Source organism: Acinetobacter sp. V116_7 (assembly GCF_056735735.1).
Genome location: NZ_JBWZIF010000028.1, coordinates 749,731 through 807,401 on the forward strand (window position 1 = coordinate 749,731; position 57,671 = coordinate 807,401).

Below are 57,671 nucleotides of genomic sequence, written 5' to 3' on the forward strand. Positions count from 1 at the left end.
GGAGTTAGCTTGCATATTTTTATAGCAAGATCATGTGATTTCTGAACACGCTCTTGGAGTGCATCCAGTTCGCCATCCGAAATATAACTAAAGAGATAATCTTGAATACGCTGGCTATTCTTTAATTCCCTGCTATAAGCCAAGAAGTTAGAAGAATGATCACTACCAGCAATCCAGTCATGAATAATTTGACGTTCTACAGGGTTAAATACCCCAAACATTTTTCCATTTTCTTCATTAATCATTCGCCAGAACACACTCTGTTCAGGGTCGGTATTAAATTTAATCCACTTGTGATCAATAAGATGTGTAACTAGCCCTTTAACGTCTTCTGGATTTGATAACCATTGGTTAATCGTTTTACATCCAAACTGTCTAGTTTCGTTATGAATGAGCTGACCCACGAGCGCTTTTCTTTTTAAAATTTTAAGCACTAAATCTTCAAGATTTAAATTTTTAATAATTTTTGAAGACGAAACACCATGACCATTAAGCGCAAAACCGCGCTTCAATTTATTAAAGAAAAGTTCTTTATCTCTATATTTATCGTAAATATTTTCTATAACTTTAATTGCTTTATCTGCATGCCCGTTATCAATGTTATCGATAGTGATGTGCAAATTAAAATATTTAGAATCGATGCCTAGTTCGGCAAGCTCATAATTACTGATGAGTAGATGCAGTGGCAGTTGCTCATAACCTAAATTAAAGCCGACAATTTCAGGAATGAACTCAGGTGGAGCATAACCAAGTGCCAGCTGAATCACGGCATTATGATAATATTCATCTTCTAATAGCAGATCAAAACTATCGAGTCCGAGACTACGTAGCAAGTCATCATAGATACAGACATGGTTTGCTTTCGGCTCACCTAACCCCAGCTCTTCCAAATAAGTAATAATGAGGTCATGAAAAACCGGATCATTCCAGTAGTGAACTGAACTATATAGCCATGCACCATCTACTTTTTTAGTTGGGGAAACCTTAATTAAAAATTCGAATGCCTGACCAACATTCTTAAAATACTCTCTCTCACCCCCGTTTTGTCTACGGTTTAGGTAAGTCTGAAATAATTCACAATTTTCTTTATTATCGTTTTCACACCATTGTTTAACCGTATTTATAGTTGCAGGAAAATCAATTTCCTTTTGATCTATTTTATCAATTTCTTTATTAAGAAAATCTCTTGCTTTCTTTTCTTTTTCAAAACTAGAAATATCAGGATCAAGGAAAAAAACAAATAATTCGTAATAGTTTTGTTGATTATCTTGTAATAAGTCTAATAATCTTTCTTTCACTACAACAGGCATTTCTATTCTCCTTTAGTGAGATATAAACTACCATACTTCAGCCAAACTATAATCCCAGCCTATCTTTGTTATATTACGTTATTAAGAAATAACCCATAATTTTAAAATCATTAAATTTCAATTAGATAAAAAATAACACAAAATTACATTCTCACCTTTAGAATTATTTAAGCATCTGTTTTTATAAAAAATATATAAATAATAAATTTTAATTACACTTGAGTTACTTTGAAAATCATAAAGTTTAAAAACTTAACAAAAATAAATTAAAAATAATCTTATAACTAAATTAAAAACAGTTTTAAGGAGAAAACTAATGTTTAATTCATGTTGCAAATTACTCGCACAAGAAAAAATTAAAATTGCACTTTTTGAAAGCGCTTCGGCGGGCTATTTAGCTTATCGCTTCTCTTTAAGTCCCTATTCAGGTGATATTCTTATTGGAAGCTTAGTCAGCTATGACTTACGTGTCAAAGAAAATACACTTCATATCTCACCTGAACTTATTGAAAAATATACACCTGAATCGATGGAAGTCACTGTGGAAATGATCAAAAAAGGCAAAGAACTCCTACATGCCGATCTTTATATTGCCTGCACAGGCCTCTTAAAAAAGGGAGGGTCTGAGACTAAAGAAAAACCAGTAGGCACCTTTTTTTATTCTATTTATTATAAAAATAATTTTTACAACTTTAGACGACTATTTAAAGGGCTACCATGTCTTAAAATTAGACAACTTATTTATTGCATTTCTAAAGATATAGAATACATAATATTAGATAATAAAAAATAAATTCATTTTAATAAAAGATAACATATACACATTTAGAAATGACCATAGCATTTATTTAACACCACTTTACTCAAATGTAATTTTATCTATCTTCATATTAATTATGTTTATCGATAAAAGTTACATTTTATAGAAATCAAGGTTTTATTTATTTTTCAAAGTTACAGTTAAATATAGGGTAACACCCGAAGGCTACACATTAAAATTTTTCATGTTTTAATAAACCTATCTGAAGCTCTCAGATAAAACACACATCATAAATGATATGAGGTAATTAAAGATGAGCACTACTAATAATCAAAGCAATCAACGCGATAATCAACAGCAACAACAACAGCAAAATGACAACCGCAACAATCAGCAACAGCCAAACGGCAATCAACAGCAACAAAACAATCAGCAACAACAGCAAAATGACAATCGCCGCCAACAACAAGGCTCGAATCAAAAAGATTCAGGCCAACAAAACTCAAATAACAATAATCAGCAACGCTAATCCGATGCTGACTTAAATGTCATTTGATGCGGTCATTCATTTTATTTAGGAAGGTGCCCTCACCTTCCTAAATTTACCATAAGCATAAAATTAAATAATAGATGAGGAAAAACTGATGACAGATCAAAATAGCGATCACGCACGACTGCCAGCCGGCGACCATAATTATTCTGACACTTATTGGCGCGAAAGTTACCTTACTCGTCCTTATTATCAAGAAGCTCAGCTTACTACTCCCGATCTCGATTATGACCGAGACTTTTCGACAGCCTATGAATTAGGTCATCGTGCACGTGCTGAATCGGAACAAGGCACTCAATTTGAAGATGTCGAAGGCGGTTTGGAACAAAAATGGGAAGAACTTAAAGCTGAATCTCGTTTAAAATGGGAACATGCTAAACAAGCAATTAAAGATGCATGGAATGGAAGATAAGTTGTTTTTATAACATTCTCTTTTGGTCCAAAAACTAAGAGCCTATTTCCGATTGGCCCTCGGAAATAGGCTTTTTTTATATGCCACTATTTAACTTTCTTTTTTCTTAAAATATTCAATAATTTCTTCTCCATTATTGACTGGTTTTACTGGAGAAGAAAGTGTTTCTTCATAGGCGTAGTCAGGTAAAGCAACTTTAGTCTGAATTGGCGGTAATTTTTCTTGTCCGCCTGTAGTAATTCTTTCAATAAAACCTGCAAGCCACAGCACAAATTCTTGTGTATTTTTACTCTTTGGAATAAGGCTTAAATCCAATTTAATTTTAGATTCCTGTAAGGGTTTAATCAGTAAGTCAGCAAAATCAATGTAATTGTATAAAAGCTTAAGCTTTGTCCCCTTAAGCTCATGTCTGAGTTCAATCATCAAATTGTTAAGGTCCTCCATAGGCTCATCTGTAAAGCCTTTTTTCTCTTTAACATTTTGATAGATTTTCTCAGCTATTCTTAAGTACTGGGGCATATCCTTACCTTTATAAAACTCTCATCATTAAAATGAATTTTGGATGAATATAAGTAATTTATTGTGTTTATTTTATTAATTTTTTGAAACTATAATTTAATAGCGAAACAATTCAGTAACAACAAGTTATTCAAAAGATAACATCAATCTAATTCATTGATTAATTTTATCTTTTTATATAATTATCTTTTTTATTGTGTCACATGTTTTATAGAAATTAACGATAAGAAAACTCACGTAAAAGTGAGTTTTCTTAGATGAAATAATTATGAGTTTTTATCCATTTGTTGTGGAACAGTTGGATCATTAGAGCCATGTGTTCCATCATCATCTGTTGAATGTCGATCTTGGCAAGCGCTCATACCCATCGCGATTGCAAATACCATGCTTACTGCACAAAAAATTCTTAACATTGAGATCACCCTGATTAATCTTAAGATGTAAGCTTATGAATAACATTATCTTCTGTTGACCTACCGCAGTGGTTCTCTTAACTTTTGTAGATTATGCAAGCTTTTGTAAAAATCAAAATTAAATAAATGATCAAAAAATATCATTCTTGCAATTGATATTTTAATTAAATTTTGGCATTAGCTAATTATTTCAGATTGTCATATTCATGAAAGTAAAATTATTCATCCTTTCCGAGTTTGTGTCTTATTAAGTCAATGATTACAAACAATATATAAATTAACAATTAATAAATATTTGATATATAAACATTAAAACTCAATTATAAAGATTAGGTATAATAATTAATCAAACCTTTAAATACCAAATAATCAGTTATTTTATTAATCAAAATTTAAAAATATTAATATTTGTTTATATAAACCAATCTTTTATTTTTGCAATTGACCCGCTTTAATGCTCAGCTTATGATGCTCCGGCTGACCTATTTTGTCAGTCGGTTTTAGCAGACCGTCTACCTAAGTGCACTAAAAACACGTTTTTTGGTGTGGAGCCCCTCGTGCCTTTGACGGAGGAACGGGAGTGGGACACCTTCGGGTGTGCTGGTTTCTTAGGTATCAGTCTGCTAACCCTCTTTCGTTTCACCACCATAATTAATAGCAGTGATTGGGCGTAACTTCTTTTATCAAGGAGTCTCTAATGACTATTATTTTATATCATTTTATTTTTCTTCATCTTTATTATCTTATCGTTCAGCTTAAAACACTTTTAAAGAATTCCTACCATCTTTTTACCTATCCAAACTTTTATCTTTATACGGAAAAAATCTCAAGATTTAACGCCAATTAAAGATTAGAACATCTCTATACCAAATCGAACGATAACAACAACCAACTAAGAGCAATTATGATGTTTTTTTTATATCGTATTGTTTTAATGAGCATCCTATTAATAAGTTCTATAAGTTTATTAGGTTGCAGATCTATCAGTAAAAATGAATTTAACAGGCATTGTGTTTGGGCAGGACGCGCACTTTCACAATGTAATTGTATTTATAACTCTTTAGAAGAACATTATTCGCCACAATTTGTAGAAAACTTACCTAAAGTAAGCTTACAAAATATTGATGCGGATAAGCACTTTGTGGAAACAATGAATGAAACCATGCACCAATGTCAGTTAAGTGCCAGAAAAAACTTAATTAACTAATCTTTGCCTGCTCTACCAAGAAATCTAAAAATGCCCTTACACGTTTAGGGACATATTTGTCATGTCCTATCCAAACAGCATGAAATTCTTCAGAAGCATTGATATTCCAGTCTTCAAGAATTTTAACCAATAGTTTTTGCTCTAGCGCTTTTCGAACTTGGAATTCATTAAGCTGTGCAACGCCAACACCTGCAAGCGCTAATTGTAAGATTGCTTCTCCATGATTTACTCTCAGGACTTGAGTAGGTGCAAGTGTGATTTCTTGCTCGTCTCTTTTAAAAAACCATGTTTTATTCTGACGCTGATAACTTACATCTAAAAGCTGATGTTCATAAAGCTCTTCTGGGTGCTGCGGACAACCATACTTTTCAATATATGCAGGTGAACAGACATAATGTTTCTGCGTGCTTCCGAGTGAGCGAGCAACCAAATTTGAGCTTTTTAAAGGCCCTGTCCGAATTGCAACATCAATCCGTTGCTCAACTAAATTAATGACTTCATCACTCAAATGAGCCTCTAATTCAATTTGTGGATAGCACTCGTTAAATCGAGAAATACAAGGCAATAAAAAATGCGTCCAATATGAAAGACTGGTATGAATTCTAATTCGCCCTTGCGGCATGTGATTTGCAGTAACTGATTGCTCTAGTTCATCTAAGTTATTGAGTATATGAATGCCTTGCTCATAAAACTGACATCCTTCACTGGTAAGCTGAAACTGGCGTGTTGAACGGTTAAGCAATCTAACGCCAAGTCTTTTTTCCAACCGAGAAATTAACTTACTGACCGCAGACGGCGTCATGTCACAAGCTCTTGCAACGGCAGAGAAACTCCCAAGCTCGACCACTCGAATAAAAATTGCCAACTCGCCAGACCGATTAATATCAAAATATGACATAACAAAAGCCATTTATGAATTTCATTCACAAATCTTATTCCGCTTATGTCGCTATAACAAGCCAGCAATTTGTTTCAAGATAACTTTAATTCGTTTTAAAGAGTTCACGAGATGAAACTTTATCAACCCGCCCTATTCTCTCTCGTTTTATTTACGAGCTTTGCACAAGCAGAAGTACAAAAGAGCCAATGGATTACCACTTGGGCAGCCAGCCCCCAAAAAGTCTGGAATAAAGATTTCGTTTTCCCGACCAATATTCCAGAGCAAATATCTAATCAGACCATCAAACAAATCAGCCAAATTAGTTTAGGTGGTGAAGCTGTTAGGCTTGTCTTTACAAATCAATATGGGAATCAACCGTTATCTATTGATAAAACAACTGTGGGAATATTCAAAGGACAAAGTCTAAAAGCTAAGAGTGCTTATCCTGTTTATTTTTCTGGGAAACTTAAAGCACAAATTTTACCTGGCAAACAACTGATTAGTGATCCAATCCAATTACCAGTTCCCGATCATGCACAGTTAATGGTAAATAGCTTTATTCAAAAGCCGACTACATTTAAAACTTTTCATTGGGATGCGAAACAAACCAGTTGGATTATTGCTGGCAACCAGACCGCGAACTTAAATACGCCCAGCAGTGCCAAAACAACAACTGCTCGATTATTATTATCGGCTATTGAAGTAAAACCGAAGCGTAAAGCACACGTTGTTGCAGTCATTGGAGACTCAATTACCGACGGCGCAACTGCAACTCTAGATGCAAATACGAGATGGACTGACTTTTTAGCAAAGCGCTTATCTGCACATCACGTGGCAGTCATTAATAGTGGAATTTCAGGGAATCGGTTACTTACAGACGGTATGGGCGAGAGTGCTTTAAAACGTTTAAACAGTGAAGTGTTTCAATACTCAGGTGTTAAAACTTTAATTATTTTAGTTGGTATTAATGATATTTCATGGCCCGGTACAGCTTTTGCACCTAAACAACGAATGCCGTCGTTTGAAACCTTAACTGAAGGTTATAAACGTGTTGTAGATAAAGCTCATGGGCAAGGTATTCAAGTGATTGGGGCGACGTTACTTCCCTTTTCAGGCGCTTTACCCAATACACCTTTAGATAACTATTATCAGCCTAACAAAGATGAATTACGCCAGCGCATTAATCACTGGATCAGAACCAGTAAAACATTTGACGGGGTTCTTGATCTTGAGCAAGGCTTAAAAGATTCAAAACATTCTGACCGATTAAATCCAATTTATGATTCTGGAGATCATTTACATCCTAATGATCGCGGTAATCAACAAATGGCAAATCTGGTTGATTTAAACCAGCTAGTTAACAAATAAAACGTCCAGATACGGGTAGGAATTTGTTTCCTACCTGTATCCATATGGATTAATTACCCTCTAGTTCAGCAGAGAGTTTTGGAGCAATAATTTTTTCTTCAACAGCATGTCGTCGCAGAACCATAACAGCGAAAAGCGCCAAAATTGCAGGGATTGCGATCATCACGAAATTCATCTTATGTGGCAATTCTAATACTAATAACATGCCCGTTAAGATTGGACCAACAATTGCCCCAATACGACCAACACCAGAAGCACAGCCAATCCCAGTAGAGCGCACACTCAATGGATAATATTGTGCAACGTAGCTATAAAGCAGAATTGAGGTCCCAATCGTTGCAGCACCTGCAACAGTAACCAAACCATATAAAACATAGGCTGGAGACTTAAAGCCTAAACCGATTAATGCTAAAACACCCGCCAGTAGCATTCCCATAATTACCGGTTTTAAATGGAATTTATCAGACAAAATACCGCCACCAATTGAACCGATCATTGCGCCAACATTTAGAGCAAGCAAGAATAAAATACTCTTTCCAAGTGAATACCCTGCTGCCAGCATGAGTTTTGGTAACCAGCTACTTAAGGCATACACCATGAGTAAGCACATGAAAAATACGAGCCAGAACATGAGTGTATTGAAGGCACGACCTTGTTGAAATAATCTCTTTACAGAACTGCCTGTGGGAACATTATCTTCATTAAGCACTAATTGCGTATTGATCGTTAGTGTTTGTTCAGGTGAAATTTTTTGAATAATTTTATGTGCCTGTTCAGTTTTACCTGTTTTAACTAAAAAAGTTAAAGACTCGGGTAAAAACTTCCAAATGACAGGTAATAAAAATAGTGGAATACCGGCAATTAAAAACATAATTTGCCACCCCTTACTTTCAACCAAATAACTACCAATTAAGGCTGAAAGAATTCCCCCAATCGCATAACCACTAAACATGGTCCCTACCAGAGTACTGCGTATACGTTTCGGTGCGTATTCAGAGGTTAAAGCAACTAGATTTGGCATGACCCCACCAATACCTAGCCCCGCCAAGAACCGAAGCACCCCAAATTCAAGTGGGCTTGATGCAAAAGCACCTAAAAAGGTAAAACCACTAAAAAGAGTGACACAAATTAAAATCACATTTTTACGGCCTATTTTGTCTGCCAAAGTTCCAAAGAACATTGCCCCAAACATCATTCCGCATAGTGCTGTACTTGCTAACATCCCCGCTTGTACAGCTGTTAACGACCACTCTTGCATGAGCAAAGGCAGTACAACGCCATAAATCACCAGATCATAACCATCAAAAACAATAATTAATAAACACCAAAGCAAAATGCTCCAGTGAAAAGGGGTAAATCGGGCCTGATCAATAACTTCATTTACATTTAATTTAGATGTTGTCATTTACTCACCTCCTCTGTGAGATAAATTCATATTTAATTTTTTAAAACGACATATTGCACCCTAAAGAAAAAACAGATTATTCAAGGTCTTGTTGAATAAATTAAAAGTCATAACTTGCCATCATATTGAAGCGGTTATCAATCCCGTTACGGCCATCAAAAGTTTCTCGCTCGCCATACACATATTCGACCCCCAAGGTAATTGGCTTGTAAGGGTTATACAGTGCATTTACCCAACCCTGCCAAAGCTCTTTGTTTTGAGTGGTGCTATTACGTTGTAATTCGGCAAAACGGTTGTCATCTTTGGCTTTCATATAGCCATAAGCTAAGGTTGAACGAATTTGTGGCGTAAATTGATGAGTAATACCCAAAGAAACGGTGTCAAATTCATTGCTATGCATATTATTTTGATCATCTATTGCATAGCCGCTATTACTCCATAGCAAGAAACGCCCATCTCCTTTGACATGGTAGTAATCGGCTTTGAGTAAGGTATCAGGGGTAATTTGATATTTACCTCCGAAGCCCACACCCCAAGCGACTTGCTCATCATTATTCGTTCTTTTTTCGGCAACTAAACTACGGGCAGATAACATCGAACCATTGGCAAATTTATGATTTAAGCGTCCTACCAAAGCTGGTAAGCGCATTTTATTATCTGGGTCAGTTGTTGCAGTATATTTCGGGTCTTCAACCGATATTGCAAAACTCGTATTGGCAGTTAAGTTATCGCTATAGCGTACAAGCGGTGATCTTAATAATGCACTGCCTACAAATGTGCCTGCATCAATCGTTTCCGGATAATATTCAGGTGCGATAAATGTTGACCACGTTTGACCGATGAGCCATTTATCAAACGTTAAATAAGCATGGCGTATCCGAAACTGATCACGAGTTGCAGCTCCAAAGAAGTCCATTTCCAATTTCCCGCCTACATCACCCACAGCAGTAGGGGTTTTAAAATTCAACCCGAAACGTGTCACATTAACGGTACTGTGTAATTGGTCTTTTTGAGCAGATTCTTCTGGCGTATTTTCGAGTGGAACCCCACTAATATTGTTATACATGGTAGAAGCCCCCTTCATTTGATAAGAAGCATCTGCCCGTATATAACCGTATAAATTAAATTCCGCGCCAGACTTAGTTAACACTTGTTTTGTAGGCTGAGCAGCTTGGGGCGTTATAGAAGTTGCTAGCTCCACTTTTTGTTGCGATAAAGATTTTTGAGCTTGCATGTTGGCTTGTAGCATAGCCCGTAGTTCTTTCACTTCTTGGCGAAGTTGTTCTATTTCAGGATCTGTTTGACCTGCAAAAGCAGAAGACACAAACAGGGTCACAGAAACTGCCAATAGGCTTTTTTGAACCGTTGTATTTAAAGCATTTATCATAAAACTTTCCTTTTTTGATCTTTAATTAGACTTAAAGATCTCGACATCCTTTTTGTTATATACCTATCTAAAACAGGCTCTTAAACATCAGACTTTCTTCCTCTAGAAAGTCTTCCTCATATTTTTTAGATAAAACCTCCCTTAAGCAGCATTGAGGCCACTTTTTAATGTGTTATAGGTAAAGCTAGTTCTTCTAATTTTTTTCGTTTTTTATATTCTCATCCTCATTGAGAATATTTAGGTGTTAAGACAACATTCCTTTGTCTCTACTGACATTATTTTTTTGCAATAAAACCCTGATAAGTCAAAATCTGCGTATATGGCTGTACGCTCTCGAAACCAGTCTTTTGCAAAAGTTTGATATATCCTTCAGTGGTTAAGCTAAAAAAGTCTTGTGCCATACGCTCTAACATTTTCTGACATTGGTCTTCCGTTAAACCTTGATCCAAGCATAAATAACGTAGTGCTTGAAGCTGCTGTGGGTTTACACACGTCATTAAATCGTAAGTAAGTAAAACCGCTTTTTCCTTTAAGCGATCATAAATATCTTTAAAAAAAACGGGTTTTATGTCATCTGCAATAAAATGAGCCACGAGAATAGAAAGTGCAGCATCAAAGCAATTTTCCAGAGGCAAAGCCGAAGTTTCACCGTGAACAAAGGTTACTTGTGAAGATTTATCTAAAAGTTCAACCTGTTCCTGAGCTTTTTGCAGCATGGTCAAAGATGGATCAACTGCTGTAAATTTCCAGTTCGGATGTCGTTTAAGTAAATATTCAAGTTCATACCCCGTACCACAGCCCACAATTAAGATATGAGTATGAGGTTTCAACAGCGATTGCAAAATGGCGTCCACCTGTTGATGGATGACTTCATAACCTGGAATTAATTTACGAATATGTTCGTCATATCCTTCGACTACCTTTGGGCTATTAAAGTCTTTTGCCATTTTGCTTATCCTCTATTTAAACTGCCTTTTAATTTATAGTTTGCTGCACTTTGAACGGGCCTTCGACTTCTTTAGTCAAAGACATTTCCAGTTAAATTAAGCTCAGCTCGCATAATTTCCTGCAATTTAAACTTTTGTGCTTTGCCTGAAGCAGTCATTGGAAACTCATTAAAGAATCGGACATAACGCGGTACTTTATTATGAGAGATGTGCTCTTTGCAGAATTGGCGAATACTGTTTTCATCAATTTGATGATGTTCATGCAAAATAATACAAGCACAGAGTTCTTCACCATATCTGGCATCTGGCAAGCCAATGACTTGCACATCGCTTACATCGGGATGGGTATATAAAAAGTCTTCAATTTCTTTTGGAAAGAGGTTTTCTCCGCCACGAATCACCACATCTTTAATACGACCTTTAATTTTAATAAAACCATCTTGGTCCATTTCGGCAATATCACCCGTATGCATCCAGCCAGCTGAATCAATGACCTCTTTGGTCTTTTCTTCTTCGCCCCAATAGCCCGCCATCACTGAATAACCACGAACGCATAACTCACCTAAAGTCCCTTGCTGAACAATCTGCCCTTCTAAATCGACAATTTTAATTTCAACATGCGGATGAACATGCCCAACTGTGCTTACTCGTTTATCAATCGAATCATTTACCGAGCTTTGTACACTTACTGGCGAAGTTTCAGTCATGCCATAACAAATCGTGATTTCAGACATATGCATACGATCTATAACCCGCTGCATAATTTCACGTGGACAAGGACTACCTGCCATAATTCCTGTTCTTAAACTCGTCAGGTCAAACTCATTAAATTGCTCATGTTCTAAGGTTGCAATAAACATGGTCGGCACGCCATAAGCTGCCGTACAGCGTTCTTGATGAATCGCTTTTAAAGTTTCTAAAGGATTAAATACCGCCGATGGATAGACCATAGTTGCGCCATGCGTAACACATGCCAAATTCCCCATGACCATGCCGAAACAATGAAACAACGGCACAGAAATACAGACTTTATCTTGAGGGGTTAAACGAATGCCTTCCCCCACAAAATAACCATTATTTAAAATATTATGATGGGTCAACATGGTCCCTTTAGGGTTACCTGTTGTACCTGAAGTAAATTGGATATTAATGGTTTCATCAAACTGATGTTGCTTCGCTAATTGTTTTAATTGTTCTAGCTGTTCAGAAGTTGGTGTAGTAACTAAATCACTGAAGCGATAAATACCCGTATGTTGTTGGTCATCAATTTTAATGACAAATTTTAAATGTGGCAGTCGCGCTGAACTGAGCACTTTATCTGGACTGTTGGTTAACTCAGGGGCAATTTTTGTCAGTAATTCTTGATAATCAGTCGTTTTGAATTGAGAAGCAATAATCAATCCTTTGCATGAGACTTTATTCAACACATATTCAAGTTCATGGCTTTTATAAGCTGTATTCAGGTTAACTAAAATAATCCCTGCTTTAAAAGCTGCAAATTGAGTTACCGTCCATTCCACACAGTTAGGTGACCAGATCGCTAAGCGATCTCCTTTTTTTAATCCCAATTTTAAAAGGCTACAAGCAAAAGCGTTTACTTCATCCTGTAAAGCTTTATAGGTTAATCGTCTGTTTTGGTGGAAACTGACGATTGCTTCCTTTTCAGCATATTGCCGACAGGCCTGATCGAATTTTTCACCAATGGTCATACCCAATAAGGGCTGTGTGCTTGGTCCCGAGGCGTAGCTTAACCGTTCTTGTTGCATTGAATCATTCTCCTTGATTCTTCTAATTCTCTTCTTACCTGATCTAATTGTTGTTACTGCAACTACTTTTCCAAACCGCCTACTTTGTAATGTTTATCCTTTATATGCCCTATTTCTTCTGCACAGCATCTACACAAAAGTCAGCAATCTGTTTTGAAAAATAGTCTTTGTGCGCATGATCAAACTTTGTATTTTGAGCTGGGTCTAGGGGTTCAACCACCACATAGGTCATGGCACCGACAACACAAAGTGCGGCTGTGTTTAAATCATCCAAGACAAACTCACCACTTGCATTTCCATCCGCAAGTATTTTTTTAATACTTTGTTTAATCAATTGCTTCACACGAAAACGCTCATGTTCAACCGTTGAATCAACGGGTTCAAACATGAGTGAATATGCAAGCTGAGGACTATTCAGTGCCCGTTTTACAAAGGTTGCCACCGCCTTGTGTAATTTCTGCTTTGCCGATAACTCACTTTCGGTAATCGAATCAATCACCAATAGTTCTGTATTAATAGCCTCGGACAAAACTTCAATTAGCACTTGGCTTTTATTATCAAAGTAGCGATAAACCAGTCCACTAGATACACCCGCTTGCTCTGCAATTGTTTGTATTTGCGCGTCTTTAAATCCTCCCTCTGAAATTATTTTTCTGGCTGAATTCAAAATCGATTTACGATTTTGCTCCATCCGCTCTTGCATTAAAGATGATCGTTTATAGCTCATAATTTATTCTCTAACAAATAAAATGAATTGTAAATCATTTTATGAATCTGTATTCACTTTTTCAAAAAATCATTGTATGTTACTTATCAAATACCCACAAAATATTTTATGGACAACAAATATAACCAATAGGATGAAAATATCATGAACCTACGCAGCTTGAATTTCGGTCTAGATGAAACTTTAATTGCGCTTCAAGATTCGGTAGCCGCTTTTTGTGCAAAGGAAATTGCACCAATTGCCCAACAAGTTGATCAAGACAATAAATTCCCTGCACATCTCTGGAAAAAATTCGGAGATATGGGCCTTTTAGGCATGACGGTTTCTGAAGAATATGGCGGTGCCAATATGGGTTATTTAGCTCATATTATTGCTATGCAAGAAATTTCTCGTGCTTCGGCAGCCATTGGTTTGTCTTACGGTGCTCATTCTAATTTATGTGTAAACCAAATTAACCGTAACGGTAACGAGCAGCAAAAACAAAAGTATTTACCAAAATTGATTTCTGGTGAATATGTAGGTGCCCTTGCGATGTCTGAACCGAATGCGGGTTCTGATGTCGTTAGCATGAAATTACGTGCTGAACAAAAAGATGATCACTTCATTTTAAACGGTTCAAAAATGTGGATCACCAACGGCGGTGATGCAGATGTACTCGTGGTTTACGCTAAAACTGATCCACAAGCTGGCGCGAAAGGCATGACCGCTTTTTTAGTTGAAAAAGGCATGAAAGGCTTTAGTCACGGTAACCATTTAGACAAACTCGGTATGCGTGGCTCTAACACTTACCCGCTGTTCTTTGACAATGTGGAAGTACCTGCTGAAAACGTACTCGGTGGTGTTGGTAACGGCACAAAAGTACTGATGAGTGGTTTGGACTATGAACGTGCAGTTTTAAGTGCCGGACCTTTAGGTATTATGGATGCTTGTTTAGATGTGGTAATTCCATACTTACACCAACGTGAACAGTTTGGCCAAGCTTTAGGTGAATTCCAGCTTATGCAAGGCAAACTTGCCGATATGTATTCAACTTGGTTGGCATGTAAAGCTCTTGTCTATGCTGTTGGTGCTGCATGTGACAAAGCTGATCATGACCGCAGCCTACGTAAAGATGCTGCAAGTGCCATTTTATATTCTGCCGAAAAAGCGACATGGATGGCTGGTGAAGCAATTCAAACTTTAGGCGGTAATGGTTATATCAATGAATTCCCTGCTGGCCGTTTATGGCGCGACGCAAAACTTTATGAAATTGGTGCAGGAACTTCTGAAATTCGCCGCATGCTGATTGGCCGCGAACTCTTTAATGAAACCAAATAATAATTATAAATAAGGATGCATCTTATGAACCAATTACAAAGCAAGATTAATGTTCGAAGCGAAGACTTCAAAACAAACCAGCAAGCCATGCAAACATTGGTCACAGATCTCAAACAAGTTGCCCAGCGTATTGCTTTAGGTGGCGGTGAAAATGCCCGTCAAAAACATTTGGCTCGAGGTAAACTTTTACCCCGTGAACGTATTGATCAACTGATTGATGTCGGCACGGCATTTTTAGAAATTGGTCAGTTGGCAGCGTACAACGTTTATGAAGATGATGTTCCTGCTGCGGGTGTAATTGCGGGTATTGGTCAAGTCAACGGCATCACTTGCATGATCGTTGCCAACGATGCAACGGTTAAAGGCGGAACGTATTATCCCCTTACGGTTAAAAAGCATTTACGCGCACAAGAAATTGCTGAACAAAACCACTTGCCTTGTATTTATTTGGTAGATTCAGGCGGTGCCTATTTACCAATGCAAGATGAGGTTTTCCCAGACCGCGATCACTTCGGGCGTATTTTCTACAATCAAGCACGCATGTCGAGCCTAGGTATTGCCCAAATCGCTGTGGTAATGGGAAGCTGTACCGCAGGTGGTGCATATGTTCCAGCCATGTCTGATGAAACGATTATTGTACGTAATCAAGGTACGATTTTCTTAGGTGGACCTCCTCTTGTAAAAGCTGCGACTGGTGAAGTGGTAAGCAGTGAAGATTTAGGCGGTGGCGATGTACACACACGTCTTTCAGGTGTGGCTGACCATTTAGCTGAAAATGATGAGCATGCAATTGCGATTGCACGTAACATTGTCGCTAACCTCAATAAAAAGCCAAACGATTTAAATAAACAAGTTGATGAGCCACTGTTTGATGCATCGGAACTCTATGGTGTGGTACCAAGTGATGCGCGTAAACCTTTCGATGTACGTGAAGTGATTGCCCGCATTGTAGATGGTTCTCGTTTTGATGAGTTTAAAGCACGTTTTGGTTCAACACTCATTACCGGTTTCGCTTCGCTCTATGGCATGCCAGTCGGGATTATTGCCAATAACGGTATTTTATTCTCTGAGTCTGCACAAAAAGGTGCGCACTTTATTGAGCTATGTACTCAGCGCAATATTCCATTGTTATTCTTACAAAACATTACGGGCTTTATGGTTGGTCGCCAGTATGAAAATGAAGGAATTGCAAAAAACGGCGCCAAATTAGTGATGGCAGTTGCAACCGCAAATGTACCAAAACTCACTTTGATTATTGGTGGTTCGTTTGGTGCGGGTAACTACGGCATGTGTGGCCGCGCTTATTCACCACGCTTTTTATGGACTTGGCCGAACTCTCGTATTTCAGTGATGGGCGGCGAACAAGCAGCAAGCGTGCTGTCAACTTTAAAACGTGATCAGATTGAGCAAAAAGGTGCCGAGTGGTCACCTCAGCAAGAAGATGAATTTAAACAACCAATTCGTGAACAATACGAGCGTCAAGGTCATCCATATTATGCTTCTGCCCGTCTTTGGGATGACGGTGTAATTGACCCAGCGCAAACTCGCCAAGTACTTGGCTTAAGCCTTGCAGCTGCTATGAACGCTCCAATCCAGCCAACCAAATTTGGCGTGTTCCGCATGTAAGAGGTGTATATGAGCTATCAATTTTTACAACTCGAACAACAAGGTCAGGTTGCCTATGTTTGGCTGAACCGCCCTGAATTGCACAATGCTTTTAATACGACAGTCATTGAAGAACTACATGCCTGCTTTAAGCAAATCAATACACGTGATGATATTCGTGTTGTGGTTTTAGCTGGTCGCGGCAAAAGCTTTTCAGCAGGTGCCGACCTCAACTGGATGAAACAGGCAGGTCAAGCATCTTCAGCTGAAAATGAAGCAGATGCATTAAAACTTGCGCAAATGTTAGATGCACTCGCAACGCTTAAACAACCAACCATTGCTCGTGTGCATGGAATTGCTTTTGGTGGTGGCATGGGTTTGGCATCGGCATGTGATATTTGCATTGCCAGTACTGATGCTAAGTTTGCAACTTCTGAGGTTCGTTTAGGACTTGCTCCGTCTACCATTAGTCCTTATGTGATTCGTGCGATTGGTGCAAGACAAGCCTCTCGTTACTTCTTAACTGCCGAGCGAATTTCAGCACGTGAAGCTAAACACATTGGTTTGGCACACGAAGTAGCAGATGCCGAAGATTTAGATAAAAAAGTTCAAGAAATTATTGATGCTCTATTACTTGGTGGCCCGCACGCTCAAGCGGCTTCAAAACAACTCATTCAAATGGTGAGCAACCAGACTATGAGTAATGACTTGCTGCAACAGACAGCACATCATATTGCTCAAGTTCGTCAAGGTAGCGAGGCAAAAGAGGGTCTAAGTGCCTTTTTAAATAAGCAACAGCCTGCTTGGGTTTCTAACTCGAATAACAACAATTAAGGACGATCATCATGTTTGAAAAGATTTTAATTGCGAACCGTGGCGAAATTGCCTGCCGTGTAATTCGTACAGCTAAAAAATTAGGTATTGCAACGGTTGCTGTTTACTCAGATGCAGATGCAAATGCACAACATGTCAAACTTGCAGATGAAGCGGTTTATATTGGTCAGTCCCCTGCAACACAAAGTTATTTACAGGTTGATCGTATTATTCAAGCAGCGATCGATACGGGCAGCCAAGCGGTTCACCCAGGCTACGGCTTCCTTTCTGAAAATGACCAGTTTGCACTCGCTTGCCAACAACACAACATTTGCTTTATTGGGCCGCCAGTGGATGCCATTTTAGCGATGGGCTTAAAAGCGACCTCGAAAGCTTTAATGGAAAAAGCTGGTGTCCCTTTAACACCGGGTTATCACGGAACCAACCAAGATGCCGACTTTTTAAAACAACAGGCAGATCAAATTGGTTATCCAGTTTTAATTAAAGCCAGTGCCGGCGGTGGTGGTAAAGGCATGAGTCTGGTTGAACGCAGTGAAGATTTTCTACATGCCTTAGCCTCTTGTAAACGTGAAGCTAAATCGAGTTTTGGCAATGATGACGTCTTGATTGAGCGTTATGTGATTCAACCTCGCCATATTGAAGTTCAAGTGTTTGGTGACACACATGGCAACTATGTACATTTGTTTGAACGCGACTGTTCTGTACAACGCCGTCACCAAAAAGTACTAGAAGAAGCCCCTGCTCCACAAATGCCAAGCGAAAAGCTCGATGCAATGCGCCAAGCGGCAATTGATGCTGCGCGTGCGGTAAATTATGTTGGCGCAGGTACGGTTGAGTTTATTGTGGAACAAGACGGTACAGCGTATTTCATGGAAATGAATACGCGCTTACAAGTCGAACACCCTGTCACCGAAATGATTACAGGTGAAGACTTGGTTGAATGGCAACTTCGTGTGGCTTATGGTGAACCTTTACCTAAACTACAAAACGAATTGCAGATTCACGGGCATGCGCTCGAAGCACGTATTTACGCCGAAGAACCAGAAAAAGGCTTTTTACCTGCAATCGGTAAAATTGACTATTTGCACTATCCAACTCAAAACCAATATGTGCGTGTAGACAGTGGTATTGTTGAAGGTGATGAAATCACGACGTATTATGACCCAATGATTGCTAAACTCATTGTATGGGGTAAAAACCGTGAAGCTGCGCTCATTCAAATGCAGCATGCCTTAAGCCAATTCCATGTCGATGGTTTAGGCAACAATATTGCTTTTCTTGAAAAAATTGTTCGTAGCGAATCATTTAAACAAGCCAAGCTTGATACCAACCTGATTCAGCGTGAACAAAATTTCTTGTTTAGCCCTGAAGAGATCAAACCTGAACTTGTGGTAGCAGCGGCGTTTATTGAGTTTTTAAGCAAACTTAATAACAACAGCTCAAGCCAAAAACAGCTTTGGCAGGCTCAACCACTTTGGCGTTTAAATATTACTTATCAGCACAGTATTAAACTGAATTATTTAAACCAAAATATCCAAATCAAATTTGCCTCAAATGAAGATGGTTTCACCGCAGAATATAACGGTCAAAGCTACCCGATTTCTGGACAATTGATTGATGCGCATACGGCCTCTGTTCAAATTGCTGGGACTAAGCAAAAACTGTCTTTTAACCAAAGTCAGCAAGGCATTACCTTATTCCAAAATGGACAAAGCTATAAGTTTGCTTACATCCGTCAAGACTTTAACCAGGCAGATAGCCAAGCTGACGAAGGCCACCTGAAAGCACCAATGCCGGGTGTGGTCACGCAAGTACTGGTGAGTGCAAATCATAGCGTGAAGAAAGACGATATTTTAATGACGCTTGAAGCAATGAAAATGGAATATACCATTCGTGCGCCTAAAGACGGCTTGATTGTCGACTCCTACTTCCAAGTCGGTGATCAAGTCAAAGCTGGCGACGAGCTTGTGGAATTTCAGCCTGCGCAGGAGGAAGTTGCATGAGTGAGTTTGTCAAAATCGTGGAGGTCGGTCCCAGAGATGGCCTCCAAAACGAAAAACAGGCTTTAACCGTCGAACAACGCTTAAACTTTATTAATGACCTGATTAATGCAGGTCTAAAATCGATAGAAGTCGGTTCATGCGTTTCGGCAAAATGGGTACCGCAAATGGCTCAAAGTGACGAGCTATTTAAGCAATTACCACAAACAAGCGATGTGCAATTTAGTCTACTCACCCCCAATCTCAAAGGTTTTGAGACAGCTCAAGCGGTAGGATGCAAAGAGGTTGCGGTATTTACCGCAGCTTCTGAGAGTTTTACCCGTAAAAATATTAACTGCTCTATTGACGAAAGCTTTGAGAAATTTAGCGATGTCATGAGTGCAGCAAAAACACATAACATCCGTGTACGTGGTTATGTCTCTTGTATTGTGGATTGTCCCTATGAAGGCGCAATTGCCCCTGAGCAAGTCGTAAAAGTTGTTAAACGACTCTATGACATGGGCTGCTACGAAGTATCTTTAGGTGAAACCATTGGCACAGCAACACCAGATCGCGTTCAAAAAGTTTGGCAAGCCTGCCTTGCTGAACTCGATAGTAAGGTTTTAGCTGGACATTTCCACAACACCTACGGCATGGCAATTGCCAATATTTATCAGTCTTTACAGCAAGGCATTCGTGTTTTTGACTCGTCTCTTGCAGGACTCGGTGGTTGCCCTTATGCCAAAGGTGCTTCGGGTAATGTATCGACCGAAGATCTGTTTTATTTGCTGTCGCACATGGGGTTTGAAACTGGCATTGATTTAGAGAAACTCATGCAAGCCAGCCAAAATATTAGCAATGTATTAAATCGAAAAAGCTTGTCGAATTATGCAAATGCTTATTGGCAAACCAAGTGTGCCTAATCATAAATTAAAATAGCTCAGCATCTGGTATAAAGCTGAATATTAGGCCGAGTACCAGATCATCCTATCTCATCTTTATCTCATTTCATCTAGAAATTGGGCCTAAATCTCTCATGCAATTTATTTAAAATCTATTATTTATCTCTGTATTAAATGCCTCTCTCAACAGAAGCATTCTCTACCCTATTTTTATTCTAATCCGTATTATTCTTTATCCTTTTTCAATTATAGTCCTTAAAAAATTTATCTTATTATTTATAAAAATAAGATGCATCCATTTCAATTCTTGGCGAAATATATTCTTCGACCCAATCTAACCATGCACGCGTTTTAGCATCAATAAAATGGCGTGAAGGCAATAAGGTATAAACCCCTATATCGGGCGAACGCCACTCTGGCAAGATATGACATAATCTTCCATTCTGAACTGCATCTAAAGCCGAAAACATCGGCAATAACGCCACGCCCATATCTTGTTGCACCACATCCAACAATAATTCAGGGTTATCTGCAATGAGTTGCCCGCCAGTATCAATTTGGTAAGACTCACCTTTTGCATTTAATAAGTGCCAATCTGGTGTAATAGATGGGTTTACTAAGCGTAAACAGGCATGGTTTTTTAAATCTTCTGGGGACTTCGGCACACCATGTTTTTCGAGATAAGCAGGTGAAGCACATAAAACAGAAAAAATAGTGCCAATTCTGCGTGCGACAAAACGAGAATCTGTTAATGATTCAGTGAGATAAAGACTGACATCGACCCCTTTTGCCAATAGATCTGGAACGTACTGTGAAGTCGTATATTCCACTGTTAATTCGGGATAATGCTTACAAAACTCGGCCATCACTGGAAAAACATAATGATGCCCAAAGCTTCCCATGCTTAATACGCGTAAACGCCCTTTGGGTTTAGATGCCGTTCCTGTGACTTCTGATTCTGCTTCATCCACCATTGAAATGACTTGGCGACAGCGCTCTGCATAAGTCGCACCAATATCGGTCAGTGCCTGCTGGCGCGTTGAGCGTTGTATTAATTTTGTACCTAAGCGTGTTTCTAGCTCGCTGATAAGACGTGAAACCTGTGCTGTGGTCAGATCCATCTGCTCAGCTGCTGCTGTGAAACTCCCGCTATCAATCACTTTCAGGAATGCATGCATTGCATGCAATAGTCCACCATCGAGATTTTTGCGCATAACGTAAATATGTTTTCCTAAATTACGGATTGTTGCACCAGTTTAGTTCAACCACAATGACTAAATGTACATACATTGGCACTAATTCTTTTTAAGAAGAGGAACCGATCTTTTTTTATTTCGTATGTCACTTGCTCCAAATATTCAACTGGATGTTGAAAAAAGAAAGTAGTCCGAGCTACTAAAAATTCTAAGGAGATATAAATGAATATAGCTACAAAAGTCACTCCAAATATTATTGCAACAAAGGATGTGTCACTTGAAGATAAATATGTAAGTGATAACGGTACAGCATATATGACTGGCATTCAGGCACTTGTTCGGTTGCCTCTTGCCCAAACTCGCCGTGACGCGATCAATGGTTATCATACTGCTGGTTTTATTTCTGGTTATCGCGGTTCTCCTGTTGGTAACTATGATAGTTTCCTTTGGCAAGTTCAAGGATTACTTAAATCCCATAATGTTGTATTTCAACCTGGTGTAAACGAAGACTTAGCTGCTACCGCAATTTGGGGTACGCAACAAGTTAACCTTTCAGGCCAAGGCAAATATGATGGAGTGTCTTCATGGTGGTATGGTAAAGGCCCGGGTGTTGACCGTTCAGGCGATGTACTCCGCCATGCTAACTTAGCTGGTACCTCTGAACGTGGTGGTGTCGTTGCTTTATTTGGTGATGACCACTCATGTAAATCTTCTACAATCCCTCACCAGTCTGAACATGTCATGATTGGTTGCGGTATTCCAATTTTCTACCCAACATCCGTTCAACAAATTTTAGACTTTGGTGTTCACGCCATTGCAGTTTCACGTTTTTCTGGCCTTTGGTCTTCAATGAAGCTGGTTAGTGAAATTGTAGAAACTTCTGCTTCTGTACATGTTGACCTAGACCGTGTTACTCCGGTTATACCAGAAGATGTCAATTTCCCAGAGGGTGGCGTCAATATTCGTTGGCCAGATCATGGCATTCAGCAAGAAGAACGCCTTTATAAATATCGCTTACCTGCTGTTTTGGCTTATGCCCGCGCGAATAAAATCAACACCGTTACATGGCCTTGTGAAAATGCCCGTATTGGTATTGCCGCAAGTGGTAAAGGTTATTTAGATACGATTGAAGCCTTACGCATTTTAGGTATTGAAGATGAAACTGCCCAACAACTTGGGCTACGTGTTTATCAAGTTGGTCTGATTTGGCCTTTAGAACCACAAGGTGTTCGTGAGTTTGCCGAAGGTTTACAAGAACTGATCGTTATTGAAGAAAAACGTCCAATTATTGAAACACAAATTAAAGATGAGCTGTACTCACTGCCTGATGGCAAACGCCCACATGTGATTGGTAAAGCAACTGATGGCAAAGGTGAATGGAGTACCTCTATTGAAGAAGCACCGCTCATCGGTCACTATGAGTACCAGCCTGAACCTATTGCAAAAATGCTGGCTGCTCGCTTCTTAAAACTCGATATTCCAGAAAGCTTAAAAACACAAATCCAAAGCAGAATCGACTTACTGCTAAAAGCAGAGCAAGAATCAAAACGTGTTATTGATCTTGCTGAACGTAAACCGTATTTCTGTAGTGGTTGCCCACATAACTCTTCAACAGTCGTTCCTGAAGGTAGCCGTGCATTAGGCGGTATCGGTTGTCACTATATTGCAGTTTCACTTGACCGTGGTACCGAAACATTCTCGCAAATGGGCGGTGAAGGTGTAAGTTGGGTGGGTGCATCACCATTTACCAATGAAAAACATATTTTTGCGAACCTTGGTGACGGAACTTACTTCCACTCTGGTTACTTAGCAATCCGTCAGTCCATCGCTGCAAAAACTAATATTACCTATAAAATCCTCTACAACGATGCCGTCGCTATGACAGGCGGTCAGCATGTAGATGGTCATTTGAGCGTTGCACAGTTAACTCGTCAGCTCGCTGCTGAAGGTATTAAAAAACAAGTCATCGTGACTGATGAAGTTAAATTATTAAATGAAGAAGACGGCATTGCACCAGGTGTAGAAATTCGCCACCGTAATGAGCTCGACGCAGTTCAACGCGAGCTTCGCGAGGTTTCTGGCGTAACCGCTTTAATTTATGTACAAACCTGTGCCAGTGAAAAACGCCGTCGCCGTAAACGTGATGCCTACCCTGATCCAGCTGAGCGTTTATACATTAATAGTGATATCTGTGAAGGCTGTGGCGACTGCTCGAAAAAATCAAACTGCTTATCTATTGAGCCAGTAGAGACAGCTTTAGGTACTAAACGTCAAATTAACCAAAGTAGCTGCAATAAAGACTTCACTTGTGCCGAAGGGTTCTGCCCTAGTTTTGTGACTGTTCATACACGTGATATGAAACGTCCGGCTAAATTTGAAGGTATTGGTGCAGGCTGGCCGACATCACCAGTTATTCCTCAGTTATATGATGTTCCAAGTCGTATTATGGTCGGTGGTATTGGTGGTACAGGCGTTGTGACTATTGGTGCACTGCTTGGTATGGCGGCTCACCTCGAAGGTAAAGCTACCCGTGTGATGGACATGGCTGGACTTGCGCAAAAAGGCGGTACAGTTTATTCATACGTACAACTTGCAGCAACTGATGAACAAATTTCTTCTACCAAAATTCCAGCGGGCCAATGTGAATTACTGATTGGTGCCGATGCGGTAGTTGCTGGTGGTAGTGCTGCTCTATCTCGCTTAAAAGATGATGCTTTGGTTATTGTGAATGAAGACAGTACCCCTACTTCTGAGTTTATTAAATCTCGTGACTGGTATGCACCTATTAGCGATTTAGTTGATCGTCTTCGTGGTCGTGTTCGTCAAGGTCAACTGGTTTCTCTGCCAGCAGCTCGCATTGCAACACAACTCTTAGGTGATTCAATTTATACCAACCAGTTATTACTCGGTATGGCTTGGCAATCTGGTCGTATTCCGCTATTACGTGAAAGTATTGAAAAAGCAATTCGCTTAAATGGTACTGCTGTTGAAAAGAACCTAGAAGCTTTCCGTGTGGGTTGCCATCTTGCAAGTGACCCAACTTTAGCTGCACGCTTAGTTGCGGCAATGCCAAAAACCAAAACTCCACAAACTTTGACTGAACTTATTGAAGACCGTTCTGCCCGTCTAACAGACTATTGGAATGAAGCTTACGCAACTAAATACCGTACGCTTGTAGAATTAGCTGCTAAAAAGTTACCAGAAGAGTTAACAGGTACGATTGCAACTCAGCTTTATAGAGTCATGGCGTATAAAGATGAATATGAAGTTGCACGTCTTTTAACAGGTAAGAGCTTCAAAGAATCGATTGAAACCCAGTTCGGTAAAGGCTTACGTTTAACCTATCATCTTGCTCCTCCAGTGTTACTTGGTGGCCTGAAAAATGTTCGTAAGCGTGCGTTTGGTTACTGGATGCGCTTCCCAATGATGATGCTTGCGCGCTTACAATGGCTTCGTGAAACTTTCCTTGACCCATTTGCACGTCAAGAAGAACGTCAACACGAACAAGCATGGCGTGACCGTTACATCACATTTGTTGAAGCACTTGTTGAAGCACCAGACAATCATAACTTGGCAGTTGCTGAGCAAATTGCAAAATTACCAGCAGAAGTTCGTGGTTATGGGCACATCAAAATGAAAGCAATGGACGCTGCAAAACAGCGTTGGGATGAACTTACACCAACACTCATTAAAGTTCGTAGCTAAGAAATTGCTTAAAATTTAAATCTCGAAATAAAAAAGTCATCCTTAGGGATGACTTTTTTATTGGCTCAAAAATTTACTTAGCCATTTTACGTAAAGTTAAAATCTGTTCGCTTCGCCCAAATGGACCATACACATCATGTAAAACCGCACTGGTTAAACCAATACCATCTGAGCCATATTGCTGAACAGTTTCCAGACCTAACCATTTACCTTTCGGATAACGGTGCATGTGAATCTGTAAATCAAGATTTGGGAAGCCCCAAGTAAATTCGCCTTCTTGTCTAGGCACAATCCCGTTTGCTGTATCTATCATGCCAATCAAATGGCCAAAATCTGTCGTCGGCTGCCCTTCAACCATTTCTTTATCATTATTGAGCCAAACAATGCCTTTACCTGCGCGATGCTGATCACCAGTTTTAGTGACTAGCGTTTGAATAAAACCACCCGGCCATCTTTTCATACCTGTCCATTCTGTAAAGGTATCTGGATGATGAACTGGTTGATCTTCAAGTCCAGCAATATCGGAACTGTCTTGAGTGCACATTCGCCAAGCTCTAGCCACAATGCAGGTTTTACCTTGTGCTTGCATTTCAGCTTCAATCAATTCAATGGTTTTACCGGCACGAATCACATGTGTCTTAATCGTAAATTCACCAAATGCAATCAATCCAAAAATATCAAAACTAATTCGACCAATTCGCATATCTTGTCGTGGTGAAAATTGCTCTAACTCTGCTGCGATTACGCCACTTGCAGGTGCCATGTGCTGTTCATGAGGGTTCCAAGCCCCTTGTGCATGAACAGTTGAGCAATAATGGGCAATAACTTCGCCTTGAGGACCAATTGTTCTATTCAGTAATTGATAATAAGCATTCATGATTTTCTTTCCGTAGTCCTTATCCAACATCTATATTTGATGAAAATTCACGTTTTAATGCTTATGTTAACCCTCTATTTATTTGGCTCAACTGGTTTTTCCTACCAAAAACTCATGAGTCTAAAATTACAAATTTAATCACTAGGTAAAATTCCGCATTTCAATTTCACCTAGTGATCTTAAAAATGCCTATTCACTAAAATGCGAAAGCATCTTGGTCAAGTTCCATCACAGATTCAGCGCCAGACTCAATAGAAGCAGCATGGCTCTGTGTACGATGTAAAAGTTTTTGATAGAAAAACTTAGCTGTCGTTAACTTTGCTTTATAAAAAGCTTCTTCTTGTGTACCCAATTCTAATTTTTCATGGGCAACTTGTGCCATTCGAGCCCACAAATAAGCGAACACAACGTAACTAGAAAAATAGAGATAATCTACTGAAGCGGCCCCTATTTCTTCTGGGTTGTGCTTGGCTTTCTCTGCAATCGTTTTGGTCAGTGACAACCATTGTTGCTTAAGCTCAGCTAATTTTTCTAAATAAGGTTTTAAGACTTCATTTGTTTGCTGTTGATTAATAAATTGATCAATTAGATCGATCATATTTTTTAGAAGTTTGCCTTCCGATTTGAGGACTTTACGTGCAAGTAGATCTAAAGACTGGATTTCGGTCGTTCCCTCATACAATGTCGAGATACGTGCATCACGTACAATTTGCTCCATGCCATGCTCAACAATAAAGCCGTGGCCGCCAAATACTTGAACGCCATGCTTTGCAGATTCATTGCCTGATTCTGTTAAAAAAGCCTTAGCGATTGGTGTTAGAAAAGCCAGTAATTCATCGGAGTGTTTTTGCTGTTCCTGATCGTTTGAGCTTTCGACAATATCGACATGCTGAGCCAGAAAGTAAGCCAGTGCACGACCACCTTCGGAAAAAGCTTTTTGTGTCATTAACATTGAACGTACAGCAGGATGCACAATAATTGGATCGGCATTTTTCTCAGGATATTGAGGACCTGATAACGATCGCATAGCAAGACGCTCTTTGGCATAACTTAATGCGCCTTGAAATGAAATTTCAGAAGCAGCGAGCCCTTGTACTGCCGTTCCAATACGTGCGGTATTCATGAAGGTAAACATACAATTGAGCCCGCGATTTTCCGGACCAATCAAATAGCCTTGAGCACCATCAAAATTAAGTACACAAGTGGCATTTCCATGGATCCCCGTTTTATATTCAATCGCGCTACAAACGACGTTATTACGGTCCAGTACCTGACCGTCGTCACTCACATTAAATTTTGGAACAATAAATAAAGAAATACCTTTAGTCCCTGCGGGTGCCTGAGGTAAACGGGCTAAAACAATATGAATAATATTTTCAGAAAGATCATGCTCACCTGCCGAGATAAAAATCTTTTCACCCGTAATTGAGTAACTACCGTCCGGATTTGGCTCTGCTTTTGTTCTAATTAACCCAAGGTCTGAGCCTGCATGTGATTCGGTTAAACACATGGTTCCCGTCCAGACACCACTAATAAGTTTAGTCAAAAACTTCTGTTTTTGTTGCTCAGTGCCATGATGCTCAATTGTTCTCATTGCCCCATGAGACAAGCCTGGATACATTGCCCAAGCCCAATTAGAACCACATAACATCTCTGAAATGGCAATTCGCAATAAGGTCGGTAAGCCTTGTCCACCATATTCTGGGTCAGCAGTTAATGAGGTAAAACCTAGCTCAGCATATTTTTGGTAGGCTTCTTTAAAACCTTTCGGCGTTGTGACTACGCCTTGATTTAAATGGCACCCTTCCTGATCGCCATTTTGGTTAATCGGTGCCAATTCATTTTCACAAAAATCTGCTGCTGCCTCTAAGTATTGATCAATTAATTCTCGATTTACGCTTTCCTGATATTTACTTAAACCTTGATAGTTCTGTTCTGTTTGAAGCATTTCATGCAGTACAAATTGCATATCGCGTAATGGAGCTTTGTATAAAGGCATAGTTTTTTCCTTTCACCTCTCTGCCTGTGTTATGGGCAGATATCGTTTTTCCTTAAAATGGACTTTTATTGTTTCAATCTCATCAAAATATCAAAAAATTTCTTATAGCAAAATATATTTTCACTAATTTAATAAAATTACCGTAACTTAGCTATAGGAATAAAATATAGACATATGTTTTAAATACAAATATAAGATAAAAAGTTATTAATCTCGTTTTAAGTAGAATAAATTTATATTTTGTATTGCAAAATTTTATTCCGTAAAAATTCAATTTATAGTATGGTGATTAGACTGCTTAATCATCCAAGGACGATTTATGGAAAGCCCGAAATACACAGGTCTTGAGTTTTTAACCGCTTTAAAAAATGGTGAAGTTTCACCATCACCTATGGCTCACACCATACCAATGGAACTCGTTGAAGTTTCCGAAGGTAAAGCAACTTATAAAGTTACCCCTCGCAAAGAACATAGAAATATTCAAGGCGGTGTACACGGCGGCTTTTGCGCTACAGCTTTAGATACAGCAACGGGCAGTGCAGCTCACACGTTACTTGAACATGGCGTTGGCTATGGAACCATTGATTTAAATGTAAAAATGATACGCCCCATGCAGGTTGATACGTCTTACTATGCGACAGCCAAATTGATTAATGCGGGCCGTAATATTATTAGTACCGAAGGAAAAATCGTGGATGAGAACGGCAAAGTGTATGCTTTTGCCTCGGCAACCTTAATGATTATTCGCAAATAAAAAAATATTGAAGCTCCTGTTTATGGAGCTTTTTCTTGCCTTGCAATTTTGTTCATTTCATAAAAATCTAAGCGATCAATCATAAAACTTAATATTGCCATCGCCAAACCTAAAGCGGCACATGCTTCCCACCCCCAATGTTTCCACGCATACACCGCAATAAAAGAACCTAAGGCGGCTCCACCAAAATATAAAGTCATATAAATTGAATTAATACGAGAACGCGCCTCGGCCGAAATGCGGTAGACCAGATTTTGGTTGAGTACATGAAATGCTGATAAACCGAAGTACGCCATAATCACACCAACAGCATAGGCCACCAAAGACTGCTGGGCAAAAAATAGTGGTATCCATGCACTTATTAATAAGCCCATACAAATCACTGCAATTTTATTCTCAAGCCCTGCCGCAATTTTTTTACCTGCCCAAGGGGTCGCAAACACACCTGCCAGTCCAACAATCCCAAATAAACCAATCTGGAAATCGTTAAAGTGATAAGGCTCATTCGCCAAAATAAAAGTCATGGTGGTAAAAATAAGAGCCAAAATTCCAAAGCCAATTCCACCAGCAAAACCACGGCGTAATAAATGCGGCTGGTGAGCTGCTAATGAAAATAATGAACCATAAATCTGTAGAATATTGAGTTGGTGGGATTTGCGCGCAACTGGTAACTTCACCCACATTACCCATGCAAACACCAAAATGACGATTCCACTAATTAAATAAACCGCATGCCAAGACCAAACTGTAGAAAGCAAGCCTGCAATAGAACGCGCCAATAATATTCCCAAAAACAAACCACTCATGAGAGTGCCTACAACTTGAGGGCTTTTTTTTGGGCTAGCTAGACCTGCAGCGAAAGGAACTAAAACTTGAGTTGCAATCGAAAAGAATGTGGCTAAAAAGGTAAAGCCATATAAAGCTGGCAAGGTTTGACTTAAGGATAACCCTACTTGTGCAAGCCCCGTACAACACATGAGCAAGCAAATATAACTGCGCTTTTCAAAAAAGTCGCCTAGGGGAACTAATATAAAAAGGCCAACTGCATATGACAGTTGGCTAATCACAATAGTTAAAGCAACTTGATCGGCATTAACTTTTAATGCTTCAGCAATCGAATAGATTAAGGGCTGGTTATAATAGTTTGAACCCGCACAAATTCCACATGTCATTGCCATGATAAAAATAAAGCTTTTTGACAGTATATTTTCTGCATTGGGCTCAACTATTTTTTCCATTTTTAACTACGTCCCATTTTAGAATTTATACATCGATACAAAGTTTACGCGTGATACATCAGCGGTTCTACCATCAAACACTTCTCGTTTGCCTTGATGATATTCCATACCAATATCCATTTGCTCAATCGGTGAATAAAAGACGTTAGCTGCGTAGTCCGTTAGACGTTTGTTGGCATCTGGATTAAGTTTGGCATAAGCCGTGTCATCATCATAATCAAACATTGAAGCTGATAAGTTTGCACGCCATTGCTCATTGAATTTATATGAATAACCAATATTGATGCTATTCAACTTATTCATAACCAAATCTGTTTTGTCTTCGTTTAAAGAGAAATCACCCGCGGCATTTAAACTTGCTGAATTTGCCAAACCACTTTGGGTGGTATACGGCATAAATTTTTGATCGCCGACAATATATTGATAATTTGCTTGTACCGACTGCTGAGGGGTGAGTTGATATTTTAAGCCGCCTCCAGCACCCCAGCTTACTTTCTTAACCGTGGCAGTTGCGACATCTGCGGATTTTTCATTAATAAACCCTTGAGCAAGTGCCGTTAAAGGCCCTTGTTTAAAGCTATAGCGACCCGTTAGAGTTGGAAATGCAGAGACTCTCGAACCTGTATATTCCAAGGCTACTTTTAAATCATTATTGGCATCAATTTTCCAGTCATAGCGAATTTGAGGGGTACGTGTATAAGAAGTTCCAACAAATTGGGTGTAATCGACAGCTTCTGTACGCGTTTCCATGTTTGACATGAGTGACCATGTTTGACCAAAGGTCCAATCCTTATAAGTGAAAAATGCATGACGAATACGGAATTTACCATCTCCCGTTCCCATGTTAGAGCTATCAAAGAAATCGGCTTCAATATTTCCAGTCACAGCTTTATTAGGGCTATTAAAATAAACACCTAATCGGCTTGCATTAATCATGGCATCGGAACGTGCATGGTTTGAACGTTTCTCACTTTCAAAAGGTGTTCGGTACAAACTGCTGGTCGTTCTACCACCCGAATCAGGCGATGATTTAAAATCAACCGCCGCATCAATACGAGCAATACCGTAAACCTTCACGTTATCCGTCCAAGTGACCCACGAAGGAGCAACAGGCTTTTCTGTTACAGTCGCTTTAGTTTTTTCAATGTTCTCTTCGATCTTTACCTGTTTGACCTGTAAATTATTTTGAGTTTGTTTCTGAGCAGCAAGTTCTGCTTTTAATTTTTGCAGCTCGGTTTCTAGCAAATTGATTCTTTGTTCTGTCGTATCTGAAGAATTTGCAAAAATAGTCCCTGAAGCCGCAGCGCAAGCTGCAGCTAAAATTAATTTTTTCATCTTTTAATCCTTAAAGAAGCGTTTTTCCGTGTGTATTTAGGCTACACGTGCATCAATTAGTTCACAGTCAGTGACCGCTTGTAATTCATCAAAACTAAGACCTTCCACCATTTCTGTGACATAAGCTTTTTGGTCTTTGAGTTCAATAATGCATAAATCGGTATAAATACGGTTTACACATTGCTCACCCGTCATTGGATAGCTCAGTTCTTTTACAATTTTGGACTCACCTTTTTTAGTAACATGTTCCATATAGACATAAATCGTTTTTGCGCCGACCGCCAAATCCATAGCACCGCCGACTGCTGGTACATCATCTGCTTTACCAGTATGCCAGTTTGCCAAATCTCCATTTACAGCAACTTGGAATGCACCAATTACGCAAATGTCCAGATGGCCGCCACGCATAATGTCAAACGAATCACCATGATGCATAAAGCATCCACCGTCTAACAAAGTCACAAGCTCTTTTCCAGCATTAACCAAATCTTGATCTTCCTCACCAGGTTGTGGGGGTGGCCCAAAAGCCAAGACACCATTTTCTGAATGTAAAAAGATTTCTTTGTCTTTGGGCAAAAATTTAGCAACGTTGGTCGGTAAGCCAATACCTAAATTGACATAAGAACCTTCTGGAATGTCATTGGCAATGAGCTTGGCAATATCTTCACGAGAACGCTTTTGAACTGACATTAGATATCTCCTACTTTTACAACGTGCTGAACAAAAATTCCCGGTGTAATAATGCACTCTGGGTCAAGCGTTCCTAGCTCTACGGTGTCATTCACTTGAACAATCGTGGTCTTGGCGGCTTTTGCCATAATTGGTCCAAAATTGCGGGCCGCTTTGCGGTAAGTTAAATTGCCCCAGCGGTCGGCTTTATCGGCATAAATGAGTGCAAAATCAGCTTCAAGTGGGTATTCAAGCACATAGTTTTTACCGTTAATGGTGCGGGTTTCTTTACCCTCGGCAACTTTGGTGCCATAACCAGTCGGAGTAAAAATAGCGCCTAAGCCTGCGCCAGCAGCCTGAATACGACATGCCAAATTACCTTGCGGAATCAGTTCCAACTCAATTTTTCCCGCTCTATATAAGTCTTGAAAAACAGTTGATCCAGCAGATTTCGGAAATGAACAAATCATTTTTTTAACGCAACCCGCAATAATCAGATTTGTTAAACCACGATCACCAGAAGCTGCATTGTTATTTACAATGGTAAGTTCTTTTTTTCCTAAATCGATTAAGGCTTCAATTAATTCAGCAGGTTGCCCTGTCACACCGAACCCGCCTGTCATGATGGTTGCTCCATCAGGAATAGCTTTTAAAATCGGTTCAATGTCACTGGTGATTTTATTTATCATCTCACTTGTCCCTTTTCATCCTTAATTTAAGGTGACAGATTGATCTGTCACTCTGCCTTTTGCGGGTTAAATAGTCGGTCTTTAATAAATAACAATGGAATTACCCCGCAGATAAAATAAGCCGCAGCCATCACCAAAAGCCCTAAGCCAATAGAACCGTTCTGCGATAGAAAACCAATTGTTAATGGAGAGAAAATAGAAAGTACTTTGCCAATGTTATAAGCTCCACCCACTGCCGAACCTCGAATTGAAGTCGGGAAACTTTCCGTCATATAGGTAGCATTAATTGCGTATGGAATACCGTAAAGGAAACCGAAGAACAGCATCATCCATAAAATGTTGGTTGGTGTATTTAAATAGACAATCACTGGAATAAATAAGGCTGTACCAATGGTTCCGAAAGCGAATACAGCGCGGCGCCCTAATTTGTCGGCAACGATCCCTGCAATTACTTTGGCAAACATCATAATTAGGAAAGTACCGACCATATACATGGCCATTTCTTTAAATTTGATGCCAAGATCAGACTCTAAATAAGCTGGTAACCAGTTACTTACGCCGTAATAACCAAACTGCAATGCACCTGTACTAATAATCCAAAGAACAAACATGGTGCCGTGTTTCTTATCTCTTAAAATTTCAAGATATGGGTTTTGACGTTTTTTAGGTTGGTTACTTTGAGCGACTTCTAACGCTTTTAATTGACGTGCTTTTTTCCAAGACTCAGGTTCAGGTACACAAAAGTGCATTAAAATTGACAACACCACAGGCGTAATCGCAATCCAGTATAGGAAACGCCAGCCGTGTTCAGGAATAATATGTCCTGCTAATAAGGTCGCTAGCAAGGAACCTAAGGTATAACCCGTCATAAGGGTAGCCAAAACAGTCGAGCGATGTTTGGTTGGCACCATTTCTGACATTAAAATATTACAAGCAATATAGAGTGCACCTAAACCCATCGCTCCAAAAGTTCTTAAAACTGCAAATTGCATATAAGAATCAGTAAAACCCAGTGCGCTGGTTAAAACTGAAGAATAAGCAATAAAGAACACGATAATGCGGACCCGCCCAAAACGGTCACAAGCCCAACCACCAATCAGGCCACCAATTGCTGAACCTAAAAGTGTTAAACTGCCTAATGTTCCAGCTTGCACACCCGTTAAATGAAATTCTGTTTTAAGACTGGTCAGGCTTAACGCCAAAAAACCTAAGTCTGCCCCATCACACAACAATGTTAAAAAAGCGAATATAAATGCGGTAATCCAAATCTTTTTTGGTGTCTGGATAGCTTCACTGCTAGCCGTATTTTGTGCAACTGTTTCTGTTGTCATGTCCATATCCTCAGAAGGAACATGAGGCATCCAATGCCTCATGGCATTTGTTTTTTATTAGGTAGTAGCTTCCCTAATCATGTTTTTGGCAATAATAATTTGTTGAACTTGCGTGGTTCCTTCATATAAACGGAACAAACGCACATCGCGATAAAAGCGCTCAATGGCATATTCACTGATATAACCCGCTCCACCGTGAATCTGTACACAGCGGTCAGCAACGCGTCCGCACATTTCAGTTGCAAACATTTTTGCGCAAGACGCTTCTGTACTAATGTTTTCGCCATTATCACGGCGGCGAGCTGCATCTAAAACCATACATTTAGCTGCATAAATCTCGGCCTTTGAGTCAGCAAGCATCGCTTGAATCAACTGGAAGTTTGCAATAGGCTGACCAAACTGTTTACGCTCAATCGCATAGTGCAATGCGTCGTTTAACATGCGTTCGGCAACACCCACGCTATAGGCACCAATGTGCAAACGCCCTTTATCAAGCACTTTCATGGCCGTTTTAAAACCGACACCTTCTACGCCACCAATCAATGCAGAAGCAGGCACACGGCAATTTTCAAAAATCACATCACAGGTGTGCGAACCCTTTTGCCCCATTTTTTGGTCAATTTTGCCTAACGTAATACCCGGTGTATTGGCCTCAACTAAAAAAGCTGAAATGCCACCAGACCCTTTAATTTCAGGATTAGTTCGAGCCATTACGGTAAAAGTTGCAGCATGAGGTGCATTGGTAATAAAACGTTTGGTGCCGTTTAATACATAAAAATCACCATCTTTTACGGCACTGGTTTTTAAAGAAGCCGCATCAGAACCAGATTCAGGCTCGGTTAAACAAAATGAACCAATAATTTCGCCACTCGCATAACGCGGTAAATATTTTTGCTTTTGCTCTTCTGTGCCATCGATCAAAATTGCACTTGAGCCAATACCGTTATTAGTACCAATTAAAGAACGGAAAGCCGGTGAAGTTTGTCCAAGTTCAAATGCAACTCTGACTTCTTCTTCCATGGTGATGCCTAGGCCGCCATATTCTTCGGGAATTGTGAGGCCGAACAAACCAAGCTCACGCATTTGCTGCACAATGTCATCTGGAATTTTGTCTTTCTCTACCACTTCGTTTTCACGAGGGATTAATTCATTTTTTACAAAATCTCGAATTGTTGAAAGTAACTGCTCCAACATCCCTTCATCACGGATCATCTGTGATCTCCCTTTTTATGTATTTCCATCGTACCCATCAGCCATCTCCAGCTTGTCTGGATACCATGTTTTAAATCTTGTTTACTGCGGATGTGTTTCATAGTACGAGAACGAAAATACAAATTTCAAGCTTTTTTTGAAAATTAATTTCGTTAAACGAAATTTAAAAAATTACCATTACGTAATATCAATTACTTAGCTTATTTAATAAATCATAATTGCTCTAATGGACTAAATAAGACTTGAAATAAATTCCAAAATAAGCATCATAAAAGGAATATAGTTTTGATGTGCGAAACAAGGAATTCAAAAATGAGTGTATCAATAGGGAATAATTTCGTAGAAGTCGACTTTTCTATTCAAAAAATAGCGGTTGTTAAAATTAACCGACCTGAAGCAAAAAATGCACTGAATACAGAGGTTCGCAAACAACTAGCACAAGCTTTTACCGAATTAAGTTTTAACGATGAGATCAATGCGGTTGTACTCACAGGTGGTGAAGAAGTCTTTGCCGCAGGTGCAGATTTAAAAGAAATGGCAACCGCAACTTCTACAGAAATGTTATTGCGTCATACGGAACGTTACTGGAACGCGATTGCTCAGTGCCCTAAACCTGTGATTGCTGCAGTAAATGGTTATGCATTGGGTGGTGGCTGTGAACTTGCAATGCATGCTGACATTATTATTGCAGGTAAAGGCGCAACCTTTGGTCAACCGGAAATTAAAGTCGGTTTAATGCCGGGTGCTGGCGGTACACAACGTTTGTTCCGTGCTGTGGGTAAATTTCATGCCATGCGCATGATTATGACGGGTGCCATGGTGAAAGCCGAAGAAGCTTATACCATCGGTCTTGTTTCACAAGTCACAGAAGATGACCAAACTATTCCAACTGCGATTCAAATGGCGCAAAGCCTTGCAAAAATGCCTCCTATTGCCCTGCAACAAATTAAAGAAGTTGCCTTAATGAGCGAAGACGTTCCATTAAATGCAGGCTTAACGTTAGAACGAAAAGCATTCCAGTTACTGTTTTCTACCGAAGATAAAAATGAAGGCGTTCAAGCTTTTATTGAAAAACGTAAACCGTCTTATCAAGGTAAATAACTCAAAACGATAATAACAAAGGAATGAATATGACCAGAAAAGTATTAATTAGTGCAGGTGGTTCAGGGATTGGACGATGCATTGCTGAAGCATTTTTAAACAATCATGATGAAGTTTTTGTTTGCGATATTAATGCTAAAAGCCTAGAACAGTTTCAGAAAGATTATCCAAAGCTGCATATACATGCCTGTGATTTGGCTGACCATGAACAAATTAAACTCATGTTTAGCCAAGCAATTTCGAAACTTGGCGGTATTGATATTTTAGTCAATAACACAGGCATTTCAGGCCCGACCGTTGCAGCAGATGAGCTAAGTTTTGAAGACTGGAATACAGTTATTAATTTAAACCTGAATAGTACTTTTTTAATTACCCAGTTAGCCATTCCCTATTTAAGGAAAACACAGGCAGGCGTAATTATTAATATGTCGTCTATTGCCGGACGCTTAGGCTATCCATACCGATTAGCCTATTCCACCTCAAAATGGGGACTGATCGGTTTTACCAAAACGCTTTCTATGGAACTCGGTGCAGATAACATTCGAGTTAACGCTATTCTTCCGGGTGCGGTAGATGGTGATCGGGTTCAACGCGTATTACAGGCCCGCGCCGATGTAGCAAATACCTCACTTGAAGAAGTGACTCAAAATGCGCTGAAAAATCAGTCGCTCAAATATTTTGTCAATCCAAAGCATATTGCAGATTTATGCCTGTTTTTAGCATCAGACAGTGGTCGCTCAATTTCAGGTCAAATCTTACCGATTGATGGTGATAAACAATGCTTAAGCTAAATCACCAAACCCTATTTTTCCGTTTAATTTCAAATATTGATTAATCATCAGGATGATCGACATGACTTATGATATTAAAAGCATGGCTGTGATTGGTGTCGGTATTATGGGCAGCGGTATTGCTCAAATTGCTGCGCAGTCAGGTCATACCACTTATTTATATGATGCCAAAGCAGGTGCAGCGGAACAGGCTAAAGAAAAACTGGCTGCTACATTTCAAAAGTTAGTCGACAAAAATAAAATTACACCTAAGCAAGCAGCAGTGGCAAATAACCATTTAGTTGTTGCTCATCAAATTGAAGATTTAAAAAATTGCGACCTGATTGTAGAAGCAATTGTTGAACGCCTCGATATCAAACAAAGCTTGATGCAGCAGCTTGAAGACGTTGTTTCAGAAAATGCCATTTTAGCCTCGAACACCTCTTCTCTGTCTATTACAGCCATTGCAGCAAACTGCAAAAAACCTGAACGTGTTGTGGGCTATCATTTCTTTAACCCAGTTCCACTTATGAAAGTGGTCGAAGTCATTCGTGGCTTAAAAACTGATCCACTTATTATTGATGCCTTAAATGATCTGTCTCGTGCATTTGGTCATCGCCCTGTTGTAGCGAAGGACACCCCTGGATTTATTATTAATCACGCGGGCCGAGCTTATGGAACCGAAGCACTCAAAATTTTAAATGAAAATGTCTGCGATATTAGTGAAATTGACCGAATTTTACGTGACGGCGTTGGTTTTAGAATGGGTCCTTTTGAATTACTCGATTTAACTGGTCTTGATGTTTCTCATCCAGTCATGGAGTCGATTTATCATCAGTACTATGAAGAAGCTCGCTACAAACCGAACCCGCTGACCAAACAAATGCTAGATGCCAAGCAACTTGGACGTAAGGTTAATCAAGGTTTTTATAACTATGAAACCGGTTCAAAAACAGGCGAACAACCTGCCAAGTTTGTAGAACGTTTAGCGCAATATCCCAAAGTTTGGATTGCTGCAGATTTTCCTGAAGATAAAAAACTGCTCGAAGATTATTTAACTCAGCAAAATATTGCCTTAGACACTCATCCTGAACCACAAACAGATAGCTTATGTTTACTTGCTTGTTATGGTGAAGATACAACTCAAGCGGCTACTCGCCTTGGGGTTAACCCTGAACAAGCTGTTGCTATAGACATGCTTTATGGCATTGCAAAGCATCGAACCTTAATGCCTTCACTCATTACCAAACCTGAATATCGTCAGGCTGCTCACTCTATTTTCAATCTAGATGGAAATTTGGTGAGTATGATTAATGAAAGTATTGGCTTTGTTGCGCAGCGCGTTTTAGCCATGGTCATTAATTTAGGCTGTGATATTGCCCAGCAAAATGTTGCCACGGTAGATGATATTAATGCCGCAGTACGTCTTGGCTTAGGCTATCCATTTGGTCCAATTGAATGGGGCGATCAAGTCGGTAGCAAAAAAATCTTACTCATTCTGAACCGTATAACAGCACTTACGCATGACCCGCGTTATCGCCCTAGCCCATGGTTACAGCGTCGTGTCGCACTTCATTTACCTCTTACTTTTACTCACGAGTCTTGAAAAGGAATTTCTCAATGTTAAATGCATATATCTATGGTGGTTTACGTAGTCCATTTGGCCGTCATGCAGGTGAACTTGCCTCAATTCGCCCTGATGATTTAGCCGCAACTGTCATCCAAAAACTACTAGAAAAAACTGGTGTTCCGGGCGCGGATATTGAAGATGTGATTTTAGGCGACACCAACCAAGCCGGTGAAGACAGTCGTAATGTGGCGAGGAATGCTCTATTACTTGCGGGATTACCAGTCACTGTGCCAGGCCAAACAGTAAACCGCTTATGTGCTAGTGGGTTAGGTGCTGTGATTGACTCAGCACGTGCAATTACGTGTGGTGAAGGCGAACTGTATATTGCAGGTGGTGTAGAAAGTATGTCACGTGCACCCTTTGTGATGGGTAAAGCAGAAAGTGCTTATAGCCGTGATGCAAAAATTTATGACACCACAATTGGCTCTCGTTTTCCAAATAAAAAAATTATTGCTCAGTACGGCGGACATTCAATGCCTGAAACAGGCGATAACGTTGCAGCCGATTTTGGTATTAGTCGTGAGCAAGCAGACTTATTTGCAGCCCAATCACAAGCCAAATATCAAAAAGCCAAAGAAGAAGGTTTCTTTGCCGATGAAATTACCCCAATTGAGGTTTTCCAAGGCAAAAAATTACCTCCTAAACTCGTTTCTGAAGATGAACACCCTCGCCCAAGCTCAACTGTTGAAGCACTTACAAAGTTAAAACCACTCTTTGAAGGTGGCGTGGTCACTGCTGGTAATGCCTCAGGTATTAATGATGGTGCAGCAGCACTCTTGATTGGTTCAGAAGCAGCAGGTCAAAAATATGGCCTAAAACCAATGGCAAAAATCTTGTCAGCCGCCGCCGCCGGTATTGAGCCACGCATTATGGGTGCAGGCCCGATCGAAGCCATTAAAAAAGCAGTTGCGCGCGCGGGGCTTACTTTAGATGACATGGATATTATTGAAATTAATGAAGCCTTTGCTTCACAGGTTTTATCTTGTTTAAAAGGTTTAAATATTGATTTTAATGACCCACGCGTAAATCCAAACGGTGGTGCGATTGCGGTTGGTCATCCACTTGGTGCCTCTGGCGCTCGGCTTAGCTTAACAGTAGCCCGTGAGTTAATTCGCCGTAAAAAGAAATATGCAGTGGTGAGCTTATGTATTGGTGTAGGTCAAGGTCTTGCGATGGTGATTGAAAACGTTTCATAACCATTGATCCAGATATCCATTCATCACAACAGCGCAGTGATGAATGGATTTATTTTGCATAGCGAAATATAATGGCAAAACTATTGCTTTAATTATATTTGAGGATCGAATGTCTCAAAACACGGAAACTGAAAAACCAATAAATTTTGATGAGATACGTTTAGATCCTATTTCGCATATACATCGGGAAAATAACCCGCAATTTATTGCTTCTTTAGCGCGCGGTTTAGAACTTTTAAGATGCTTTTCTGCAAATAATCAGGTGCTTGGTAACCAAGAATTAGCAAAAATGACAGGTTTACCTAAACCGACTATTGCACGTATTACCAATACCCTTGTGTCTTTAGGTTATTTAAAACAATTGCCTAACTCAACCAAATACACATTAGACATTGGTGTTTTATCTTTAGGATATGCAGCATTATCTAATATCTCAATTCGTAATATTGCTCATCAATATATGGAAGAGTTGAGTCAGTATGTTCAGGCCCCTGTGGCGATGGCAACACGTGACCGATTAAATATGGTGTATATCGATGTTGTGCAAATTGAAACTGCATTAAATATGCGCCGTCCAATTGGTTCGACTTTACCACTGCATAGCAGTTCTATGGGACGAGCATGCTTGGCTGCGACCCCTGAACGTGAGCGCAACTTTCTACTTGATGCGTTGAAACAAAAGAATCCAGAAAACTGGCCAGCCATAAAACGTTCTTTAGAACGAGCTTTCCGTGATTATCAAGATTATGGATATTGTTTGTCTTTAGGCGAGTGGCATAAAGAAGTGAACTCAGTGGCTGTACCTTTGGTTAGCTCTAAACACGGTCTTTATGTTTTTAACTGTGGTGCGCCAAGTTTTCATTTAAATCCAGAAAAACTTGAAGGTGAAATTGGACCACGTTTAATCCACATGGTGCACAATATTCAAGATGCCTTGAATGAAACGCACTAATAACCATACTTAAAACAGTCATGGTTGTGTTGATTAAAGTTCCACTTTCATTATGACTATAGGCATGATGAAAAACGCACTCTATACCCCAACCATTATTTTAATGGCAATTGCAGCAGGCATTTGTACAGGCGGAAATTATTTTAGTCAGCCACTTATTCATTCAATTAGTGTAAGCCTAAATTTAACTGAAACGACTACAGCGTGGGTGCCGACTCTAGCCCAAATCACCTACGCATGTGGCTTACTCTTCTTAATGCCATTAGGGGACATAATAGAAAAGCGCAAACTACTATTTATCTTTATGTTATTGGCTTCAAGTGGATTAATTATTAGCGGTTTTTCACACAATATTTATCTTTTACTGCTTGGCACCGTCATTACTGGTCTATTTTCAAGTTCAGCTCAACTGTTATTACCCCTTGCTGCAAGTCTGGTTCCGATTCAACAAAGCGGCCGTGTGGTTGGCTTTTTACTGAGCGGCCTGATAATGGGTGTTTTACTCGCCCGTTCCCTTTCAGGGCTGATGTCTACACTTTTTGCTTGGAATATTATTTATCTGGTCAGTGGTTTTCTATTACTTGTTATTGCCTTTATTTTGCATCGTAATATCGGGTTATTCCCACCGACTAAATCTGAAAACTATGTAAAAACTATTCGCTCTCTTCCACAGATTTTTATTCAAAATCGACGGTTAAGAACCAGAACTTATATTGGTGGTTTTACATTTGCATGTGTGAGTTTAACCTTTACCACCATGTCGTTGCTTCTGGCTCCGGCACCCTATTTTTTTAGCGACTTTACCATTGGCCTTTTCGGTTTTGTTGGCGTGTTAGGAACGTTCGTTGCCAATTTTTCAGGTAAATTTATTGACCAAGGCTATATCCATAAAATTTCGATTTTTTGTGGCATTGGGCTTATTTTAAGTTGGGTTCTGTTTTCACTTTTACCCTACCATTTCGCTTTTTACATTATTGCTTTACTCATTCTTTATGCTTCTCTTTCTGCTGTACATGTCACCAACCAAAGTATTGTATTTAAACTTAATCAAGAATTACGCTCACGGTTTAATGCGATTTATATGACTGGTTACTTTGCTGGCGGCGCTTTAGGCACAACGGCAGGAAGCTACGCTTGGAAACACTTCGGATGGACAGGTGTCTGCATTTTAGGCTTAATTTTTGCCGCTTTATGTCTTTATTATTGTGTGAGTGATGCAAAAGATCAGCACAATTAAAACTTGTGCTGATCTTATATAAAGTATGCTAATAATTAATTATAGGGGCTAGGATAAATCCTATAAAAGTCCTAATAAACGTCCACGAATAATGTCTTCTGCATCTCTAACAATTCGATTAACCAGTTCATCGCATGTCGGAATATCATGAATCAAGCTTGCGACTAAACCGCATGACCATGCGCCCGCATTGACATCGCCATCAATCATGACTTTTGGATAAACGCCAGCCACTTCTTCAATAATATCTTCAAATTTAATGTTATCGCCTAGCGCTTTTTCTTTTGCTACGATTTTTTCTACGGCCGCATTATTCATGACACGTTCTGTGTTTCGCAAAGCACGCATAATTAACCGCGTATCTCGTTCGGTTGCATTCAAAATCGCCTGTTTCACATTTGCATGTACGGGAGCTTCCTGAGTTGCAATAAAACGCGTTCCCATGTTAATTCCATCGGCTCCCATCGCTAATGCAGCAGCGAGTGAGCGTCCGTCTGCCATTCCACCTGAAGCAACAAACGGAATTTCTAATGCATCGGCTGCTAAAGGCAATAAAATCATATTTGGCACGTCATCCTCACCAGGATGCCCACCACACTCGAAACCATCTACAGAAACCGCATCACATCCAATTTGTTGCGCTTTTAAGCTATGTCGAACCGAAGTACATTTGTGAATTACTTTAATACCAGCAGCCTTTAAATATGGCATCACCTGTTCAGGATTACGCCCTGCTGTTTCTACAACCTTGGCTCCACCTTTAATAATTGCCTCTACAAAACCCGGATAATCAGGAGTATTTACCGTAGGCAGAAAGGTTAAATTTACCCCAAAAGGCTTGTCGGTCATTTCTCGGCAACGTGCAATTTCTTTTGCCAGATTTTCAGGTGTACGCTGAGTTAAGCCAGTAATAATGCCTAACCCGCCCGCATTAGAAACCGCAGCAGCCAGCTCTGCAAAACCAACATAATGCATACCACCTTGAATAATTGGATGCTCGATTTCAAATAATTCTGTAATTTTGGTCTTCATATTCTTTCCACTCACCGTTCTATAACTAGCTTCTCATTTCCTTAGCAGAGCTAGATGCTTATTTACGCATAAATCCTACCGTCATTTAAAGTGATTTAAGGTAAAAATTCCACAATACAAAATTTTATACCACAATATAAAACAAAATAATTGATGACGGAATTATTTTTCGATAGCATCATTTTAATAAGTTTAAATTTTAAACGAAAATTTATTGAAAGGGATGAATAATGCAGCAGGACAATAAAACTCAAAATGAGCTAAAAACAGGCACAATCCATGAGTGTTTAGATAAACATATACTAACGCTTACCATGAGCAACCCTAGCAAAAAGAATGCGATTAACTATGAAATGTATACGTCCCTAAGTCGGGCATTAGATCAAGCTGCAACAAATCAAGAGGTTCATGTCGTTGTGCTTGCTGGTGAAGGTTCTTCGTTTACCAGTGGTAATGATGTAAACGCATTCGAAACACGCGACACATCAAGTTCAGAACCACCCGCTTCGATTGTTTTCTTAAAAAGCTTAGCAACGTTTCCAAAACCGATTATTGCTAAAGTAAATGGTGTGGCAATTGGTATTGGCAGTACTATGCTTCTACATTGTGACCTTGTGTATGCAAGCCAAAACTCTATTTTTCAGTTTCCCTTTGTGAATTTGGGACTTGTACCCGAAGCGGGTTCAAGTTACATCCTGCCAAGACTATTGGGCTTTGCTCGAGCTTCTGAGATTATTTTACTCGGTGAAAAGTTTTCGGCAGACCAAGCAAAGAATTATGGTCTGGTAAATGAAATATTTGAGGCAACTGAGCTAGATCAAGCGGTTGAAGATGTGGCAATTAAACTTGCTCACAAACCAAGCCAAGCCTTACAGCTCAGTAAAAAGTTACTAAGAGATATGCCAATCGATGATCTACTCAATCGTATTGATCATGAGTCGACTATTTTCTCGCATTGTTTACAAGGTTCCGAGTTTAAAGAAGCATTAAATGCTTTCAAAGAAAAACGGAAACCGAACTTCCATAACCAAACAACCTAAAATTCGCCCATTAAAAAGCCAGCATTGAAAATCAAAGCTGGCTTTTTTAAGTGAATCAGATAAGTTTAGCTAATCTCGGTACGAATATTATTCACCATGTGTAAAAGACGCGGTGCAATATCTTCTTCGAGTTTTTCACGGTTCATAATGAAACTTGGACCACCACAGTTGAACACCAGTAAACCATGTTGTTCATGAATGAGTGGAACAGCAACCGAATTGACATCTTTATGCCATTCACCGATTGAAAAACAGTATCCAAAATCTTGGTAGTCTTTAAACGCTTTGTCTAGATCACGGTTAATTTTAATCCAGTCTTCTTTGTGCTTGCTACGAATAGCATCAAGTAAAAACTCTCTTTCATCTTCAGGCATTGCAGCTAAACAAGCACGTCCCATCGAACTTAAATGGATCGGTAAATAGGTTCCGACTTGACGGCGCATGGTCATATTGCCTTTGCCTTGAACGACATCAAGATAAATCATGTTCAGTCGATCGCGTGTTGCCATTGCTACAGCAGCACCAGCATAGTCTGCCAAATTTTTCATATATGGATGAGCAATAGAGCGAATCGACACGTTAGACAGCATGGAATAACCAAATGCAAGAACACCCACTGAAAGCTGGAATTTGCTTGAGTTAGGTACTTGTTTGATATAGCCCAAACGCGACAAGGTATGTGTAAGGCGAGTAATGGTTGGTTTTGGCAAACCTGTCATCTGAGCAAGCTCTTGGTTTCCCAAATGCTGATGCTTCGGCGTAAAACAACGTAATAGCTCTAAACCACGTGCTAATGCAGTAATAAATTGGCGATCATTTTCATCCTGCATGTCTTCAATCGGATGTAATAATTCATGCCTTAATGGCGCTAATAATTTTTCTGTCGGTTCTGCATCAACTGCATCGTTCATTGTCATACCAATCCATATTTTGTTTCGCACTGCGAAAATTATAATCTATTTTTTCTATAAATAGCAAAAGAGCAAACATCCGAGTCTGCATCTAAAAGATAACTTCATTTAACTCATTAAAGCGAAAGATTAAATATTTTATTTTCTGATTTTAAATATAATTTTAACCTTCCGCTTTTAAGCCACTTATCCAATTACACCCTTTTCTTTAAGCTCAGCTAGTTTTTCCGAAGAAACCACTCGACCTAAAACCGCCTGCGTATGTTCACCCAACAACGGAGGAGCTGTTTTGTATTCAACTGGCGTTCTAGAAAGTTTGATTGGTGACCCAATTACCTTCAATTTTTCACGTTGAGGATGGTTCATCTCGACTAACATTTCTCGGGCAATGACTTGCGGCTCTTGAAAAGCTTGTTCCAAGTTATTAATCACACCTACCGGAACTTTAGCCGCATAGATTGCATCTACCCATTCATCAGCCGTTTTAGTTAAAAAGTGTGTTTGTAAAATTCCGATAATTTCATCACGATGCTTGATTCGGTCCGCATTTCGGGCAAAACGCGCATCATTTGGTAAATCGGGTAAACCTATACTTCGACAGAGTTGAATAAACTGAGTGTCATTTCCACATGCAATAATAAAATCACGGTCAGAAGCTTTGAACACTTGGTAAGGCACAATATTGGCATGTGCGTTGCCATAGCGTTTAGGGATATTACCCGATGAAAGATAATTCATTCCCTGATTTGCCATTGTGGCAATTTGAACATCAAGCAAAGCCATATCAATGTATTGACCTAAACCTGTCACATGGCGGTTGAGTAAAGCAGCCTGTATGGCAATCGTAGAATAAAGTCCTGTAGCTAAATCAGAAAATGCGACCCCTACTTTTTGAGGGCCTCCACCCGGCAAATCATCACGCTCACCCGTGACTGACATAAGCCCGCCCATGCCCTGAATAATAAAGTCATAACCAGGCTCTTCTGCTCTTGGGCCATTTTGACCAAAACCTGTAATTGAGCAATACACCAGTTTAGGGTTAATGGCAGATAAAGACTCATAGTCCAAACCGTATTTTTTCAAAGACCCCGCTTTGTAGTTTTCGATCACGACATCGGTGTCTTGAATGAGGGCTTTAATCAATTCTTGGCCATCAGAACTCGCAATGTCGATAGCAACAGATAATTTATTGCGGTTGGTGGACTGATAATAAGCAGCTTCTTGAGTGTCTTGGCCTGAGTCATCTTTCATCCAAGGTGGCCCCCAAGAACGGGTGTCATCACCGACTTTCGGTCGTTCAATCTTGATTACTTCTGCGCCTAAATCGGCAAGAATCTGCCCACACCAAGGCCCAGCCAATACCCGACTTAAGTCAAGTACCCGAATTCCATTTAAAGCACCCATCTTCATCCCACTATATTTTGTGACTTATTTCCTATAGGAAAACTTATCCATTTAAAATTTCGCATAGCGATATATATTTTTAATATACACAGGTCTTTTTAAAAATCAAACTTTAATTTTCCACTAAAAATAATGATTTTTTATAAGAAAATATAGCTTAAATAAATCAATAAATTAGCTAAAGATAAATCAACAACAAAGTATCGCATTGCGAAATTAATTTTCAAAATATATTGTTTTACATACATCCTTTGATTACTATCGCTTCAAATATTGGTGATTTTACGAACATCACATTGATGTTTTTTGCATGTAGTAAAAGGACGAGACTATGATTCGAGATCAGGAAACCTTAGATCAACTTGTTGATATGATTCGACAATTTGTTGAAGGTGTATTAATTCCTCATGAGAATGAAGTCGCTGAAATGGATGAAATTCCTCAAGATATCGTTGAACAGATGAAAGCTCTCGGCTTATTCGGTTTAACCATTCCTGAAGAGTACGAAGGTCTTGGACTAACAATGGAAGAAGAGGTCTATGTGGCTTTTGAGTTAGGACGCACCTCGCCTGCATTTCGCTCTCTCATTGGGACCAATAATGGCATTGGTTCAAGTGGCCTGATTATTGATGGGACCGAAGTACAAAAATCATTTTTCTTGCCACGTTTAGCACGTGGTGAAGTGATCAGTTCTTTTTGCTTAACCGAACCAGATGCAGGTTCTGACGCTGCCTCTTTAAAAACCAGCGCAGTAAAAGACGGTGACTTTTATATTTTAAATGGCACCAAACGCTTTATTACCAATGCTCCTCACGCTGGCGTATTCACAGTCATGGCTCGTACGAACTTTGATATTAAAGGTGCTGGGGGGATTTCTGCTTTTATTGTCGATAGCCAAACTCCCGGTATTTTTCTTGGCAAACGCGATAAAAAGATGGGGCAAAAAGGCGCCCATACCTGTGATGTGATTTTTGAAAATTGTCGCATTCCAGCCTCAGCGCTCATTGGTGGTGTTGAAGGAGTTGGTTTTAAAACTGCTATGAAAGTGCTAGATAAAGGCCGTTTGCATATTGCGGCTTTGAGTGTTGGAGCAGCAACCCGAATGCTAGATGATTCTTTAAATTACGCCATCGAACGTAAGCAATTTGGACAACCGATTGCGGAATTTCAACTCATTCAAGCCATGCTAGCTGACTCAAAAGCTGAAATTTATGCAGCCAAATGCATGGTCTTAGATGCTGCACGCCTACGTGATGCAGGAGAAAACGTTAGCACCGAAGCTTCCTGCGCAAAAATGTTTGCAACCGAAATGTGTGGCCGCGTTGCTGATCGCTGCGTACAAATTCACGGCGGTGCGGGTTATATCAGTGAATATGCGATTGAACGTTTTTATCGCGATGTCCGTTTGTTCCGCCTTTATGAAGGCACGACCCAAATTCAACAAATGATTATTGCCCGAAACATGATTCGCGCTGCGTCTTAATCAAATTTTAAGCACTTCAAAACGACTTGAAGTGCTTTCAATCAAATGTAGGTAATGGATTATGGCTACAAATTACAAAGAAGGTCTTTCTCGTATACAGCCTCATACGTGGAAAATAGCATTTATTTTTGCATTTCTAGCACTATTGGTAGATGGTGCAGATTTGATGCTGCTGTCTTATAGCTTAAATAGTATTAAGGCAGATTTTGGATTAAGTTCAGTACAAGCAGGTATGCTTGGCAGTTTTACACTGGCAGGTATGGCTGTTGGTGGAATTTTTGGGGGATGGGCGTGCGATAAATTTGGTCGCGTCCGCATTGTTGTTATTTCTATTTTAATTTTCTCACTCCTCACCTGCGGCTTAGGTTTTACTCAGAGCTTTCTTCAATTTGGTATTTTAAGATTTTTTGCATCACTCGGTTTGGGTTCACTTTATATTGCCTGTAATACTCTCATGGCCGAATATGTACCAACACGTTTCCGCACAACAGTACTGGGCACACTACAAGCTGGCTGGACCGTAGGATATATTGTTGCGACTTTGCTTGCAGGTTGGATTATTCCAGATCATGGCTGGCGCATGCTGTTTTATGTTGCGATTATTCCCGTCATTATTGCTATTCTCATGCATATTTTAGTACCCGAACCAGAAGCATGGCAAAAGTCTCGACTTCAACAACCTATTTTGGCTCAAAACGCATCGAAAACTTCGGCATTTAAGCTTATTTTCCAAGATAAACGAAACCGCAATATGTTTATCTTATGGGCTTTAACAGCAGGCTTTTTACAGTTTGGCTACTATGGCGTAAATAACTGGATGCCGTCATACCTTGAAAGTGAACTCGGTATGAAGTTTAAAGAAATGACTGCCTATATGGTAGGTACATATACCGCCATGATTTTAGGTAAAGTTCTTGCGGGCATGATGGCAGATAAATTAGGGCGTCGTTTTACTTATGCCTTTGGTGCTATTGGCACTGCTATTTTCTTACCTCTGATTGTTTTTTATAACTCACCAAGCAACATTCTATATTTACTGATCACTTTTGGTTTCCTCTACGGTATCCCTTATGGCGTAAATGCAACCTATATGACCGAAAGCTTTGCAACTGCCATTCGCGGTACAGCCATTGGTGGAGCTTATAATGTCGGACGTTTAGGCGCTGCGTTAGCCCCTGCAACGATTGGATTCTTAGCCTCTGGCGGGTCTATTGGTTTAGGTTTTGTCGTCATGGGTGCAGCTTATCTGATTTGTGGTGTGATACCAGCCCTATTTATTAAAGAAAAACTATATGACCCTCAAAAGTCATAAAAAGATCTATCACATAGGTCATAGGCCTATATGGTTGATGGTGCTAACCATTTAAACAAGTGTTTTAGATGGTTAGCAGGAAATAAGGAATCTATTCGTTTAAGTTACTTCTTATTTCCATATATGTAGAGTTTATCTACTCTTCATTTTAATTTTTTAGGTAAGCTTAGCTCCCAAGGGAGCTAAGCTTAAAAATATATTGGCCTAGACTTGGTTTAAGGTCGTTCCCCTTGCCCTAAACGGCGTTCAATATCATCTAAAACATTTGGCAAGTCAGCGACACTATCAATCACATAGTGAGCGCCCGACGCATTCATTTTTTGGTATGCCTTATCTTTTAGAATGATCTGCTCATCAGCCGATAATGCACTCCACTCTTCAAAGCTTAAACCGACTTCGTTACCACTAATTGCAAGCCCAACTGTCCAGCATCCAGCATTTAAACCTTCATCGATACCCACCACGGTATCATCTACTTTGACAACAGTTTTGATATCAGATACGTCGAGTTGAATTAAGTTTTTCCATAACATTTCAGGATATGGACGACCAAATTTCACATCACTTGCCGTAACAATACAGTCTGGATGGTAGCCTTGATCGGCAGCATCTCTAATCAATCGCCCAATCATCATTGATGCATAGCCCGTGTTACTACCAATTTTTGCGCCACGCTTTTTAATATTTTCAAAAGTCGCCAATGCACCCGGAATTAAAGCCGAACATGTTGGAATCGAATCTAATTGATACGGAATAAAGTCTTTATATAAACGGTCAATATCCGCTTCAGTTGCAGCTTGCCCATAAACTTCATGCCATGCAGCTGCCACACGTGGCATTTTTAAAACAGCAGCAATATGGTCACGTTTTTCTAAACCCATTGGGGCACGCGCTTCTTCAACCGTAATTTCAATTTTATTGTCTTTAAATAAAGCCATAAAAGCTAAAATTGGTGCACGTGAGCCAAAATCTACAGTTGTGCCAGCCCAGTCAAAAACCACAGCCTGAATTTGTGTATTGTTGGTCGTCATGGTGTATTCCCTTTAATCCAAATATTTTAATAAAAGTTATGCTGTTACAGCTTGATTGAGATTGCTTTCGCAGTAGCTGGCAATCGCAGCAAGAAGTCCTTCAATGTCATGAATATAAACTTCGCCAATATTGCCAATACGGAAGCAGTTGAGATCGGTGACTTTGCCTGGATAGATCACATAGCCTGATTTTTTCAGGGTTTCGTAGAAGGACTGAAAGCTAAATATTTCAACTGTTGGGTAAAGGAATGTAGTGATAATTGGTGATTGGGGTGCTTTATTGCCTAATACCAATTCAAAGCCTAGTTGTTGCATACCTTGCGATAAGGTTTGTTGGTTTTGTAAATAACGTTGATAACGTGCAGCTACTCCGCCCTCTGTCTCAAGCTCAAGCAATGCTTGATAAAATGCACGTACCACATGGGTTGGCGAGGTAAAACGCCATTTACCGTTATGCTGCTCCATTGTGTTCCACTGGTCATATAAATCGAGGCTAACCGAACGTGCCAAACCTTTACACGCTTCTAGGCAATCCCGTTTCGCCAAAATGAAACCAAAGCCCGGAACACCTTGAATACATTTATTCGCACTTGAAATTAGAAAATCAATTTCAAGCTCAGCCATATCCATTGGCACTCCACCAAATGAACTCATGGCATCTACAATCCAGATTTTTCCTGCTGCTTTCACCAAACGGCCAATGTCTTGAATCGGGTTTAAAATTCCTGTGGTGGTTTCGCAGTGCACACAGGTAACGTGACTAATGGTTTTATCTTGTAAAACACGCTCAATCTCTTGTAAATCTGGTGTCTGGGTTTCTAAATAATTCAGCTCTACAACTTCAATATTTAGGCAGCGTGCCATTTGCACCATACGTGCACCGTATGCGCCATTATTAATAATCAAGATTTTGCCATCACGCGGAATAGCTGAACCAAGCACAGACTCCACAGCAAAACTACCACTGCCTTGCATTAGCACAGCCGTATATTTTTCAGGTTGGCTGGTTGCCAAGTTGACCAATCGATTACGAATATCTTGTACAAGCGAATTATATTCTTGGTCCCAAGTACACCAGTCTTTTTGCATGGCGCGGCGGACTGTCGCAGAAGTTGATAACGGACCTGGCGTTAGAAGCAAATATTTATTCTCTAAGTCCATATCGAGTTGTGGTTGCATGTTCATAATGTTGCTCATCTTGTTCGCGTTAATTTCAATATACATCAATCTGGTTTAAACCAGATGACAAACTAGTAAATATTTTGTTCTAATATTTCTTTCATAAATCCGGCCCCTGTGGTCATGCCTTTGCCAGCAATTGCACTCACCAGAAAGATGTTTTTTTCAGCTTCAGTGATACAGGCCAACTCATGTTCATGGGTCAGGTAATAACCATTCCAACGTTTTTGAATTGGAGGTAAAGTCAGCCCTAATTTTTCGTGGCAGTACGTTTGAATAAACTCATTAATCTCTTCACGCTGCTCAAACTGAGGCGCTTCATTAATCGAATGATATTCGTGGCTATCGCCCACAATCAGGTCGCCAAATTCATTTTGTTTAATCAGAATATGAATGCCGAATTCTTTAATAAATCCCTGTTGCGATGCTTTAGTCAGCTCAGCATGACTTGGGCAAATTTCAAAAGCGGGATAACGTGAAATAGATAAGCCTGAATAAAGAGAAGCATTTAATTTTTGATGAAATGGTTGAGTCAGGGCCATTTGTAAGCCACAACGTTTCAAGTTCAAACTTTGTAAGAGATCTGGATATAAAACATCGATCACTTCACCGTGACAGATCAAAACTTTATTTGCCCGATAAGTCACTCCATTTGCCAAACTAACCCGACAACTTTCACGCTGATATTGAGTTTGAACAACACAAGCATTGGTATAAATTTCTACACCTTTACTTTCGGCATATGCCAACAGTCGCTGCCCAACCACATGCGGTTCTACCGAATAATCTTCTTCAAAAATCAAGCCGCCTTGAAACTGCCGCTTAGGCTTTAAATAAGAAAATTGGGTGACCAGTTCATCATGCTTTAGCAAATGAACTGGAATTTGGTAATGATTTGCACGCTCGGCAAACTCTTTTAAAACCTGCCATTCAAGTGCAGTGTTTGCGAGATAAACACCTTGGCGTTGAGCAAACGAAATATCGGTTTCAGCCTGAATACGCTGATAAAAAGAACGCGTTTCAAGAGCGTATTTTCGCCACTGCTGTTCAGGATGGGTTAAGGTTGATGTTCCAACCATGCCAAAATTACGGCGAGTTGCCCCCACTGGTTGAGCATTTTTCTCGAATATACAAACTTTTAAGCCTTGTTCTTGCGCCTGTATGGCAGCGGACAAGCCTAAAATACCAGCACCGACAACAATTAAATCAAACTTTGCGTTATTCATAAGACTTCCAATTTGCGAAATTTAGGATGAACAAACCCTTGCCTTGTTGAACAAAGCATTTCGTTTCAATCGGTTAAATAAAAATTGTGTTTAGCTAAAACTTAGTGAGCGCTTTCGCGCCATTGCTGACTTCTTGCCATAATTTTTCTGGTAAATAACCAGTGAATGAGTTTTACAACACATGAGGTTGTCAAAATGAGAATGCTCATCGCAACAGCAGCAACCGTGTCTCCCGCATCATCCATATTCAAAACAGCCACCGCAGCTAAACTTGTGTCTGGTGAATAGAGGAAAATGGCAGCCGACACAGTGGTCATGGCATTCACAAAAATATAGACCGACACATCGCATAGCGCTGGAAAACACATTGGCAAATATACTTTCCAAAAGGTTTTCCACTTTGATGTTCCTAAAGTTTGTGCTGCTTGGTCGAGCTGTAGCGGAATTTGTGTAATGGCATTGCTTAAAGTGAGGTGTGGCACAGTGTAATAATGCACGATGGTTGAAATCACCAAAATGGTCATGGTTCCATACAACACATTTAACGGGTTGCTTTGCTGGTTAAAAAACAAAATATAAGCAATACCCAAGACCAAACCCGGCACAGCGAGTGGCAGTAAAACCAAAGCTTGTACATAGTTTTTAATGACAGGATGTGCCTTAAAACGTTCGGTTAACAGTGCCACCATAAAAATGAGTGCCGTTCCAAAAACTGTACTAAAGAGTGCCATGCGAACCGAGTTGAAGTACGCAGCCCAACCGCCGCCATCGACATATTCAAAACTGTAATGTGCCAAGGTCAAAGACAAATCATAAGGCCAAGACTGAATAAATGAAGCCAACACAGCCGTTAAAATAATCAGTAAAATCGAGCCTGAAACCAAACCACAAAATAAGCTCAGAACGACTTCAAGTTTTTTATTCGGTGCAGAGACATAAGGTTTAGCCTGAAAAGCTTGAAAACGTGTATGACGCTTGCTTTGTATACGATCAAAAATGAACACAAAAACTGCTGGTAGCAATAACAAGATGGAAATCACCGCACCCATGCTCATGTTTTGCTGACCAATAATCTGTTTATAGACATCAAGCGCCATCATGTTAAATGAACCGCCAATGACTTTTGGAATACCAAAATCGGTCAGTACATAAATAAAAGCCACTAAACTTGCACTGATGAGTCCATAACGAATTGCAGGTAAAGTCACATGGTAATGGGTTCTCCAGATATTTTTGCCGAGTGACAAAGAGGCCTCAATTAAACGCTGATCGACACTGCGAAAAGACACCATCATCAACATTAGAATTGCTGGAAACAGCCAAAAGCAATAACTGATTAAAATACCGATTGGGCCATAAATTTGTATATCGCCCAGCAAAGGTTTCAATACACCTTGCTTACCAAACAAATAAACCAATGCCAAAGAAGGCAAAAGTGACGGCGCTAAAATCGGTAAAAAAGCGACCACTTTAAAGAAGCCTTTGCCTTTCATATTGACGTTGGTAAGTGCAAAAGCATAAATACTGGCAAGAAATACTGTAATGACAGTAGCAGCACAAGCAACCCACACCGAGTTAAATACAGAGCTGACTAAAGCTGGACTTGCAAAATAATTATAGAAGTTTTCAAGGCCAACAAACTGCTGATTTTCATCAAAAAATGCAGTTTCAAACAGCATCATTAAAGGAGTAATAATCGCTAAAGTCAAAGCGATTGCGACGGTAGCTAAAGCAATATTTGATCTTAATGAATATTCAGTTTTTCGACGCGGCTGTGTTTTTAAAACCGCTGAAGCAGCTTCATTTAACATAGTGCGTACCCTTGTTCGTCAAAGACATGAATGAGCTGATTAGGCACTTTTATAAACATGAGTTCTTGCAAAGATTTGAACTTGGTATTTTCAATTTCAATTTGCAAAAGGTGTTTTGCCTGCTCAACTCCATCGATATGAATGGTACAAAACAAACGGCGTTTTGCACCTAAAAATTCAGTGCTTAATACTTTAACTGGCAAATACAACGACTCTTTATCACTACCAAAATCATCAACCAACTCGACAGCTTCGGGTCTAAAACCAATGCTGAAGTTTTGCCCTGCTTTAAGTTTTTGCTGCTCCAAATTTAAAGGAATAAAACCTAAAACCTCGAGCTGATTGGTGACTGAACAAGTAGCTTTTAAAAAGTTCATAGTGCCAATAAACTTTGCAACGAATTGGGTTTGAGGCTTGTAGTAAATATTGTGCGGTGTATCAATCTGCTCAATGACGCCATGATTCATGACCACCACACGGTCTGAAATGCTTAACGCTTCTTCTTGATCGTGCGTGACCATAATGGTTGGCAAATTAAGCTGTGATTGAATTGAGCGAATCTTTTGTCTCAGGTTTAGACGTACCTGAGCATCGAGTGCAGACAAAGGTTCATCGAGCAGTAAAATATCAGGTTTCGGTGCAATTGCCCGAGCAAGCGCAACACGTTGCTGCTGCCCACCCGACAATTGGTTTGGATATTTTTTAGCAATATCGGGTAATTCAATCAGTTCTAATAACTCCTGAACTCGTTGACTACGCTGTACCTTGTCCCACTTCTTTTTGTCTAAGCCAAACGCAATATTTTCTTCAACGTTTAAGTTTGGAAATAACGCATAGTTCTGAAACACAATGCCACAGTGACGTTTTTCAGCACTCAACACCGTAATGTCTGTGCCCTTTTTTATGACTTTTCCATAATCAGGTTTTTCTAGACCCGCAATTATCCGTAGTAATGTGGTTTTACCGCATCCAGAAGGCCCTAAAAAGCTCACGAACTCACCAGCTTTAAGGTCTAAATTAATATGCGTTAGGGCCTGAAAGTGTTGGAACTTTTTTTGAATATCCACCACTTCTAAAACCGACGGACCATGTTCAGGATATTTATAGGTCGTTAATGACGACAGTAAATGCCCTGCTAACTCGCCCTTTTGGTTTTGACCCAGCAGCGATGATTGCAATGACGAAGGTATTTGCATAATGAGGCCCTTATCCAAAAGATCACTTTTCAAAACGCTTTGACCATTCAGCCAAAATACGTTCACGCTGCTCGGCCGCCCAATAAAAATCATTTTTTACGAGCATTTGAGGAAGGTTTTTTGGGAAGTCCATGGTGGTATTTTCAATGCCTTTATAAGCCACCATTGAAAAGTTGTGTGCATAGGCTTCATTTGCCACTTTACTTACCGACCAATTTATAAATTTCTGTGCACTATTTAATTTCTTCGTTCCTTTCACAATTGCTGATGCTTCCATTTCCCAGCCTAAACCTTCAGTTGGATAAACCACTTCCAAAGGTGCGCCTTCTGCTTTTAATTTAAATGCCGGATACCCAAAAGAAACACCAATTGGAATTTCGCCCTGTGCAGCCATTTTGCAAGGTTTTGAACCCGAGTGAGGATATTGTGAAATGTTTTTATCTAAAGCATGCATGTAATCCCATGCTTGCTTTTCACCCCAAATTTGCATCCAAGCCGTGACATCTAAATACCCTGTTCCACTCGAAGCCGGATTTGGCATCACAATCAGGTTTTTATAAATTGGATTGGTTAAATCTTTCCAAGTTTTTGGAATCGGTAATTTATGTTTTTCTAATTCTATTTTATTGACACAAATTGCAGATTCCCATGCATCCATACCCGTCCAAGTCGGTACAGATTTTTGGCTCACAAATTCTGGTTTTAAATTTTGGATGCCTTCTGGTTTAAAAGGCTCAAGCATATCCTTCTTTTCCATGACCAGCAAACTGGTTAAAGCCACACCAAAAACTACATCTGCTTGTGGGTTTTTCTGCTCTGCCAAAAGTTTAGCGGTGATTACACCTGTTGAATCACGTACCCATTTTACTTTGAGTTCAGGATAGGCTTTATGTAGTTCTTCTTGGTACTGTTTAAGCTGGTCGGCTTCCACTGCCGTATAGACTGTAATTTCTTCTGATTGTTTTGATGTTGCTGATGAACATCCCATTTGAATAGCGACCACTACACCTAAAACTGATGCAGTGCCAAGTTTAATTGTCTGTTGAACATACTGTTTCATCTGCAAACCATCGAATGCAATTATTTGATGACTGTATTTCAACAGCTTTATATGACAGTTTAATTAATCTGGTTTAAACCAGATTATATTTTTATGCTCGCGCTTCGAAATGCAAATCTAAAACATCATGTAGCCAATATTCTTGGTCAACATCGGTAATTACGCCTTCTTCATTTCTGTTGCTACGACAAATATATAACCCGAGCGCGCCCACATTGACATGCAGTGCTTTGGCCTGCTGCTCCGATAAAGCGGTTGGATACAAGTTAATGTCAGCTCTGGTGATATGGCAGTTATATTGATTTGCCATCAGTAAAGTAATGGATTGCTTGAGATCATGAGTTAAAAACTCGGGGAAAAGTTCGGCATTCACCCGTAAATGTTCAACCAAAACAGGTCGCCCATTAATACAACGACGTCGCCAAACTGAATAAATCGGATGCCCTTTTTCAACTTTTAAATGCTTGGCATCCCAAGAAGTGGCCTGAGTTAGTTCACTCGAAATCACTTCTGTAGAAGGTTCATAGCCTTGTTCAATCACAAACTGATTAAAGTTTTTTGTCGATTGCGGGTGATAAATAATACGAGGAGAACGAACATACCAACCACGGCGGTCCAAGCGATAAATCAAGCCATCAGTTTCCAAAGCCAGTAAAGCTTCACGTGCAGCCACACGAGTGGTTTGGAATTGCTCCGAAAGCACTCTTTCTGATGGGAGTTTTGCGTGGGCTTCTAATACACCCGATTCAATATCGTGGGCAATTGCATCGCGAATAGGAATATATTTAGGTATGCGTGCTTGGTCCT

At 39.7% G+C, this 57,671-nt stretch carries 49 protein-coding genes (2 of these 49 only partly in view); 21 read left to right on the forward strand and 28 right to left on the reverse strand.

Going from position 1 to position 57,671, the window contains the following annotated elements; genetic code table 11:
* A protein-coding gene (locus AC1PJP_RS17535; RefSeq protein WP_416696691.1) for an iron-containing redox enzyme family protein crosses the window boundary here: on the reverse strand, positions 1-1,310 show its 5' portion. It extends 109 nt beyond the left edge of the window; only the first 1,310 of its 1,419 coding nucleotides appear in the window; the start codon lies at positions 1,308-1,310; its stop codon lies beyond the left edge, outside the window.
* 316 nt (positions 1,311-1,626) lie between these two features.
* On the opposite strand from AC1PJP_RS17535, the gene AC1PJP_RS17540 reads away from it, so the two are divergent.
* The 3 genes from AC1PJP_RS17540 to AC1PJP_RS17550 all read left to right on the forward strand — a co-directional run bounded on the left by AC1PJP_RS17540 (position 1,627) and on the right by AC1PJP_RS17550 (position 3,032).
* Positions 1,627-2,103: a CinA family protein gene (locus tag AC1PJP_RS17540; protein WP_312321717.1), complete on the forward strand. Its 477-nt coding sequence runs from the start codon at positions 1,627-1,629 to the stop codon at positions 2,101-2,103.
* Positions 2,104-2,383: 280 nt separating this feature from the next.
* Positions 2,384-2,599 carry a hypothetical protein gene (locus AC1PJP_RS17545; RefSeq protein WP_005304252.1) on the forward strand — a complete coding sequence of 72 codons (216 nt, stop codon included), beginning with the start codon at positions 2,384-2,386 and terminating at the stop codon, positions 2,597-2,599.
* A gap of 115 nt (positions 2,600-2,714) precedes the next feature.
* A complete protein-coding gene (locus tag AC1PJP_RS17550) occupies positions 2,715-3,032 on the forward strand; it encodes a hypothetical protein (protein WP_004793048.1) in 318 nt (105 codons plus the stop codon).
* Between the two features lie 90 nt (positions 3,033-3,122).
* Here AC1PJP_RS17550 and AC1PJP_RS17555 read toward each other — a convergent pair whose 3' ends face one another.
* Positions 3,123-3,551, reverse strand: a complete 429-nt coding sequence (locus tag AC1PJP_RS17555) for a hypothetical protein (RefSeq protein WP_199944894.1) — start codon at positions 3,549-3,551, stop codon at positions 3,123-3,125.
* A 266-nt stretch (positions 3,552-3,817) separates the two neighbouring features.
* Positions 3,818-3,964, reverse strand: coding sequence for a hypothetical protein (locus AC1PJP_RS17560; protein WP_005304246.1), 147 nt, complete (start codon positions 3,962-3,964; stop codon positions 3,818-3,820).
* 904 nt (positions 3,965-4,868) lie between these two features.
* Between AC1PJP_RS17560 and AC1PJP_RS17565 the strand changes: the two genes are divergently transcribed.
* Positions 4,869-5,171, forward strand: coding sequence for a hypothetical protein (locus AC1PJP_RS17565; RefSeq protein WP_416667470.1), 303 nt, complete (start codon positions 4,869-4,871; stop codon positions 5,169-5,171).
* Here the strand turns inward: AC1PJP_RS17565 and AC1PJP_RS17570 are convergent.
* A complete protein-coding gene (locus AC1PJP_RS17570; RefSeq protein ID WP_479767892.1) occupies positions 5,164-6,069 on the reverse strand; it encodes a LysR family transcriptional regulator in 906 nt (301 codons plus the stop codon). The two genes, AC1PJP_RS17565 and AC1PJP_RS17570, sit on opposite strands and share 8 nt — an antisense overlap.
* Before the next feature lie 111 nt (positions 6,070-6,180).
* On the opposite strand from AC1PJP_RS17570, the gene AC1PJP_RS17575 reads away from it, so the two are divergent.
* Positions 6,181-7,419 (forward strand): SGNH/GDSL hydrolase family protein, encoded by a 1,239-nt coding sequence (locus tag AC1PJP_RS17575; protein WP_479767893.1) that lies wholly within the window; start codon positions 6,181-6,183, stop codon positions 7,417-7,419.
* Positions 7,420-7,468: 49 nt separating this feature from the next.
* Here AC1PJP_RS17575 and AC1PJP_RS17580 read toward each other — a convergent pair whose 3' ends face one another.
* The 5 genes from AC1PJP_RS17580 to AC1PJP_RS17600 all read right to left on the reverse strand — a co-directional run bounded on the left by AC1PJP_RS17580 (position 7,469) and on the right by AC1PJP_RS17600 (position 13,651).
* Complete coding sequence (locus tag AC1PJP_RS17580) at positions 7,469-8,824, reverse strand: aromatic acid/H+ symport family MFS transporter (protein ID WP_479767895.1); 1,356 nt, start codon at positions 8,822-8,824, stop codon at positions 7,469-7,471.
* Positions 8,825-8,924: 100 nt separating this feature from the next.
* Positions 8,925-10,208 (reverse strand): DcaP family trimeric outer membrane transporter, encoded by a 1,284-nt coding sequence (locus AC1PJP_RS17585; protein WP_416715835.1) that lies wholly within the window; start codon positions 10,206-10,208, stop codon positions 8,925-8,927.
* Positions 10,209-10,486: 278 nt separating this feature from the next.
* Positions 10,487-11,158 carry a class I SAM-dependent methyltransferase gene (locus AC1PJP_RS17590; RefSeq protein ID WP_416715662.1) on the reverse strand — a complete coding sequence of 224 codons (672 nt, stop codon included), beginning with the start codon at positions 11,156-11,158 and terminating at the stop codon, positions 10,487-10,489.
* 71 nt (positions 11,159-11,229) lie between these two features.
* A complete protein-coding gene (locus AC1PJP_RS17595; RefSeq protein ID WP_416715663.1) occupies positions 11,230-12,924 on the reverse strand; it encodes an AMP-binding protein in 1,695 nt (564 codons plus the stop codon).
* Positions 12,925-13,033: 109 nt separating this feature from the next.
* On the reverse strand, positions 13,034-13,651 hold the full coding sequence (locus AC1PJP_RS17600; RefSeq protein WP_004793061.1) for a TetR/AcrR family transcriptional regulator: 618 nt from the start codon (positions 13,649-13,651) through the stop codon (positions 13,034-13,036).
* A gap of 144 nt (positions 13,652-13,795) precedes the next feature.
* Here AC1PJP_RS17600 and AC1PJP_RS17605 point away from each other — a divergent pair, with 144 nt between their 5' ends.
* The 5 genes from AC1PJP_RS17605 to AC1PJP_RS17625 are packed head-to-tail and all read left to right on the forward strand — an operon-like array spanning position 13,796 to position 20,309.
* Positions 13,796-14,968: an isovaleryl-CoA dehydrogenase gene (locus AC1PJP_RS17605; protein ID WP_416715664.1), complete on the forward strand. Its 1,173-nt coding sequence runs from the start codon at positions 13,796-13,798 to the stop codon at positions 14,966-14,968.
* A 24-nt stretch (positions 14,969-14,992) separates the two neighbouring features.
* A complete protein-coding gene (locus tag AC1PJP_RS17610; RefSeq protein WP_151826543.1) occupies positions 14,993-16,594 on the forward strand; it encodes a carboxyl transferase domain-containing protein in 1,602 nt (533 codons plus the stop codon).
* A gap of 9 nt (positions 16,595-16,603) precedes the next feature.
* A complete protein-coding gene (locus AC1PJP_RS17615) occupies positions 16,604-17,407 on the forward strand; it encodes an enoyl-CoA hydratase/isomerase family protein (protein WP_077165861.1) in 804 nt (267 codons plus the stop codon).
* An 11-nt stretch (positions 17,408-17,418) separates the two neighbouring features.
* A complete protein-coding gene (locus AC1PJP_RS17620) occupies positions 17,419-19,410 on the forward strand; it encodes an acetyl/propionyl/methylcrotonyl-CoA carboxylase subunit alpha (RefSeq protein WP_416715665.1) in 1,992 nt (663 codons plus the stop codon).
* Positions 19,407-20,309, forward strand: a complete 903-nt coding sequence (locus AC1PJP_RS17625) for a hydroxymethylglutaryl-CoA lyase (RefSeq protein WP_479767898.1) — start codon at positions 19,407-19,409, stop codon at positions 20,307-20,309. Before AC1PJP_RS17620 ends, AC1PJP_RS17625 begins: the two co-directional genes overlap by 4 nt.
* Positions 20,310-20,560: 251 nt before the next feature.
* Here AC1PJP_RS17625 and AC1PJP_RS17630 read toward each other — a convergent pair whose 3' ends face one another.
* Positions 20,561-21,502: a LysR family transcriptional regulator gene (locus AC1PJP_RS17630; RefSeq protein WP_005304208.1), complete on the reverse strand. Its 942-nt coding sequence runs from the start codon at positions 21,500-21,502 to the stop codon at positions 20,561-20,563.
* Positions 21,503-21,706: 204 nt separating this feature from the next.
* On the opposite strand from AC1PJP_RS17630, the gene AC1PJP_RS17635 reads away from it, so the two are divergent.
* Positions 21,707-25,189 (forward strand): indolepyruvate ferredoxin oxidoreductase family protein, encoded by a 3,483-nt coding sequence (locus AC1PJP_RS17635; RefSeq protein ID WP_479767900.1) that lies wholly within the window; start codon positions 21,707-21,709, stop codon positions 25,187-25,189.
* A 73-nt stretch (positions 25,190-25,262) separates the two neighbouring features.
* Here AC1PJP_RS17635 and AC1PJP_RS17640 read toward each other — a convergent pair whose 3' ends face one another.
* Together AC1PJP_RS17640 and AC1PJP_RS17645 are read right to left on the reverse strand one after the other, a co-directional pair.
* Complete coding sequence (locus tag AC1PJP_RS17640; protein WP_416661503.1) at positions 25,263-26,066, reverse strand: thioesterase family protein; 804 nt, start codon at positions 26,064-26,066, stop codon at positions 25,263-25,265.
* A gap of 196 nt (positions 26,067-26,262) precedes the next feature.
* Positions 26,263-28,065, reverse strand: coding sequence for an acyl-CoA dehydrogenase C-terminal domain-containing protein (locus tag AC1PJP_RS17645; protein WP_479767901.1), 1,803 nt, complete (start codon positions 28,063-28,065; stop codon positions 26,263-26,265).
* A 304-nt stretch (positions 28,066-28,369) separates the two neighbouring features.
* Between AC1PJP_RS17645 and AC1PJP_RS17650 the strand changes: the two genes are divergently transcribed.
* Positions 28,370-28,819 carry a PaaI family thioesterase gene (locus AC1PJP_RS17650; protein WP_174741056.1) on the forward strand — a complete coding sequence of 150 codons (450 nt, stop codon included), beginning with the start codon at positions 28,370-28,372 and terminating at the stop codon, positions 28,817-28,819.
* Positions 28,820-28,839: 20 nt separating this feature from the next.
* Here AC1PJP_RS17650 and AC1PJP_RS17655 read toward each other — a convergent pair whose 3' ends face one another.
* Genes AC1PJP_RS17655 through AC1PJP_RS17680 form a run of 6 tightly spaced genes read right to left on the reverse strand, consistent with a single transcriptional unit; the run spans position 28,840 to position 35,293 of the window.
* Positions 28,840-30,057, reverse strand: coding sequence for an MFS transporter (locus AC1PJP_RS17655; RefSeq protein ID WP_416661505.1), 1,218 nt, complete (start codon positions 30,055-30,057; stop codon positions 28,840-28,842).
* 18 nt (positions 30,058-30,075) lie between these two features.
* Entirely contained in the window at positions 30,076-31,392 is a 1,317-nt protein-coding gene (gene dcaP, locus AC1PJP_RS17660) for an outer membrane trimeric porin-like protein DcaP (RefSeq protein ID WP_416661506.1), read from the reverse strand.
* Between the two features lie 36 nt (positions 31,393-31,428).
* Positions 31,429-32,082 (reverse strand): 3-oxoacid CoA-transferase subunit B, encoded by a 654-nt coding sequence (locus AC1PJP_RS17665; protein ID WP_016138550.1) that lies wholly within the window; start codon positions 32,080-32,082, stop codon positions 31,429-31,431.
* Complete coding sequence (locus AC1PJP_RS17670) at positions 32,082-32,750, reverse strand: 3-oxoacid CoA-transferase subunit A (protein WP_272400606.1); 669 nt, start codon at positions 32,748-32,750, stop codon at positions 32,082-32,084. Before AC1PJP_RS17670 ends, AC1PJP_RS17665 begins: the two co-directional genes overlap by 1 nt.
* Positions 32,751-32,797: 47 nt before the next feature.
* Positions 32,798-34,081, reverse strand: a complete 1,284-nt coding sequence (locus AC1PJP_RS17675) for an MFS transporter (protein ID WP_013198238.1) — start codon at positions 34,079-34,081, stop codon at positions 32,798-32,800.
* Positions 34,082-34,138: 57 nt separating this feature from the next.
* On the reverse strand, positions 34,139-35,293 hold the full coding sequence (locus AC1PJP_RS17680; protein WP_005304187.1) for an acyl-CoA dehydrogenase family protein: 1,155 nt from the start codon (positions 35,291-35,293) through the stop codon (positions 34,139-34,141).
* A gap of 312 nt (positions 35,294-35,605) precedes the next feature.
* Between AC1PJP_RS17680 and AC1PJP_RS17685 the strand changes: the two genes are divergently transcribed.
* From AC1PJP_RS17685 to AC1PJP_RS17710, 6 genes are all read left to right on the forward strand, one after another.
* Positions 35,606-36,394 carry an enoyl-CoA hydratase gene (locus tag AC1PJP_RS17685; protein ID WP_005304184.1) on the forward strand — a complete coding sequence of 263 codons (789 nt, stop codon included), beginning with the start codon at positions 35,606-35,608 and terminating at the stop codon, positions 36,392-36,394.
* A gap of 29 nt (positions 36,395-36,423) precedes the next feature.
* A complete protein-coding gene (locus AC1PJP_RS17690; RefSeq protein ID WP_440207106.1) occupies positions 36,424-37,185 on the forward strand; it encodes an SDR family oxidoreductase in 762 nt (253 codons plus the stop codon).
* Between the two features lie 61 nt (positions 37,186-37,246).
* Entirely contained in the window at positions 37,247-38,770 is a 1,524-nt protein-coding gene (locus AC1PJP_RS17695) for a 3-hydroxyacyl-CoA dehydrogenase (RefSeq protein WP_440207105.1), read from the forward strand.
* 14 nt (positions 38,771-38,784) lie between these two features.
* The gene (locus tag AC1PJP_RS17700; protein WP_479767905.1) at positions 38,785-39,990 is read left to right on the forward strand and encodes a 3-oxoadipyl-CoA thiolase; all 1,206 of its coding nucleotides are present in this window, start codon (positions 38,785-38,787) and stop codon (positions 39,988-39,990) included.
* A gap of 109 nt (positions 39,991-40,099) precedes the next feature.
* A complete protein-coding gene (locus tag AC1PJP_RS17705) occupies positions 40,100-40,942 on the forward strand; it encodes an IclR family transcriptional regulator (RefSeq protein ID WP_009391028.1) in 843 nt (280 codons plus the stop codon).
* 64 nt (positions 40,943-41,006) lie between these two features.
* On the forward strand, positions 41,007-42,179 hold the full coding sequence (locus AC1PJP_RS17710) for an MFS transporter (protein WP_479767907.1): 1,173 nt from the start codon (positions 41,007-41,009) through the stop codon (positions 42,177-42,179).
* 60 nt (positions 42,180-42,239) lie between these two features.
* On the opposite strand, the gene AC1PJP_RS17715 is transcribed toward AC1PJP_RS17710, so the two are convergent.
* On the reverse strand, positions 42,240-43,211 hold the full coding sequence (locus AC1PJP_RS17715) for an NAD(P)H-dependent flavin oxidoreductase (RefSeq protein ID WP_479767909.1): 972 nt from the start codon (positions 43,209-43,211) through the stop codon (positions 42,240-42,242).
* Positions 43,212-43,441: 230 nt separating this feature from the next.
* On the opposite strand from AC1PJP_RS17715, the gene AC1PJP_RS17720 reads away from it, so the two are divergent.
* Entirely contained in the window at positions 43,442-44,251 is an 810-nt protein-coding gene (locus AC1PJP_RS17720; RefSeq protein WP_479767911.1) for an enoyl-CoA hydratase, read from the forward strand.
* 65 nt (positions 44,252-44,316) lie between these two features.
* Here the strand turns inward: AC1PJP_RS17720 and AC1PJP_RS17725 are convergent, their stop codons facing one another.
* Both AC1PJP_RS17725 and AC1PJP_RS17730 read right to left on the reverse strand, forming a co-directional pair.
* On the reverse strand, positions 44,317-45,162 hold the full coding sequence (locus AC1PJP_RS17725) for an IclR family transcriptional regulator (RefSeq protein WP_013198245.1): 846 nt from the start codon (positions 45,160-45,162) through the stop codon (positions 44,317-44,319).
* A 186-nt stretch (positions 45,163-45,348) separates the two neighbouring features.
* Positions 45,349-46,566, reverse strand: coding sequence for a CaiB/BaiF CoA transferase family protein (locus AC1PJP_RS17730; RefSeq protein ID WP_013198246.1), 1,218 nt, complete (start codon positions 46,564-46,566; stop codon positions 45,349-45,351).
* A gap of 331 nt (positions 46,567-46,897) precedes the next feature.
* Between AC1PJP_RS17730 and AC1PJP_RS17735 the strand changes: the two genes are divergently transcribed.
* Together AC1PJP_RS17735 and AC1PJP_RS17740 are read left to right on the forward strand one after the other, a co-directional pair.
* A complete protein-coding gene (locus AC1PJP_RS17735; RefSeq protein WP_479767913.1) occupies positions 46,898-48,049 on the forward strand; it encodes an acyl-CoA dehydrogenase family protein in 1,152 nt (383 codons plus the stop codon).
* A 61-nt stretch (positions 48,050-48,110) separates the two neighbouring features.
* On the forward strand, positions 48,111-49,361 hold the full coding sequence (locus AC1PJP_RS17740; RefSeq protein WP_013198248.1) for an MFS transporter: 1,251 nt from the start codon (positions 48,111-48,113) through the stop codon (positions 49,359-49,361).
* Between the two features lie 215 nt (positions 49,362-49,576).
* On the opposite strand, the gene phnX is transcribed toward AC1PJP_RS17740, so the two are convergent.
* The 7 genes from phnX to AC1PJP_RS17775 form a co-directional block, all read right to left on the reverse strand.
* Entirely contained in the window at positions 49,577-50,392 is an 816-nt protein-coding gene (phnX, locus tag AC1PJP_RS17745) for a phosphonoacetaldehyde hydrolase (RefSeq protein ID WP_151987715.1), read from the reverse strand.
* 36 nt (positions 50,393-50,428) lie between these two features.
* Positions 50,429-51,616 carry a 2-aminoethylphosphonate--pyruvate transaminase gene (gene phnW / locus AC1PJP_RS17750; protein WP_416684373.1) on the reverse strand — a complete coding sequence of 396 codons (1,188 nt, stop codon included), beginning with the start codon at positions 51,614-51,616 and terminating at the stop codon, positions 50,429-50,431.
* Between the two features lie 26 nt (positions 51,617-51,642).
* A complete protein-coding gene (locus AC1PJP_RS17755; protein WP_416684372.1) occupies positions 51,643-52,797 on the reverse strand; it encodes a TIGR03364 family FAD-dependent oxidoreductase in 1,155 nt (384 codons plus the stop codon).
* 101 nt (positions 52,798-52,898) lie between these two features.
* Positions 52,899-54,608: a putative 2-aminoethylphosphonate ABC transporter permease subunit gene (locus tag AC1PJP_RS17760; RefSeq protein WP_479767915.1), complete on the reverse strand. Its 1,710-nt coding sequence runs from the start codon at positions 54,606-54,608 to the stop codon at positions 52,899-52,901.
* Positions 54,602-55,804 (reverse strand): ABC transporter ATP-binding protein, encoded by a 1,203-nt coding sequence (locus tag AC1PJP_RS17765; RefSeq protein WP_479767917.1) that lies wholly within the window; start codon positions 55,802-55,804, stop codon positions 54,602-54,604. Before AC1PJP_RS17765 ends, AC1PJP_RS17760 begins: the two co-directional genes overlap by 7 nt.
* Before the next feature lie 22 nt (positions 55,805-55,826).
* Complete coding sequence (locus AC1PJP_RS17770; protein WP_479767919.1) at positions 55,827-56,864, reverse strand: putative 2-aminoethylphosphonate ABC transporter substrate-binding protein; 1,038 nt, start codon at positions 56,862-56,864, stop codon at positions 55,827-55,829.
* 91 nt (positions 56,865-56,955) lie between these two features.
* A protein-coding gene (locus AC1PJP_RS17775; protein ID WP_000434318.1) for a UTRA domain-containing protein crosses the window boundary here: on the reverse strand, positions 56,956-57,671 show its 3' portion. 7 nt of this gene lie beyond the right edge of the window; 716 of the gene's 723 nt are visible here — the last part of the coding sequence; its start codon lies beyond the right edge, outside the window — the gene reads right to left on this strand; it ends in the stop codon at positions 56,956-56,958.

Coding starts and splice junctions, on each gene's coding strand:
- AC1PJP_RS17540 (WP_312321717.1), top strand. CDS start 1,627: ATGTTTAATTCATGTTGCAAATTACTCGCACAAGAAAAAATTAAAATT.
- AC1PJP_RS17545 (WP_005304252.1), top strand. CDS start 2,384: ATGAGCACTACTAATAATCAAAGCAATCAACGCGATAATCAACAGCAA.
- AC1PJP_RS17550 (WP_004793048.1), top strand. CDS start 2,715: ATGACAGATCAAAATAGCGATCACGCACGACTGCCAGCCGGCGACCAT.
- AC1PJP_RS17555 (WP_199944894.1), bottom strand. CDS start 3,551: ATGCCCCAGTACTTAAGAATAGCTGAGAAAATCTATCAAAATGTTAAA.
- AC1PJP_RS17560 (WP_005304246.1), bottom strand. CDS start 3,964: ATGTTAAGAATTTTTTGTGCAGTAAGCATGGTATTTGCAATCGCGATG.
- AC1PJP_RS17565 (WP_416667470.1), top strand. CDS start 4,869: ATGATGTTTTTTTTATATCGTATTGTTTTAATGAGCATCCTATTAATA.
- AC1PJP_RS17570 (WP_479767892.1), bottom strand. CDS start 6,069: ATGTCATATTTTGATATTAATCGGTCTGGCGAGTTGGCAATTTTTATT.
- AC1PJP_RS17575 (WP_479767893.1), top strand. CDS start 6,181: ATGAAACTTTATCAACCCGCCCTATTCTCTCTCGTTTTATTTACGAGC.
- AC1PJP_RS17580 (WP_479767895.1), bottom strand. CDS start 8,824: ATGACAACATCTAAATTAAATGTAAATGAAGTTATTGATCAGGCCCGA.
- AC1PJP_RS17590 (WP_416715662.1), bottom strand. CDS start 11,158: ATGGCAAAAGACTTTAATAGCCCAAAGGTAGTCGAAGGATATGACGAA.
- AC1PJP_RS17595 (WP_416715663.1), bottom strand. CDS start 12,924: ATGCAACAAGAACGGTTAAGCTACGCCTCGGGACCAAGCACACAGCCC.
- AC1PJP_RS17600 (WP_004793061.1), bottom strand. CDS start 13,651: ATGAGCTATAAACGATCATCTTTAATGCAAGAGCGGATGGAGCAAAAT.
- AC1PJP_RS17605 (WP_416715664.1), top strand. CDS start 13,796: ATGAACCTACGCAGCTTGAATTTCGGTCTAGATGAAACTTTAATTGCG.
- AC1PJP_RS17610 (WP_151826543.1), top strand. CDS start 14,993: ATGAACCAATTACAAAGCAAGATTAATGTTCGAAGCGAAGACTTCAAA.
- AC1PJP_RS17615 (WP_077165861.1), top strand. CDS start 16,604: ATGAGCTATCAATTTTTACAACTCGAACAACAAGGTCAGGTTGCCTAT.
- AC1PJP_RS17620 (WP_416715665.1), top strand. CDS start 17,419: ATGTTTGAAAAGATTTTAATTGCGAACCGTGGCGAAATTGCCTGCCGT.
- AC1PJP_RS17625 (WP_479767898.1), top strand. CDS start 19,407: ATGAGTGAGTTTGTCAAAATCGTGGAGGTCGGTCCCAGAGATGGCCTC.
- AC1PJP_RS17630 (WP_005304208.1), bottom strand. CDS start 21,502: ATGCGCAAAAATCTCGATGGTGGACTATTGCATGCAATGCATGCATTC.
- AC1PJP_RS17635 (WP_479767900.1), top strand. CDS start 21,707: ATGAATATAGCTACAAAAGTCACTCCAAATATTATTGCAACAAAGGAT.
- AC1PJP_RS17640 (WP_416661503.1), bottom strand. CDS start 26,066: ATGAATGCTTATTATCAATTACTGAATAGAACAATTGGTCCTCAAGGC.
- AC1PJP_RS17645 (WP_479767901.1), bottom strand. CDS start 28,065: ATGCCTTTATACAAAGCTCCATTACGCGATATGCAATTTGTACTGCAT.
- AC1PJP_RS17655 (WP_416661505.1), bottom strand. CDS start 30,057: ATGGAAAAAATAGTTGAGCCCAATGCAGAAAATATACTGTCAAAAAGC.
- dcaP (WP_416661506.1), bottom strand. CDS start 31,392: ATGAAAAAATTAATTTTAGCTGCAGCTTGCGCTGCGGCTTCAGGGACT.
- AC1PJP_RS17665 (WP_016138550.1), bottom strand. CDS start 32,082: ATGTCAGTTCAAAAGCGTTCTCGTGAAGATATTGCCAAGCTCATTGCC.
- AC1PJP_RS17670 (WP_272400606.1), bottom strand. CDS start 32,750: ATGATAAATAAAATCACCAGTGACATTGAACCGATTTTAAAAGCTATT.
- AC1PJP_RS17675 (WP_013198238.1), bottom strand. CDS start 34,081: ATGACAACAGAAACAGTTGCACAAAATACGGCTAGCAGTGAAGCTATC.
- AC1PJP_RS17680 (WP_005304187.1), bottom strand. CDS start 35,293: ATGATCCGTGATGAAGGGATGTTGGAGCAGTTACTTTCAACAATTCGA.
- AC1PJP_RS17685 (WP_005304184.1), top strand. CDS start 35,606: ATGAGTGTATCAATAGGGAATAATTTCGTAGAAGTCGACTTTTCTATT.
- AC1PJP_RS17690 (WP_440207106.1), top strand. CDS start 36,424: ATGACCAGAAAAGTATTAATTAGTGCAGGTGGTTCAGGGATTGGACGA.
- AC1PJP_RS17695 (WP_440207105.1), top strand. CDS start 37,247: ATGACTTATGATATTAAAAGCATGGCTGTGATTGGTGTCGGTATTATG.
- AC1PJP_RS17700 (WP_479767905.1), top strand. CDS start 38,785: ATGTTAAATGCATATATCTATGGTGGTTTACGTAGTCCATTTGGCCGT.
- AC1PJP_RS17705 (WP_009391028.1), top strand. CDS start 40,100: ATGTCTCAAAACACGGAAACTGAAAAACCAATAAATTTTGATGAGATA.
- AC1PJP_RS17710 (WP_479767907.1), top strand. CDS start 41,007: ATGATGAAAAACGCACTCTATACCCCAACCATTATTTTAATGGCAATT.
- AC1PJP_RS17715 (WP_479767909.1), bottom strand. CDS start 43,211: ATGAAGACCAAAATTACAGAATTATTTGAAATCGAGCATCCAATTATT.
- AC1PJP_RS17720 (WP_479767911.1), top strand. CDS start 43,442: ATGCAGCAGGACAATAAAACTCAAAATGAGCTAAAAACAGGCACAATC.
- AC1PJP_RS17725 (WP_013198245.1), bottom strand. CDS start 45,162: ATGAACGATGCAGTTGATGCAGAACCGACAGAAAAATTATTAGCGCCA.
- AC1PJP_RS17730 (WP_013198246.1), bottom strand. CDS start 46,566: ATGGGTGCTTTAAATGGAATTCGGGTACTTGACTTAAGTCGGGTATTG.
- AC1PJP_RS17735 (WP_479767913.1), top strand. CDS start 46,898: ATGATTCGAGATCAGGAAACCTTAGATCAACTTGTTGATATGATTCGA.
- AC1PJP_RS17740 (WP_013198248.1), top strand. CDS start 48,111: ATGGCTACAAATTACAAAGAAGGTCTTTCTCGTATACAGCCTCATACG.
- phnX (WP_151987715.1), bottom strand. CDS start 50,392: ATGACGACCAACAATACACAAATTCAGGCTGTGGTTTTTGACTGGGCT.
- phnW (WP_416684373.1), bottom strand. CDS start 51,616: ATGTATATTGAAATTAACGCGAACAAGATGAGCAACATTATGAACATG.
- AC1PJP_RS17755 (WP_416684372.1), bottom strand. CDS start 52,797: ATGAATAACGCAAAGTTTGATTTAATTGTTGTCGGTGCTGGTATTTTA.
- AC1PJP_RS17760 (WP_479767915.1), bottom strand. CDS start 54,608: ATGTTAAATGAAGCTGCTTCAGCGGTTTTAAAAACACAGCCGCGTCGA.
- AC1PJP_RS17765 (WP_479767917.1), bottom strand. CDS start 55,804: ATGCAAATACCTTCGTCATTGCAATCATCGCTGCTGGGTCAAAACCAA.
- AC1PJP_RS17770 (WP_479767919.1), bottom strand. CDS start 56,864: ATGAAACAGTATGTTCAACAGACAATTAAACTTGGCACTGCATCAGTT.